This is a genomic window from Microvirga vignae, from assembly GCF_001017175.1.
In the GTDB taxonomy this organism is placed as follows: domain Bacteria; phylum Pseudomonadota; class Alphaproteobacteria; order Rhizobiales; family Beijerinckiaceae; genus Microvirga; species Microvirga vignae.
On record NZ_LCYG01000053.1, the window covers coordinates 56,506 to 112,022 of the forward strand.

General features: G+C 63.5%; 46 protein-coding genes (1 of these 46 running past the window's edge). 18 read left to right on the forward strand and 28 right to left on the reverse strand.

The genetic code is table 11. The features are described from left to right. Nucleotides 1-1,179, forward strand: the 3' portion of a protein-coding gene (locus AA309_RS19430) for an ABC transporter ATP-binding protein/permease (protein WP_200902013.1). The gene continues 918 nt to the left of window position 1, outside the view; only the last 1,179 of its 2,097 coding nucleotides appear in the window; the start codon falls outside the window, past its left edge; it ends in the stop codon at nt 1,177-1,179. 162 nt (nt 1,180-1,341) lie between these two features. Here the strand turns inward: AA309_RS19430 and AA309_RS19435 are convergent, their stop codons facing one another. The 7 genes from AA309_RS19435 to AA309_RS19465 form a co-directional block, all read right to left on the reverse strand. Beyond that, nucleotides 1,342-1,833: an META domain-containing protein gene (locus AA309_RS19435; RefSeq protein WP_047190670.1), complete on the reverse strand. Its 492-nt coding sequence runs from the start codon at nt 1,831-1,833 to the stop codon at nt 1,342-1,344. Nucleotides 1,834-1,975: 142 nt separating this feature from the next. After that, nucleotides 1,976-2,950 (reverse strand): ATP phosphoribosyltransferase, encoded by a 975-nt coding sequence (hisG, locus tag AA309_RS19440; RefSeq protein ID WP_047190671.1) that lies wholly within the window; start codon nt 2,948-2,950, stop codon nt 1,976-1,978. Next, the gene (locus AA309_RS19445) at nt 2,950-4,044 is read right to left on the reverse strand and encodes an ATP phosphoribosyltransferase regulatory subunit (protein WP_052954859.1); all 1,095 of its coding nucleotides are present in this window, start codon (nt 4,042-4,044) and stop codon (nt 2,950-2,952) included. The genes hisG and AA309_RS19445 overlap by 1 nt, the downstream gene beginning before the upstream one ends. Before the next feature lie 279 nt (nt 4,045-4,323). Further along, complete coding sequence (locus tag AA309_RS19450; RefSeq protein ID WP_047190672.1) at nt 4,324-4,776, reverse strand: hypothetical protein; 453 nt, start codon at nt 4,774-4,776, stop codon at nt 4,324-4,326. Between the two features lie 72 nt (nt 4,777-4,848). After that, nucleotides 4,849-6,333, reverse strand: coding sequence for a histidine--tRNA ligase (gene hisS, locus AA309_RS19455; protein WP_047190673.1), 1,485 nt, complete (start codon nt 6,331-6,333; stop codon nt 4,849-4,851). A 232-nt stretch (nt 6,334-6,565) separates the two neighbouring features. After that, nucleotides 6,566-7,912 (reverse strand): omega-aminotransferase AptA, encoded by a 1,347-nt coding sequence (aptA, locus tag AA309_RS19460; protein WP_047190674.1) that lies wholly within the window; start codon nt 7,910-7,912, stop codon nt 6,566-6,568. Nucleotides 7,913-8,026: 114 nt separating this feature from the next. Then, nucleotides 8,027-8,248, reverse strand: coding sequence for a heavy-metal-associated domain-containing protein (locus tag AA309_RS19465; protein WP_047190675.1), 222 nt, complete (start codon nt 8,246-8,248; stop codon nt 8,027-8,029). A gap of 161 nt (nt 8,249-8,409) precedes the next feature. On the opposite strand from AA309_RS19465, the gene AA309_RS19470 reads away from it, so the two are divergent. The 3 genes from AA309_RS19470 to AA309_RS19480 all read left to right on the forward strand — a co-directional run bounded on the left by AA309_RS19470 (nt 8,410) and on the right by AA309_RS19480 (nt 12,012). Beyond that, nucleotides 8,410-9,774, forward strand: coding sequence for an EAL domain-containing protein (locus tag AA309_RS19470; RefSeq protein ID WP_150117656.1), 1,365 nt, complete (start codon nt 8,410-8,412; stop codon nt 9,772-9,774). 339 nt (nt 9,775-10,113) lie between these two features. After that, a complete protein-coding gene (locus AA309_RS19475) occupies nt 10,114-10,995 on the forward strand; it encodes a TIGR01459 family HAD-type hydrolase (RefSeq protein ID WP_047190677.1) in 882 nt (293 codons plus the stop codon). A 45-nt stretch (nt 10,996-11,040) separates the two neighbouring features. Then, nucleotides 11,041-12,012 carry a bifunctional riboflavin kinase/FAD synthetase gene (locus AA309_RS19480; protein WP_047190678.1) on the forward strand — a complete coding sequence of 324 codons (972 nt, stop codon included), beginning with the start codon at nt 11,041-11,043 and terminating at the stop codon, nt 12,010-12,012. Between the two features lie 5 nt (nt 12,013-12,017). Here the strand turns inward: AA309_RS19480 and AA309_RS19485 are convergent, their stop codons facing one another. Further along, the gene (locus tag AA309_RS19485) at nt 12,018-13,184 is read right to left on the reverse strand and encodes a DUF3095 domain-containing protein (RefSeq protein WP_047190679.1); all 1,167 of its coding nucleotides are present in this window, start codon (nt 13,182-13,184) and stop codon (nt 12,018-12,020) included. Nucleotides 13,185-13,189: 5 nt separating this feature from the next. Continuing rightward, nucleotides 13,190-13,693: a peptide-methionine (R)-S-oxide reductase MsrB gene (msrB, locus tag AA309_RS19490; RefSeq protein WP_047190680.1), complete on the reverse strand. Its 504-nt coding sequence runs from the start codon at nt 13,691-13,693 to the stop codon at nt 13,190-13,192. 275 nt (nt 13,694-13,968) lie between these two features. Between msrB and ileS the strand changes: the two genes are divergently transcribed. The 7 genes from ileS to mutL all read left to right on the forward strand — a co-directional run bounded on the left by ileS (nt 13,969) and on the right by mutL (nt 24,736). Beyond that, a complete protein-coding gene (gene ileS, locus AA309_RS19495; RefSeq protein WP_047190681.1) occupies nt 13,969-16,917 on the forward strand; it encodes an isoleucine--tRNA ligase in 2,949 nt (982 codons plus the stop codon). A gap of 137 nt (nt 16,918-17,054) precedes the next feature. Further along, nucleotides 17,055-17,531, forward strand: a complete 477-nt coding sequence (gene lspA / locus AA309_RS19500) for a signal peptidase II (protein ID WP_047190714.1) — start codon at nt 17,055-17,057, stop codon at nt 17,529-17,531. Between the two features lie 88 nt (nt 17,532-17,619). After that, entirely contained in the window at nt 17,620-18,258 is a 639-nt protein-coding gene (locus AA309_RS32255; RefSeq protein WP_052954860.1) for a hypothetical protein, read from the forward strand. Between the two features lie 217 nt (nt 18,259-18,475). After that, nucleotides 18,476-19,807, forward strand: a complete 1,332-nt coding sequence (locus AA309_RS19510) for a M16 family metallopeptidase (protein ID WP_047190682.1) — start codon at nt 18,476-18,478, stop codon at nt 19,805-19,807. Between the two features lie 26 nt (nt 19,808-19,833). Then, nucleotides 19,834-21,111, forward strand: a complete 1,278-nt coding sequence (locus AA309_RS19515; RefSeq protein ID WP_047190683.1) for a M16 family metallopeptidase — start codon at nt 19,834-19,836, stop codon at nt 21,109-21,111. Nucleotides 21,112-21,358: 247 nt separating this feature from the next. Next, nucleotides 21,359-22,675, forward strand: a complete 1,317-nt coding sequence (locus tag AA309_RS19520; RefSeq protein WP_047190684.1) for a glucose-6-phosphate isomerase — start codon at nt 21,359-21,361, stop codon at nt 22,673-22,675. A 210-nt stretch (nt 22,676-22,885) separates the two neighbouring features. Continuing rightward, the gene (gene mutL / locus AA309_RS19525) at nt 22,886-24,736 is read left to right on the forward strand and encodes a DNA mismatch repair endonuclease MutL (protein WP_047190716.1); all 1,851 of its coding nucleotides are present in this window, start codon (nt 22,886-22,888) and stop codon (nt 24,734-24,736) included. A 566-nt stretch (nt 24,737-25,302) separates the two neighbouring features. Here the strand turns inward: mutL and AA309_RS37795 are convergent. Together AA309_RS37795 and mgrA are read right to left on the reverse strand one after the other, a co-directional pair. Next, entirely contained in the window at nt 25,303-25,701 is a 399-nt protein-coding gene (locus AA309_RS37795) for a PilZ domain-containing protein (protein ID WP_084731418.1), read from the reverse strand. A 156-nt stretch (nt 25,702-25,857) separates the two neighbouring features. Continuing rightward, nucleotides 25,858-26,907, reverse strand: coding sequence for an L-glyceraldehyde 3-phosphate reductase (gene mgrA / locus AA309_RS19530; protein ID WP_047190717.1), 1,050 nt, complete (start codon nt 26,905-26,907; stop codon nt 25,858-25,860). A gap of 178 nt (nt 26,908-27,085) precedes the next feature. Between mgrA and AA309_RS19535 the strand changes: the two genes are divergently transcribed. Further along, a complete protein-coding gene (locus AA309_RS19535) occupies nt 27,086-29,590 on the forward strand; it encodes a glucose/quinate/shikimate family membrane-bound PQQ-dependent dehydrogenase (RefSeq protein ID WP_047190685.1) in 2,505 nt (834 codons plus the stop codon). 169 nt (nt 29,591-29,759) lie between these two features. On the opposite strand, the gene AA309_RS19540 is transcribed toward AA309_RS19535, so the two are convergent. The 3 genes from AA309_RS19540 to AA309_RS19550 all read right to left on the reverse strand — a co-directional run bounded on the left by AA309_RS19540 (nt 29,760) and on the right by AA309_RS19550 (nt 33,448). After that, nucleotides 29,760-30,800: a zinc-dependent alcohol dehydrogenase family protein gene (locus tag AA309_RS19540; protein ID WP_047190686.1), complete on the reverse strand. Its 1,041-nt coding sequence runs from the start codon at nt 30,798-30,800 to the stop codon at nt 29,760-29,762. An 88-nt stretch (nt 30,801-30,888) separates the two neighbouring features. Further along, nucleotides 30,889-31,446, reverse strand: coding sequence for a 16S rRNA (guanine(966)-N(2))-methyltransferase RsmD (gene rsmD, locus AA309_RS19545; RefSeq protein ID WP_047190687.1), 558 nt, complete (start codon nt 31,444-31,446; stop codon nt 30,889-30,891). 13 nt (nt 31,447-31,459) lie between these two features. After that, nucleotides 31,460-33,448 (reverse strand): pseudouridine synthase, encoded by a 1,989-nt coding sequence (locus AA309_RS19550; protein ID WP_052954861.1) that lies wholly within the window; start codon nt 33,446-33,448, stop codon nt 31,460-31,462. A gap of 67 nt (nt 33,449-33,515) precedes the next feature. On the opposite strand from AA309_RS19550, the gene AA309_RS19555 reads away from it, so the two are divergent. Next, nucleotides 33,516-33,944, forward strand: a complete 429-nt coding sequence (locus AA309_RS19555; RefSeq protein ID WP_047190719.1) for a nucleoside deaminase — start codon at nt 33,516-33,518, stop codon at nt 33,942-33,944. 108 nt (nt 33,945-34,052) lie between these two features. Here the strand turns inward: AA309_RS19555 and AA309_RS19560 are convergent, their stop codons facing one another. Together AA309_RS19560 and purD are read right to left on the reverse strand one after the other, a co-directional pair. Then, nucleotides 34,053-34,961: an alpha/beta fold hydrolase gene (locus tag AA309_RS19560; RefSeq protein WP_047190688.1), complete on the reverse strand. Its 909-nt coding sequence runs from the start codon at nt 34,959-34,961 to the stop codon at nt 34,053-34,055. A 64-nt stretch (nt 34,962-35,025) separates the two neighbouring features. After that, nucleotides 35,026-36,303: a phosphoribosylamine--glycine ligase gene (purD, locus tag AA309_RS19565; RefSeq protein WP_047190689.1), complete on the reverse strand. Its 1,278-nt coding sequence runs from the start codon at nt 36,301-36,303 to the stop codon at nt 35,026-35,028. A gap of 255 nt (nt 36,304-36,558) precedes the next feature. On the opposite strand from purD, the gene xseA reads away from it, so the two are divergent. Together xseA and AA309_RS19575 are read left to right on the forward strand one after the other, a co-directional pair. Continuing rightward, the gene (gene xseA / locus AA309_RS19570) at nt 36,559-38,133 is read left to right on the forward strand and encodes an exodeoxyribonuclease VII large subunit (RefSeq protein WP_047190690.1); all 1,575 of its coding nucleotides are present in this window, start codon (nt 36,559-36,561) and stop codon (nt 38,131-38,133) included. 69 nt (nt 38,134-38,202) lie between these two features. Then, nucleotides 38,203-38,418 carry a DUF2093 domain-containing protein gene (locus AA309_RS19575; RefSeq protein WP_047190720.1) on the forward strand — a complete coding sequence of 72 codons (216 nt, stop codon included), beginning with the start codon at nt 38,203-38,205 and terminating at the stop codon, nt 38,416-38,418. Nucleotides 38,419-38,440: 22 nt separating this feature from the next. Here AA309_RS19575 and lpxK read toward each other — a convergent pair whose 3' ends face one another. The 7 genes from lpxK to AA309_RS19610 all read right to left on the reverse strand — a co-directional run bounded on the left by lpxK (nt 38,441) and on the right by AA309_RS19610 (nt 44,095). Then, complete coding sequence (gene lpxK, locus AA309_RS19580; protein ID WP_047190691.1) at nt 38,441-39,451, reverse strand: tetraacyldisaccharide 4'-kinase; 1,011 nt, start codon at nt 39,449-39,451, stop codon at nt 38,441-38,443. After that, nucleotides 39,451-40,740 carry a 3-deoxy-D-manno-octulosonic acid transferase gene (locus AA309_RS19585; protein ID WP_047190692.1) on the reverse strand — a complete coding sequence of 430 codons (1,290 nt, stop codon included), beginning with the start codon at nt 40,738-40,740 and terminating at the stop codon, nt 39,451-39,453. Before AA309_RS19585 ends, lpxK begins: the two co-directional genes overlap by 1 nt. Then, nucleotides 40,737-41,477 (reverse strand): lysophospholipid acyltransferase family protein, encoded by a 741-nt coding sequence (locus tag AA309_RS19590; RefSeq protein ID WP_047190693.1) that lies wholly within the window; start codon nt 41,475-41,477, stop codon nt 40,737-40,739. The genes AA309_RS19585 and AA309_RS19590 overlap by 4 nt, the downstream gene beginning before the upstream one ends. A 16-nt stretch (nt 41,478-41,493) precedes the next feature. Then, complete coding sequence (locus AA309_RS19595) at nt 41,494-41,724, reverse strand: DUF4170 domain-containing protein (RefSeq protein ID WP_047190694.1); 231 nt, start codon at nt 41,722-41,724, stop codon at nt 41,494-41,496. A 60-nt stretch (nt 41,725-41,784) separates the two neighbouring features. Beyond that, nucleotides 41,785-42,588 (reverse strand): inositol monophosphatase family protein, encoded by an 804-nt coding sequence (locus AA309_RS19600; RefSeq protein WP_047190695.1) that lies wholly within the window; start codon nt 42,586-42,588, stop codon nt 41,785-41,787. A gap of 79 nt (nt 42,589-42,667) precedes the next feature. Beyond that, a complete protein-coding gene (gene ubiA, locus AA309_RS19605) occupies nt 42,668-43,606 on the reverse strand; it encodes a 4-hydroxybenzoate octaprenyltransferase (RefSeq protein ID WP_047190696.1) in 939 nt (312 codons plus the stop codon). 15 nt (nt 43,607-43,621) lie between these two features. Then, nucleotides 43,622-44,095 carry a hypothetical protein gene (locus AA309_RS19610; protein ID WP_047190697.1) on the reverse strand — a complete coding sequence of 158 codons (474 nt, stop codon included), beginning with the start codon at nt 44,093-44,095 and terminating at the stop codon, nt 43,622-43,624. 209 nt (nt 44,096-44,304) lie between these two features. Between AA309_RS19610 and AA309_RS19615 the strand changes: the two genes are divergently transcribed. The 3 genes from AA309_RS19615 (at nt 44,305) to AA309_RS19625 (ending at nt 47,968) form a co-directional block, all read left to right on the forward strand. Further along, the gene (locus AA309_RS19615; protein WP_047190698.1) at nt 44,305-45,051 is read left to right on the forward strand and encodes a 16S rRNA (uracil(1498)-N(3))-methyltransferase; all 747 of its coding nucleotides are present in this window, start codon (nt 44,305-44,307) and stop codon (nt 45,049-45,051) included. Nucleotides 45,052-45,220: 169 nt separating this feature from the next. Further along, on the forward strand, nt 45,221-46,363 hold the full coding sequence (locus tag AA309_RS19620; protein WP_047190699.1) for a carboxylate-amine ligase: 1,143 nt from the start codon (nt 45,221-45,223) through the stop codon (nt 46,361-46,363). Between the two features lie 234 nt (nt 46,364-46,597). Then, entirely contained in the window at nt 46,598-47,968 is a 1,371-nt protein-coding gene (locus AA309_RS19625) for a glutamate--cysteine ligase (protein ID WP_047190700.1), read from the forward strand. Nucleotides 47,969-48,291: 323 nt separating this feature from the next. On the opposite strand, the gene AA309_RS19630 is transcribed toward AA309_RS19625, so the two are convergent. From AA309_RS19630 to AA309_RS37260, 5 genes are all read right to left on the reverse strand, one after another. Next, nucleotides 48,292-49,728, reverse strand: coding sequence for a sensor domain-containing diguanylate cyclase (locus tag AA309_RS19630; protein ID WP_160310503.1), 1,437 nt, complete (start codon nt 49,726-49,728; stop codon nt 48,292-48,294). 70 nt (nt 49,729-49,798) lie between these two features. Beyond that, nucleotides 49,799-50,116 carry a quaternary ammonium compound efflux SMR transporter SugE gene (sugE, locus tag AA309_RS19635; RefSeq protein WP_047190702.1) on the reverse strand — a complete coding sequence of 106 codons (318 nt, stop codon included), beginning with the start codon at nt 50,114-50,116 and terminating at the stop codon, nt 49,799-49,801. A 151-nt stretch (nt 50,117-50,267) separates the two neighbouring features. Next, on the reverse strand, nt 50,268-50,570 hold the full coding sequence (locus tag AA309_RS19640; RefSeq protein WP_047190703.1) for a hypothetical protein: 303 nt from the start codon (nt 50,568-50,570) through the stop codon (nt 50,268-50,270). A 364-nt stretch (nt 50,571-50,934) separates the two neighbouring features. Further along, nucleotides 50,935-52,614, reverse strand: a complete 1,680-nt coding sequence (locus tag AA309_RS32260) for a calcium-binding protein (RefSeq protein WP_052954862.1) — start codon at nt 52,612-52,614, stop codon at nt 50,935-50,937. 322 nt (nt 52,615-52,936) lie between these two features. Then, nucleotides 52,937-55,393: a glycoside hydrolase family 113 gene (locus AA309_RS37260; RefSeq protein WP_047190705.1), complete on the reverse strand. Its 2,457-nt coding sequence runs from the start codon at nt 55,391-55,393 to the stop codon at nt 52,937-52,939. Nucleotides 55,394-55,517: the final 124 nt, after the last annotated feature.

Genomic DNA, 55,517 nt, shown 5'->3' on the forward strand with positions numbered 1-55,517 from the left:
TGGGTCTGCGCGGGCTATGCCATTCTCGGCACCTGGGTCACGCATCTCATCGGCCGTCCCCTGATCGCCCTCAACTTCGAGCAGGAGCGGGTGGAGGCGAATTACCGTTTCTCCCTTGCGCGTCTGCGCGAATACACGGAGCAGGTGGCGCTTCTTTCCGGCGAGCCTGCCGAGAAGGAGGGGCTCGGCAAGCGGTTCGGCCAGATCGTCGACAACTACATGCGGATCGTGATCCGCCTCATTAAGCTCAACACCTTCACGTCTGCCTACTTCCAGGCCAACGTGGTGGTGCCCTACATCCTCACCGCGCCTTACTACTTCATCGGCAAGATCTCGCTGGGTCAGATGCAGCAGGTGGTCGGTGCCTTCTCGCGCGTGGAATCGGCGCTCACCTACTTCATCCAGATCTACACCACGCTGGCCGACTACAAGGCGGTGCTCGATCGTCTCACCACCTTCGAGGGGGCCATTGCGTCGGCGCAGCGTATCGGCGGCGAGAGCAAGCTCGCGGTCACGCCCGCGGCAAACCGTGAGCTGCGCCTCAGGAACCTCAACGTGCGCCTGCCCGACGGCCGTGCCCTGATGCATGCGGACGGTCTCGCTTTCCGTCCCGGCGAGCGCACGCTGATGACGGGTCCGTCCGGCTCGGGCAAGTCGACCCTGTTCCGCGCCATCGCCGGCATCTGGCCTTTCGGCGAGGGCGAGGTGCTGGTGCCGCAGGGCCAGAGCATGATGCTGCTGCCGCAGCGGCCTTACATTCCCATCGGCACCTTGCGCGAAGCGGTGACCTATCCCGCCCATGGGCAAGCCTACAGCGATGCCGCAATCGCTGATGCCCTGCGCGCCGCGAAACTCCCGCAGATCGCAGACAAGCTCGACGAAGAGCGCGCCTGGGGTCAGACCCTGTCGCTCGGCGAGCAGCAGCGTCTCGCGGTCGCCCGTGCACTTCTCGCCAAGCCCGACTGGCTGTTCCTGGACGAAGCCACGGCGGCGCTCGACGAGCCGACCGAGGCCGAGATCTATCAGGTGATCAAGGAGGAGCTGCCCCAGACGACGGTGGTTTCCATCGGCCACCGCTCGACGCTTGCGGCCTATCACGATCGACGCATCGACCTGAAGCGGGCGGAGAATGGTCTCTCGACCCCCGTGGACCTGATGCAGCCTCAGCCGGCTGAGTAGATCTTTACGTCATGGCCGGGCTTGCCCCGGCCATCCCGATCAGAAAGGGATGGCATTCCGGTCAATCGAGATCACCGGCACGAGGCCGGTGATGACATCGGAGGACCAAAAGAAAAAGGCCGGCATTGCTGCCGGCCTTTTGCGTGAGAAGTCGTGCTCTTCCTACAGCGCGCGCTCGAAGCGCAGCTCGCCGGTCTGGCTGCGGATGATCAGGGTAGGGCCCTGGATGTCCCACTTGCCGGAGCTGCGCAGTGCCGTCAGGAAGGCATTCTCGATGGCCATGGCAGACTTGTCGCAGTTCCTCTTCGACAGGGCGAAGGGGGCGACGGCCAGTCCCTGTTCGCGCAGAGGATAGGCGGTGGTCGCGTAGGTGTTGCAGCCGGAAAAGCCCGTCGCGCGCAGCTGGTCGTCGAGCCTGAAGGTCGGACGCTCGCCGGTGAACGGCTTGTTGTTCAGGCTCACGGCAATCCAGGACGAGTTCAGAGGGAAGGTCTTGCCCTGAGCGCCCGGCTGCGGAACCTTGGGATCCACCTGACGGGTCGGGCCTGCCGGCCGGCCGAGAGTCGCGGCCGTCTGGGCATCGGCGACTGAAACTTGAGCCGCGGAGACAGTGGCGAAAGCCGCCAGGAGTGCTGCCAATCGAAGGGCGTTCATCGGAACCTCTTCATCGTAAAAACGCCGGAACCATAAGAGGCCTTGACCGTAAGGGCAACGCCTTGAGTGATATTGTCCTGTGACAGTTGTTGTCACAGGCAAGCTGAAGCCTCGCTTAAGGAGGTCTCAGCTTGAAGAACTGTCAGTCGATCCGCTTCAAAAGCCTCTCGGTGAGAGCATTGGTGGGACGGAACAGGTAGTCGAAGGTGCGGACCGTGATGTCCTGCGCTCCAATTCCCTGAAGGGCCGCCACGATGTCGAACATCGCCGAAGTCGGGCAATGGAGCACCACCTCGCGGCCCAGGGCATTGCCATAAGGCTGGGTGGCCCCGAAATCCCGCACGAGGGCTGCGAGAGCCTGAGCCCTGGACGGATCGAGGGCCGCCCGGACCTCGCGGCTTTCCCGCGCCTCTTCCTCGGCTGCGATGCGCGTCAGAACGGCGGTCGCGGCAGCGCGAGCCTTAGACGACCAGGGCGCACGAACCGAGGCGACCAGATTGGCCTCGGAACGCAGCATCACGCCGTCGTCGAGGATCTTGAGCGCATTGGCGGCGAGCGTCGCACCGGTCGTGGTGATATCCACGATCAGCTCCGCCGAGCCCGCCCCCGGCGCGCCTTCGGTCGCGCCCAGGCTCTCGACGATGCGGTAATCGGCGATGCCCTTCTCGGCGAAGAAGCGGCGGGTCAGGTTCACGTATTTTGTGGCAACCCGCATCTTGCGGCCATGGCGGGCGCGCAGATCGGCCGCGACCTCGTCGAGATCCGCCATGCTGCGCACGTCGATCCAGGCTTGCGGCACGGCCACCACCACATTGGCGTGACCGAACCCGAGCGGGGTGAGGAGTTCGACGGCCTCGTCCGCATCCGAGATTTGCTCGCGGACCAGGTCCTCACCCGTGATGCCCAGATGCACGGAGCCGGTGGCGAGCTGCGTCACGATCTCGGAGGCCGAGAGGAACGCCACCTCCACGTCCGGCACCCCTTTGAGCGTGCCGCGATACTCGCGCGCGCCGCGCGACTGGGAGAAGACGAGGCCGGAACGGGCGAAGAATGCAGCCGCGTTTTCCTGCAGGCGTCCCTTGGAGGGCACCGCCAGAATGAGAGGGGAATCGGTCATCAGGGCCTCCCCACGATACGGTCGAGCCAGAAGGAGCAGCCGACCGCCGGGATCGGGCTTTCCGCTCCGAGATGCTCCAGCAGCCGGTCATAGCGGCCGCCGCCCACAATGGGCTTGCCGTCGCTGCGGCGCGGATCCTGCACCTCGAAGATGAAGCCCGTGTAGTAGTCGAGATTACGGGCGAAGGTGGCGGCGAACGAGAAGGCGCTCACATCGAGCTCGCGCGCGGCCATGAAGCCGGTGCGCTCCTCGAAGAGACCAATGGCTGGACCGAGATCGAGCCCCGCATCCTTGGCGAGGAGCCGGACGGCGTCCGCCGCCTGGTCCGGGTCGCCGGAGATGGTGAGGTAGCGCTCCAGAACCTGCCGGGCCTCGTTCGATAGAACCGTGCGGTTGGCTGCGCGAGCCAGGAAGCGCTCGGCGATCTCACCCGCGCTGCGGCCGCCGACGGTGGCGATGCCGGCGATCGAGAGAATGTCCTCCACGAAGGCCTTGGCCGCTTGCGGCGCTTGGCCTTCGATGGCGGCGAGAAGCCCCGCATGCTCCTGGGCGGCCGGGCCCTCCGCCTCGGAGAGGCTCGCCAGTCCTTGGCCGGATACGATGGCGCGGATCACGCGGCGCTTTGCGGCAGGCGCGACGCCGAGAGCATCGATGAGGGCATGAAGCAGGCCCATATCGCCGAGCCTCACGATGGGGGCAGGGCCGCCGATGAGGCTCAAGCCTTCCAGAGCAAGGCCAAGGATTTCCGCATCGGCACCAGCGATATCGGACCGGCCGATGGACTCGATGCCGGCCTGCAGGAACTCGCCGCTCTCGTTGGGGCGCATGCGGAAGACGGGACCGCCGTAGGAATAGCCGGAGGGCCGGGCTCCGCGGCGGGAGAGATGCTGGAGGCAGACGGGGATCGTGTATTCGGGCCTGAGGCACAGCTCCGCGCCCGAGGCATCCTGCGTCACGAACATGCGCCGCCGGATGTCCTCGCCCGAGAGGTCGATGAACACGTCCGCCGGTTGCAGAACCGGCGGCTCGACACGCGCATAGCCCTCGCGCTCGAAAAGCGCGATCAGCGCAACAATGGCATCCGTCTCCGTCACTGGCGTCGCTCAAATCCCTTGATCCGGCATGCTCTCTAGCAATGCCGGGCCGGGAAGGCGAACGATTTCAGCCGGAAGGGTGAACGGAAGGGGAGAGTGGCGTCATCCCGGGGCTGCGGAGCGCAGTCCGGGATCGCATGACGGATACTGCTATCGTCATGGCCGGGCTCGTCCCGGCCATCCACGTCTTGGAGTAGCTGCGTCTTGAAGACGTGGATCCCCGGAACAAGTCCGGGGATGACGGGGAAGGTGTCACCCCGGATAGTGCGAGGGAGGAGATCACTCCTTGTGGGCGATGTCACTCTTGGCCTTCGAGGTCTTGCGCTTGCTGTGATCGCTGGAGCGGTGGACGTACTTGACCTTCTTGCCTTCGTTTTTGCCACCCGGCTCGCTGCTCTCGGCACCGGTGATGCTGGCGGGGAGGAATTGACGGGCTGCTTCCGTCACGACGCTCGCGACCGCGCCTGCCGCGGTCTGGGTCATGTCGGCGGCTTGCGAACCTGCATCTGCAACCGCCGCACCGGCCTGCTTGGCCGGGCGGGTCCTGGTGAGGGCGGCTGCCGCAGCTCCGGCAGCCGCGATCAAGGCATCCGCCAGGATTTCACGGCCGAGATTCGAACTGATCAGGTCCATAATGCCGGTATTCTTGGCGGCTTTCTTCATGGATTTGGATAGCTGCGTGTCCGTGCTCTTGGATTTCCCGGATTTCTTTTTGTCCTTGGCCTTAGCCATTGGTATCTCCTGATAGTCAAGCTTCAGGAGACAACCCGGAGGAAAGCGGCCGAGTTCCAGGGGCTTTAAGGCTTACCCGAAATGCCGCGCCAGAACCTCGCGGACCGCATCCACGATCTTGTCCTCCGACACGGAGAACTGCGCCGGGCGAGCGGCCTTCCATTCGGCGTTGGAGGCAATGGCCTCGGCCGCTTTTGCGCCCTCGATCAGGTCCTTGATCTCCACCTCGCCGCGCTCGCGCTCGTTGGAGCCCTGGATGATCACGCAGGGGCTCTGACGGCGGTCGGCGTACTTCATCTGGGCCTTCATGCCCGAGGAGCCGAGATAGAGCTCGGAGCGGATGCCGGCCTGGCGAAGGGTCGAGACCATGCGCTGGTAGGCGGCGATCTGGTCCCTGTCCATGACGAGCACCACCACCGGGCCGGGCTTCTCGGCACCCGAAACGATGGGGCTCTTGATCATCTGCAGTGCCGAGAGCAGGCGCGAGACGCCGATGGAGAAGCCGGTCGCCGGAACGGGCTCCGAGCGGAAGCGGCCCACGAGGCCGTCATAGCGCCCGCCGCCGCCGACGGAGCCGAAGCGCACGGGGCGTCCATCCTCGTCCTGGACCTGGAAGGTGAGCTCCGCCTCGTAGACGGGGCCGGTGTAGTATTCGAGACCGCGCACGACTGAAGGGTCGATGGTGACGCGGTCTTCGTAACCCGAGGAGGCGACGAGCGTCGCAATTTCCGCCAGTTCGTTGACACCCTCGACGCCGCGGGTCGAGGAGCCCACGACCCCGCGCAGGTTCTCGACCGTCGCTGCATTGTCCACCCCCTTGGCGGCGGTGAAGGCGAGAACGCGCTCGATGGCGTCAGGCGCCAGCTCAGCGCCCCTGGTGAAGTCGCCGCTCTCGTCCTTGCGGCCCGCGCCGAGCAGCTGACGCACACCGTCAGGGCCCAGACGATCGAGCTTGTCGATGGCGCGCAGCACGGTCAGGCGCTGATGGGCATGCTCGTCGCCACCGAGGCCGATGGCCTCGAGCACGCCGTCGAGAACCTTGCGGTTGTTGACCTTGATCAGATAGTCGCTGCGCTTCAGGCCGAGCTTCTCCAGCGTATCGGCGGCCATCAGGCAGATTTCCGCATCCGCCGCGACGGAGGCAGCACCCACCGTGTCGGCGTCGAACTGCATGAACTGCCGGAAGCGGCCCGGGCCCGGCTTCTCGTTGCGGAACACCCAACCCACGCGATAGCTGCGATAGGGCTTGGGCAGCGCATCGAAGTTCTCGGCCACGTAGCGGGCGAGCGGCGCCGTCAGGTCGTAGCGCAGCGACAGCCATTGCTCGTCATCGTCCTGGAAGGAGAACACGCCCTCGTTCGGGCGGTCCTGATCCGGCAGGAACTTGCCGAGCGCATCCGTATATTCGACGAAGGGCGTCTCGACGGCCTCGAAGCCGTAAAGCTCATAGGACTCGCGGATCGCCGCCAGCATGCGCTCGGTGGCGGAAAGATCGGCGGGAGTGCGGTCGGCAAAGCCGCGCGGCGCGCGGGCCTTGATCTTGTCGGCCTTGGACATGGTGTAAACAGCAGCCGTTCAGTTAAGAAAAACGTGCTGCGTCCTACCCCGTGTGCGCCAGAGGGGCAAGGGTTGCTTGCTCTACTGCCCCATAACCGTCATGCCCGCACGTGTTGCGGGCATCCACGTCTTGAACGCCAAAGACGTGGATGGCCGGGGCTGATCCCCGGATCAAGTCCGGGGACGGCCGGGACGACAAAGTATCGAGTATGGCGCCTAAGGCTGTTCGGCCTTACGCCACCGCCTTGATCACCTTGGCGAGCTTGTCGACGATCTCGCCGATCTGCTCCTCGGTGATGATGAGCGGCGGGGAGAGGGCGATGGTGTCGCCCGTGATGCGCATCATCAGGTTGTATTCGTTGAAGCCGCGGTCCATGGCCTCGAAGGCGCGGGCGCCGACCGCGTCCGGGCGTGAGGCGAGGTCGATGGCGCCGACGAGGCCGATGGTGCGGATGTCGAGCACGTTCGGCAGGCCCTTGAGCGAATGGATCGCATCGGCCCAGACCGGCTCCAATGCCTTCGCACGCTCGAAGAGCTTCTCGTCCCGGTAGATGTCCTGGGTGGCGATCGCCGCGGCGCAGGCGAGCGGATGGCCGGAATAGGTATAGCCGTGGAACAGCTCGATCATGTGCTCCGGACCCTGCATGAAGGTGTTGTAGAGCCCTTCACGCACGATCACGCCGCCCATGGGCACGGTGCCGGAATTCACGCCCTTGGCGAAGGTGATCATGTCCGGGATCACGCCGTAGCGCTCGGCGGCGAAAGCGGTGCCGAGGCGGCCGAAGCCCGAGATCACCTCGTCGAAGATCAGCAGGATGCCGTACTTGTCGCAGATCTGGCGCAGGCGCTGCAGGTAGCCCTTCGGGGGCGGCAGCACGCCGGTCGAGCCGGCCATCGGCTCCACGATCACGGCCGCGATGGTGGAGGCATCGTGCAGGGCGACGATGCGCTCGAGCTCGTCCGCGAGATGCGCGCCCCATTCGGGCTCGCCGCGGGAGAAGGCCTGCTCGGCGCGGTTGTAGGTGTGGGGCAGGTGGTCGACGCCTGCGAGCAGGGTGCCGAAGAACTGGCGGTTCTTCACGATGCCGCCCACCGAGATGCCGCCGAAGCCGACACCGTGATAGCCGCGCTCGCGACCGATGAGGCGCGTCTTGCTGCCCTGGCCGCGCACGTTCCAATAGGCGAGGGCGACCTTGAGGGCGGTATCCACCGCCTCGGAGCCCGAGTTGCAGAAGAAGACGTGGTTCAGATCGCCCGGAGCGAGCTGAGCGATACGGGAGGCGGCGGCAAAGCCCTTCGAATGGCCGAACTGGAAGGCGGGAGAGTAATCGAGCTCCGCAGCCTGAGCCTGGATGGCGGCGGTGATCTCGTCGCGGTTATGGCCGGCATTGCAGCACCAGAGGCCGGCCGCGCCGTCGATCACCTCACGTCCGTCGGGCGTGTAGTAGTACATGCCCTTGGCACGGGTGATCATGCGGGGGCGCTGCTTGAAGGATCGATTGGCCGTGAACGGAAGCCACCAGGCGTCCAGATCGTTAGGTGAAGAAACGTCGTTAGCGGCCCGAGACTGAGCGGTCATTGTATTCCCCGAGGATGACTTGGCCGGGGGAGCCTATCAGCCGTCTTCGAAAGCCGCAAAAGGAACTTTGGGAGCGGTCCAAGAGCGGTCCATGAGCATGGCGCAAGCCACGCATCAGCCCGTCATGGCATGAGCATCGTAGCCCGCCGCATCGAGCGCGCGGGCCACCTCGACGCTCTGAGCCTTGGTGATCACATGCACGCGGCCATGTTCCAGATCCACATCGACCCTGGCGTTGGGATCCAGACGCTGGATCGCCTTGGTCACCGCATTGACGCAGCCCTGGCAGGTCATGCCGTCCACCTGCATCAGCAGATCCTTTACGGTTTCTTCCATCGGCGCGTCCTTTCGAAGTTGTGTATTTCCGGCAACAGAGGGGCGGCAAAGTTGTCGATTTCGGTACAGCAGCGCTTGAGGCATGAGGCCAAGTCTGTACAACAACGTTACATTGCCGATTCGCTTCATTTCGCCAAACCAGGGGAGCGGGGGCACCCGTGGTGACCGATAAAGTTCATATCGATAAGGAGCTGAGGGCGAAATTGTTCGCTCTTGCGCTCGCAAGCCTTGCCATGACGGGCGCTGCCGTCGGCTTCCTGCCGGTTTCCGCTGTCGTGCCGTTTGTCGCCTTCTTAGGAATTGCGGCTTCCGCCGGCCTCGTTCTGGTCTGGAAAAAGGCTGAGGAGGCGTCGACGATCGCGCTGCTCGCGAGGGAGGATCTGGCTCTTGTGAATGAGCGGCTGGCCAAGCTCGAGCAGCTCTTGCAGACGAACCCTGCGGCCACTCCTGCGCTTCGCACGACCATGGCGGAGGTCACCGGCACGGTGGGCCTTCTCGGAGGCGTGGTGCGTGAGCTTGCCAAGAACGTCGCCGCCCAGAACCGCGATGTGGCCGAGCTGAAGGGAAGCCTGAAAGCCGCTCCGAAGACGGAGGAACCGCAGCAGGAGCGGGTTGCCCCCGTTCTTCTGCCCCAGACCTCGATCCCGATACCTGCCGCCGCGAGCCGGCCCGCCCCGCAGCCCGCACCCCGCAAGGCGGCAGACGAAGAGCTGCGCCGCATGCGCCTGATCACCCAGGCCTTCGAGGCCGACAGCATCGAGCTGCATCTGCAGCCGATCGTCTCGCTGCCTCAGCGCAAGATCCGTTTTTACGAAGCCCTGGCGCGCCTGCGTCTGGCTGATGGCACGCTGCTCGGCCCCTCTGAATTTCTCGGTGCTCTCGAGCGCCTGGGCCGCGCACCGGAATTCGACCGCCGGGTCCTGAACCGCGCCATGGCCGTGGCCTACCACCTCATCACCAAGGGCAGCGAGGCCATCGTCAGCGTGAACCTGACGCCGCACTCCGTCCGGGAGCCGGGCTTTCTCTGGTCGCTCACCGGGCTGGTCGATACGGCGCCCGAGACGCTCGGCAAGGTGGTGCTCGAATTCCCGCAGGAATGCTGGCGCGAACTCGATGCCGACCGGAAGGCAGCCTTGGGCCTCCTGCGCGACAAGGGCGTGCCGCTCTCCCTCGACACGGCCACCGATCTCCGCTTCGACGCGCGAGAACTTGCCGATCTCGGCGTGCGCTTCGTGAAGCTCCCGGCCGAGCTTCTGGTCGCCGCCGAGCAGGAGGAGCATCATCGCTTGAGCCCGGATCTCGGCGTGCGCGACTTCGCCTCGGCATTGCGCCGCGAGGGCATCCGACTCGTAGCCGAGCATGTGGAGCGCGAGGAGATGGTGCCGGTGCTGGCCGAGATCGGTGTGCCGCTGGCTCAAGGCTTCGTCTTTGCCGCACCGCGCGCGGTCAAGGCCGAGGTGCTGGGCGCAGCCGCTCCGCAGGCATCCTCAGAGAGCACGCAACCGCTTTTGCGACGCGCCGGCTAGAGCATCGTTCATGCGAAAAGTGGATCCGGTTTTCCGCTCCAGACCATGCGCTTCTCCAGGAAGAGAGCATCGGAGTGGCCCCAAAAGTGCAAATCCACTTTTCTCGTCCGATGCCGTAGCGCCTCGTGCGGAACCGGAGGTCCGCGTCAGCGACCTGAAGGGCCACGTCAGTGAAAAGGGGACCCGGTTTTCCGCGTCTAACGATGCGCCGCTCAACAAGGGAGCATCGGCTCAATCCTATAAAGTGGACTCGACTTTTCTCGTCCGATGCTCTGCCGGGCTGGTTGACTTAAGAGACGCAAGGGCCTACCCGCCCGGGTTCATCACCAGCGAGATCCTATGACAGCCTCTTCCCGTCCCGCTCTCGTCGAGGGCCTGAAATCTCTTGCCGACGGCTATGACCTCATTCTCTGCGATGTCTGGGGCGTCCTGCACAACGGCGTGAAGGCCTATGAGGCCGCAGGCGATGCCCTGACGCGTTTTCGCGCGAAGGGCGGACGCGTCGTCCTCGTCTCCAACGCGCCGCGCCCCGGTTCTGCTGTGGCGACGCAGCTCGACGGCTTCCAGGTCCCTCGCTCGGCCTACGATGCGGTCGTGACCTCCGGCGACCTGACGCGGCTTGCCATCGAAGAGCGGCTCGACAAGGTCGTGAACCACATCGGCCCACCCCGGGATATGCCGATCTATGACGGCCTCGATGTGCGCTTCGGCTCCATCGAGGAGGCGGATTACGTGGTATGCTCCGGTTTCGACGACGACGAGCACGAGACGGTCGAGAATTACCGCGCGCGATTGGAGGCTATGCTTCGCCGCGACTTGCTCATGGTCTGCGCCAATCCCGATCTCATCGTGGAGCGCGGCCACATGATCCTGCCCTGCGCAGGTACCATTGCACTCGCCTATGAGGAGATGGGCGGCACGGTGTTCTATGCGGGTAAGCCCCACGCGCCGGTCTATGAGAAGGCGCTCGCCGTCGCCTCGGGCTTGAGCCATCGCGCGATTCCGAAGGAGCGGGTGCTGGCCGTGGGCGATGCGATCCGCACCGACATCACGGGTGCAGTCGGCTTTGACATCGACTCCGTTCTGATCGCACGCGGCATTCATGCCAAGGAGCTTGGCCTGCACAAGGGTGACCTCGTCTCCGATCACGTGCAGGATTGGGTGGACCGCCAGCCGGTTGCGCCGACCGCCATCATGGACGTGCTCACCTGGGGGGCCTGAAACCCTCCCTTGACCCCACGGCCGGTTGAGGTAGAGACCCGCTTCATGCCCTCCGACAAGCCCCTTGCCCCGGTCCCGTCCTCCTTCGCGGTTTGCCGCGATGGCGAGCCCGTGCCCGAGAGCTTGAAAGGGGCTGTGGCGGCCATCGGCAATTTCGACGGTGTCCATCGCGGGCATCGCTATCTGCTGGACATGGCCCTGCGCTCCGGCAAGCCCGCCGCCGCTCTCACCTTCGAGCCGCATCCGCGCAGCTTCTTCCAGCCCGACAAACCGCTGTTTCGCCTCACGCCCGAGCCGGTGAAGCTCGAGATCTTCGCGCGCCTTGGTCTCGCAGGCGCCTTCGTGCGGCGCTTCGATCAGGCGCTCGCTGCTCTCAAGGCGGAAGAGTTCGTGAACATGCTGGCGCGGGAGCTCCAACTCTCCGGTGTCGTCATCGGCCACGATTTCCATTTCGGACGCGGGCGCGAGGGTGACCCTGAGCGCATGCGCGAGCTGTGCCGCAAACTCGGGCTCGACTGTTTCATCGCACCCGCGATCGTGGAAGGCTCCGAGCCGGTTTCCTCCAGCGCCATTCGTGCTGCTTTGGAGGCGGGCGACATTGCCAAGGCCAACAAGCTCTTAGGCTATCGCTGGTTCGTCCGCGCCGAGGTGCGGCATGGCGACAAGCGGGGCAGGGAGCTGGGCTATCCCACGGCCAATATGCGCCTGCCCGACGATTGCCGCCTGCGGCATGGCATCTATACGGTGCGCGCCTCCGTGAACGGCAAGCCGGTCGATGGCGTCGCCAGCTTCGGCCGCCGTCCGACCTTCGACAACGGCGCGCCTCTGCTCGAAACGCATCTCTTCGATTTCAAAGGCGATCTCTACGGGAAGACGCTCGATGTGGAGTTCATCGGCTGGATCCGCGGCGAGGAGCGCTTCGAGGGGATCGAGGCACTGGTCGCGCAGATGGATCGGGATTCGGAGGAGGCCATGCGGATGCTTGCCGAAGACCGGACCCCATCGATGATGGGATAAGCTGATCAGGCCACGGGCTTCAGCGCTCGCGCGGCCATGGCGTAGCCGCCCATCGCACCGTCGACGAAATGAACGTGATCGCTGCGCGTCGGCGAGGGCACGAAGCACGTCATGAGCGCGGCGTGCTGCCGGTGCAGGCCGTAGCGAGCAATGCCGTTTTCTTGGGCCTGTGCGAGCATGCTTTCGAGCCGGTCCGCGAGGGCGGCCGTACAATCCAGCGTCATGCGCAATCCATCATCGAACTTGCGGAAATCCGTGTTCTCGACGAGCTGGTCCTGATAACGCACCGGGTCGAAGCCGCCGATGGGCTGTCCGACCTTAAAGATCAGGAACGCGATCAGGCGCTTGACCGCCAATTGCGCCTTGGCGGCGAGGCTGCCCTGCTTCACCGTCTTGGCTTCGATCTCGAAGCCCTTGAACGGTCCGGCAAGCGGTGGACCGTTCAAGGGAATGGGCCTGCGGGCTTCCTCGGGATTGTCGGCGAGGGAGAGGATCTCGCCGACAAGTCTGGTGAAAGCGGCCTGATCGCCACCGGGGGCGGGGATCACGATCAATGACAGGATGATGCCTTTCTCGGACCGCAGCTCATCGAACCGGCAGGAGAGCCCTGTCAGGTCCGGCCATGTGCCGGGCGGGGCGGACGGCACCGCGAAGGCACCTTCCTTCATTCGCCGCTCGGCATAAGCCAATCCTCCGCCCGAAAACATGGCGTAGGTCACGTCATGCGAAGCGGCAAAGCGCGCGATCCGCACGTCATAGCCTTCCGCCCTGATCGTGGAAACCGGCACGAGGGCCACGCGCAGCGTGAAGCCGAAGGCGTCCTGGGCCCAGGCTGCAACGCTAGCCAGCACCTCGCGGGCGTTATCGGCTTGTTGAGGCGGTACGGCGAAGCTCGCGCCGTCTCCGCCGAAGACGAAAGGAAAATCCTGATCGCCGAGCCTGTTGGCCAATGCGGCGATCAAAGAGGCCGCCGCCGTGTTGACCTCCTTATAGCGTCCCGCCGCGATGGCGGAGGTGGACTTCACGATGTCGCTCAGGCCTAAGACCCAGCCGTCCGGCAGGGGCGTGTAGATGGCGGGCTCGGTGAGCCGGGAGAATTGCTCGAAAACGGGCAGGCGGGCATAGAAGTCCGCGTGGTCCTGCGTGTCGGCTTCCCGTCCGCCCGTGTCCATGGCCTCTAGCCCACAACTTCGCCCTCGGGCGCGCCCCGGCCCAGCTCGTCCGGCAGCGGATCGCCCTCTGCCACGAAGCGCAGGGAGACCGAGTTCATGCAGTAGCGCTCGCCGGTCGGGGGAGGGCCGTCATTGAACACGTGGCCGAGATGGCCCTCGCAGCGGGCGCAGCGGATTTCCGTGCGGATCATGCCGTAGCTCGTGTCCCGCACGAAGGCGATGTGGGCGCGGTCGATGGGGTCGAAGAAGCTCGGCCAGCCGGTGCCGGATTCGAACTTGGTGCCTGACTTGAAGAGGGGCAGACCGCAGAGGCGGCAGCAATAGGTGCCCTTTTCCTTGGCCTCGTTGAAGATGCCGCAGAAGGGCCGTTCCGTGCCGTGCTCTAGGAGGACGCGGCGCTCCTCGTCATCGAGATTGTCCACGAGCAGGCGGAGCTGCTCAGGAGAGGGGGACGTCAGGTCGAAGCCGGCGCGGGAGCGCTTGCCTTCTGTGGTGGTCATGTCTGCCATGGGTCGGTCCTAATCTTCCGGGCTCGAGTCGGTTCTGGCCCCATACATAGGGAGCGGTTGCTCAAATCACCACGCTTTATTATCCAGCCCGGCACTGCTAAAAGGCTCCCATGCCCATGGTTTTTCAGGCTCACCTCACGGCCCGCATCCGCGCCGCACGAATTATCGGCCCGGCCCTCGCGTAACCCGCGAAGGTCCGGGATTTGAGCCGTTCGCCTCAAACAAAGCCTGAATTGAGCCCCAGGATCAGGGGCCGCTTGGATCGATTGACCGTCATGACCGATAAGCCTGAGAGCGCCGCACGCGACTATTCTGAAACCCTGTTCCTGCCGCAGACCGAGTTCCCCATGCGAGCGGGACTGCCCCAGCGCGAGCCGCAATTCCTGGAACGCTGGAACGAGATGAAGCTCTATGAGCGCCTGCGCGAGGCCCAGAAGGGCCGCCCGCGCTTCGTGCTGCACGATGGTCCTCCCTATGCCAACGGCAACATTCATATTGGCCACGCCCTCAACAAGATCCTCAAGGACCTGATCGTCCGCTCGCAGGGCATGCTGGGCTTCGATTCCAACTACGTGCCGGGCTGGGACTGCCACGGCCTTCCCATCGAGTGGAAGATCGAGGAGGAGTACCGCGCCAAGGGCAAGAACAAGGACGAGGTGCCGATCGTCGAGTTCCGCCGCGAGTGCCGGGCGTTTGCCGAGAAGTGGATCGACGTGCAGCGCGAGGAGTTCAAGCGCCTCGGCGTCGGCGGCGACTGGTCGAACCCGTATCTCACCATGTCCTATGACGCAGAAGCGCAGATCGCCCGCGAGATCATCAAGTTCGCGACGAGCGACCAGCTCTATCGTGGCTCTAAGCCGGTCATGTGGTCCTCCGTCGAGAAGACCGCGCTCGCCGAAGCCGAGGTCGAGTATCACGAGAAGACCTCCCCTACGATCTGGGTGAGGTTCAAGATCACCAACACGCTCGACGGCGACCTCGAAGGCGCCTCGGTCGTGATCTGGACGACGACTCCCTGGACGATCCCGGCGAACCGCGCCATTGCCTTCGGCTCCGACATTGCTTACGGCCTCTACAAGGTCACGGAAGCTGCCGACGACAACTGGGCGAAGGTGGGTGATCGTCTGATTCTCGCCGACAAACTTGCGGCGGACGTGTTCGCGGCTGCGCGCGTCACTGGTTACGAGCGGGTGAAGGATGTTCTGCCGGTGATGATCGAACGCTGCGCGCATCCGTTCCGCGGCCTTGAAGGCGCAAATGGTTATTGGGATTACCCGGTGCCGATGCTGCCTGCCGACTACGTCACCGATGATGCCGGTACGGGCTTCGTGCACACCGCACCCGGCCACGGCGCGGACGACTACAACACTTACGTGAAGCATCGCGACGTGTTCGTCGCCTGCGGCACCCGGGAAGTGCCGCACACGGTGTCGCCGGACTCGTCCTACTTCCCTCAAATCCCGTTCTTCGCGGGCGAGCGCATCTATGACGACAAGGGCAAGGATGCGGGCGCGAACGAAGCGGTGATCAAGAAGCTCGTGGAAGCAGGCGCGTTGATCGCACGCGGTCGCCTGAAGCACCAGTATCCGCATTCCTGGCGCTCGAAGGGCCCGCTCATCTTCCGCAACACGCCGCAATGGTTCATCTCGATGGACAAGCCGCTCGACGACAAGGGCGACACGCTCCGTCAGCGTGCGCTGCGCGGCATCGAAAGCGTGGAGTGGGTGCCGGAATCCGGCGAGAACCGCATCAACGGCATGATCGCCAACCGCCCCGACTGGGTGGTCTCGCGCCAGCGCGCCTGGGGCGTGCCGATCGCGGTCTTCGTGAAGAAGGGCACCAACGAGATCCTCAAGGACAGCCGGGTCAACAACGCCATCGCCGAGGCCTTCGAGAACGAAGGCGCGGATGCGTGGTATGCGGATGACGGTTCGCGCTTCCTGAAAGCGGGTGGCTACGATCTGAGCGACTTCGAGAAGGTGAACGACATTCTCGACGTGTGGTTCGACTCCGGCTGCACGCACGCCTTCGCTCTTGAAAAGCGTGCGGATCTGCAGGTTCGCCGCAAGGTCGATGGCGGTCCCGATCAGGTCATGTATCTCGAAGGCTCGGATCAGCATCGCGGCTGGTTCCACTCGTCTCTGCTCGAGAGCTGCGGCACGCGCGGCCGCGCGCCTTACGACATCGTCGTCACGCACGGCTTCACGCTCGACGAGCAGGGCCGCAAGATGTCGAAGTCGCTCGGCAACACGGTCGCGCCGCAGGCCATCATCAAGGAATACGGCGCGGACATCCTGCGTCTCTGGACGGCCTCGGTCGATTACTGGGACGATCAGCGCATCGGTCCCGAGATCATCAAGACGACCGCTGAAACCTACCGCAAGCTGCGTAACACGATCCGTTGGATGCTGGGCTCGCTCGCGCATTTCCGCGAGGCGGACAGGGTCGAGTTCGGCACGATGCCGGAGCTGGAGCGCTTCGTGCTGCATCGCCTCGTCGAACTCGACGGCGACATGCGCGAGGCCTATGCGAGCTACGACTTCAAGCGCGTGGTCGCGCTCCTGAACTCGTTCATGACCACGGACCTGTCGGCGTTCTATTTCGACATCCGCAAGGACACGCTCTATTGCGATCCGATCTCGAGCGTCGCCCGCAAGAGCGCGCTCAGCGTGATCGACCAGACCTTCCGCTGCGTGGTGACCTGGATCGCACCGATCCTCTCCTTCACGGCGGAGGAGGCGTGGCTCGCGCGCTTCCCGAATGCCGAGTCGGTGCATCTCGAAACCTTCCCGCAGGTGCAGCCTGAGTGGCGCAACGAGGCGCTGGCCGAGCGTTGGGCCCAGGTACGCCGCGTGCGCCGCGTCGTCACCGGCGCACTGGAGATCGAGCGTGCGCAGAAGCGCATCGGCGCGAGCCTCGAGGCCGCTCCCGTAGTGCACATCGCCGACGAGGGCCTCTTCCAAGCTGTCCAGGGCCTCGACATGGCTGAGATCTGCATCACCTCCGCCATCCAGGTAGTGCAGGGCGAAGGTCCCGCAGACGCCTTCCGTCTCGAAGACGCGAAGGGCGTCGCCGTGGTGCCGGAATTGGCCAAAGGTCGCAAATGCGCCCGCTCCTGGAAGGTCACGCCGGATGTGGGCAGCGATCCGGAATATCCGGATGTGACGCCGCGCGATGCGGCGGCCCTGCGCGAGTGGGATCGGCTGAAGGCGGCTGCGGAATGATCAAAGGCGAGAGCTCCCAGGCGCCGGCCTCCGGCGCGAGTGCCTCCGAGGCCGCCCCGCAGCGCCCCCGTGCTGCGGCCAAGCCCCGCTCGCCCAAGAGCAGGGCTAAGGGCCGTGCCGTTCAGGCCGGGCTCTCGATGGCCGCGATCCTCGGGTTCTCGGCAGCGATGATCACCCTGGTCCTCGATCAGGCAACCAAGCTCTACACCCTGTTCGTCTACGATCTGCCCCTGAAGGAGCCGGTGGAATTCGCGCCCTTCATCAACCTGATCGTGGTCTGGAACCGCGGCATCTCCTACGGCCTCTTTCAGCAGGACGGTGGCATGGGCCGCTGGGTCCTGATCGTCGTCTCGATTCTCGCCTCCATCGGTCTTTCCTTCTGGATTCGCCGCACCAAGGCCAGGCTCTTGGCCGTTTCCCTCGGACTTATCGTGGGTGGGGCTATCGGAAACGTGATCGACCGGCTGGCCTATGGTGCCGTGTTCGATTTCATCCAATTCCAGATCGGCAACTGGTCCTGGTACGTGTTCAACGTGGCGGATGCGGCCATCGTTGCCGGGGTGATCGGTTTGCTTTATGACTCCTTCATCCTGGAACCGAGGCGGGGGCGATAGCCCTAAAGCGTCTGACAAGCTGCCTTATGTTCGCCCTAAAGAGCGATCAGGCGTTCCAGGCATAAAAGGAAACAATGGTGGGTGTGCCATGAAGGGAATGAAAGTCTTTGGCCTTGCGGGCGCTTTGGCACTCGCGGTCGCGGCATCCTCGGCCTCGGCGGAGGAAGGCGAGGCTGTGAAGAGCCTCCTGGGCAGCATCGGCATCATCCCGAAGGAAAAAGAGCCGATCATCTATAATGAGCGCGCGCCTCTCGTGCTGCCGCCGAAGATGGATCTGCCGGCCCCGGTCCCCCGCAACGGCGCTGAGGCGAATGCCAGCTGGCCCAAGGACCCCGACGTGGCAGCCCGCCGCAAGGCCGCCAACGAGGCCAAGATGCCTTACACGAGCACCGAGCTCTACAAACACAACAGCGACAAGCCGCTCTCCATCGACGAGATCCGCGCGGGCCGCAACCCGAATAACCGCGTCACCAGCCCGCCGCCCCTGGTTGGCGGACAGGCTGAAAACAGCCGCATGACGCCGGACGAGCTGCGTGCTTTCTCGCAGGAGAAAAAGGCCGAGCTCCAGGGCGACGGCTTGGAGCGTCGCTACTTGAGCGATCCTCCGCAGAATCTCCTGAAGGCTGCCAGCGGTGCGCCTCTCAAGGCCTCCGCCGATCCGATCCCGACGGGCGATCCCGACAGCCCGACGGCGTTCATCGAGCAGGAGCGGCGTAGACGGCAATAAGTTATTGCCATTTCCTTCTTTCTTCAGGCGAACGGGCACCCCCGCTTCGCCTGAAGACGTTCTAGGGGCCTTGCAAAGCCAAGCCTGTTGAAGCCCTCTGGCGCTAACCATGTCGCACCTTGAAGGCATCCTGCCTCGCTTGCTTGCTTCCCCGATTGGACTATTCCCGTAGGGATTACCCTACGAAACGATTTGCTGCCTTTAAGGTTGAACCGATATGAAGACTGCCTCCAAGCCCATCCTCAGAGCCGATGCCTCGTCCTTCGGGCGCACGGAAGGCAGCGGCCCCAATCTCTCTTCCTTCACTCTCGACAACGGTCTCGATGTCGTGGTGATCCCCGATCATCGCGCTCCCGTCGTCACGCACATGGTGTGGTATCGCAACGGTTCGGCTGACGATCCGATCAGCCAATCGGGCATTGCGCACTTCCTCGAACACCTGATGTTCAAGGGTACCGAGAAACATCCGGCGGGCGAATTCTCGAAAGTGGTTTCCGGCCTCGGCGGTCAGGAGAATGCCTTCACCTCCTTCGACTACACGGCTTACTTCCAGCGCGTGGCGCGCGAGAACCTGAAGGTCATGATGGAGTTCGAGTCGGACCGCATGACCAATCTGCTGCTGGAAGAGTCGGTGATTGGTCCTGAGCGCGACGTCGTTCTCGAAGAGCGCCGCATGCGCGTGGAGACCGATCCTTCCGCTCAGCTTTCCGAGGCAATGGCCGCTGCGCTCTTCGTACATCATCCTTACGGCATTCCGATCATCGGCTGGATGCACGAGATCGAGACGCTCAACCGTGAGCATGCGCTCGATTACTACAGGCGTTTCTACACGCCTGAGAACGGCATCCTGGTCGTCGCTGGCGATGTGACTGCCGACGAGGTGCGCCGCCTGGCAGACGACACCTATGGCCGCATTACGCCTCAAGGCAAGCGCCCAGTGCGTGTGCGTCCGCGCGAGCCTGAGCCTGTGGCTGCACGCCACATCACCGTTGCCGATCCGAAGGTCGAGCAGCCGACGATGCAGCGGCTCTATCTCGTGCCGTCCTGCCGCACGGCTACGCACCGCGATTGCTATGCGCTCGAGCTTCTGGCCGAAGTGATCGGCGGCGGCCCGACGTCCTATCTCTATCGCAAGCTCGTCATGGAGCGGGGCATCGCGGTGAATGCCGGTGCTTGGTACATGTCCTCTGCGATGGAAGACACGCGCTTCTGCGTCTATGCGGTTCCGGCCGAGGGCGTTTCGCTTTCCGCGCTCGAAGAAGCGGTGGACCAAGTGCTCAAGACCATTCCCGCCGAGGCTCTCGATTCCGACGCCATCGAGCGCGCCAAGACGCGTCTCGTGGCCGAGACGATCTACTCCACCGACAGCCAGTCGTCACTTGCGCGCATCTATGGCTCCGCTCTCGCCATCGGTGAGACGATCGAGGACGTACGCCGCTGGCCGGTGGAAATCGAGACCGTGCTCAAGGAGGATCTCGCCTCCGCCGCCGAGCGCTATCTCGTCGCCCGCCGTTCCGTGACGGGTTATCTGCAAAAGTCGGCGTCTTGACCGCCTGCACAAGATTTGAGGTAAAGATGACGGCTTCCGTCGAAACCCTGTCTTCGTCCCCCACCAATGTGAAGGCGCTGACCTCCGCGGGCGGTGTCGAGGCATGGCATGTTGAATCCGATGTGGTGCCGCTGATCGCGGTCTCCTTCATTTTTGAGGGCGGATCGGCGCACGATCCTGCCGAGAAACCCGGCGTCGCGCAGATGCTGGCGCGTCTGCTTGATGAAGGTGCGGGCGAGTACGATTCCGATGCCTTCCAGGAACGTCTGGCTGCGCGCGCTATCGAGCTCTCCTTCAACGCCGGCAACGATGCCATCGGCGGCTCGCTGAAGACACTCGTGAAGCATGCGGATGAAGCCTTCGAGCTGCTGCGTCTCGCGCTCGTTGAACCGCGCTTCGATCAGGATGCCATCGAGCGCGTGCGTGCGCAGACCATCGCGGGCCTGCGCTATCAGCAGAACGATCCAGGCGTCATGGCCACGCGCCGCTTCTTCGAGGAAGGCTTTGCAGGTCATCCTTACGGCCGCCCGACCTCCGGCACGCCGGAGAGCGTTGCCGCCATCACGCGCGACGATCTCGTTGCCATGCACCGTGCCATGATTGCGCGCGGTCGCGTGAAGATCGCCGTCGTCGGTGCCATTTCCTCCGACAATCTGTCGGTCCTGCTCGACAAGGTCTTCGGCTCGTTGCCCGAGACGAAGCCGCTCTCTGTGATCGAGGCTGCATCCCTGCAGAAGATCGGCTCGCGTATCGTTGTCGATCTCGAGGTCCCTCAATCCGTGATCCGCTTCGGCACGCCCGGCATCGCATGGCGCGATCCCGGCTTCATTCCGGCCTATGTGCTCAACCACATTTTCGGCGGCGGCTCCTTCACGTCGCGCCTGTTCCAGGAAGTGCGTGAGAAGCGCGGTCTTGCCTACAGCGTCGGCACCTCTCTCGTGAGCTACCGCGCGGCCGCCATGACCTGGGGCTACACCGCCACCAAGAACGAGCGCGTGGTCGAAGCCTTGGACGTGATCGCCGGCGAGATGGCGCGCCTTAAGGAAGATGGCCCTTCTGACCAAGAGCTGCAGAAGGCGAAGGATTACCTCATCGGCTCCTATGCGCTGGGCTTCGACACCTCGACGAAGATTGCCCATACTCTGGTGCAGATCGCTTTCGAAGGCCTCGGCATCGATTATATCGGCCGTCGCAATGCGCTGGTCACCGCCGTGACACAGGCCGATATCCGAAAGGCCGCGGAACGTATCTTTGGCGGTGGCAAGATGCTGACCGTCATCGCAGGGCGGCCGACGGGGCTGTGATAAAGGGCCAGTTTCGAACGATTGGGGAGCCTGCGGGCTCCTTTTTCGTATGGACGCTGAAAGGAGCAGGGTGCGTCCTTCACCGTCCCCTGGAGCATCGATCCCCTTTCATGAGCGCATCGTTCGGTGCGACCCGAAGGGCCGCGCCAGCGAATAACCGGGTCCACTTTTCCGCACGACGCGCTAGCCGCCGTCCCATCTCTGCCCTAAAGTTTCGCTTCCCTAGTGAACGAGTCGGAGTATCGGCATGGCCCTGCAGCAATCGATTGATCTCGCTCTGGAAACCGGTATCGGGGAGGGCGGTCTTTCGCAGGCGGCGTTCGAAGCGGCCCTTAAGGCTGTGGGCCAGGCCATGGAGCGGCTTTCCGATGATGATGCGTCAGGTCGCCTGCCGCTGCTGCACATGCCGCGCACGACCGACGATCTCGCCGCCGTGCGCGAGGCGGCCTCCTGGCTGCGCCGGGATGCGACGGACGTGGTGTTCCTCGGCACCGGCGGCTCGAGCTTGGGCGGGCAGACCCTGGCCCAATTGAAGGATTATGCCGTGCCGGGCGCGGGCCGCTTCACCGAGAGCCCCCGGGTCCACTTCCTCGACAATCTCGACCCGATCACCTTCGATCATGTGCTGCACAAGCTGCCGCTCTCGTCCACGCGCTTCGTGTCGATCTCGAAGTCCGGCGGCACGGGCGAGACCCTGATGCAGACGATTGCGGTGCTCTCCGCCCTCGACAAGGCTGGCCTGAAGGCCCTGCCGAAGGACATGTTCCTCGGCCTTTCCGAACCGCGCAAGGACGGAGGCAGGAACGCCCTGCGCGATCTCCTGGAGCCCGAGGGCGTGCGCTTCCTGGAACACCATACGGGCATCGGCGGGCGCTATTCCGTGCTCACCAATGTGGGCCTTCTGCCCGCAGCCGTGCTCGGCCTCGACATTGCCGCCATCCGCCAGGGCGCGGCGGAAGCCTATGAGCCCTTCCGCAGCGGCAGTGCCGCCAAGGACGCTCCTGCGGCTATCGGCGCCGCACTCAATGTAGCGGCGGCCAGAGACGGTAAGGGCATTGCCGTCACCATGGCCTATGCGGATCGTCTCGAACGCTTCACGCGCTGGTGGGTACAGCTCTGGGCCGAGAGCATCGGCAAGGACGGCAACGGCACGCAGCCGGTGGCGGCCATCGGCCCGGTCGACCAGCACAGCCAGCTCCAGCTCTACCTCGCAGGCCCCAACGACAAGCTCTTCACCGTCATGACCACGGGCGTGGCAGGGCAGGGGCCGCTTATGGACGAGAAGCTCGCCAAGCGTGCGGGCGAGCCGGGCTTCGGCGGCAAGCGCATCGGCGACCTGGTGGCGGCCCAGGGCCGGGCAACGGCCGATACCCTGGCCAGGAACAGCCGTCCGACCCGGCGCATCCACATCGAGAAGCTCGACGAACGCGCTGTGGGGGAACTGCTCATGCATTTCATGCTGGAGACGGTCCTCACCGGCTATGCGCTGAGCGTCGATCCGTTCGATCAGCCCGCCGTGGAAGAGGGCAAGATCCTCGCCAAGCAGTACCTGGCGCAGGGGTAATCTTATCATGCCGTCATCCCTGGCCCCGGACTTGATCCGGGGATCAGTCCCGGGGATCCACGTCTTTGGTTTTCTGCCGCTCTAAGACGTGGCTGACCATTCGAAGTTCGGTTGTCGCGAATGGGCAGGGGAATAACGTCGCGGCTGCTGGTATCCGCGGCGCCCAATCCCTATCTTCTCTCTTCCGAAGCCCTTGTGCAGAAGCGCCTCATGCTCGTCCGCCGCCTCGATCCCATTCTCGTCGACCGCATCGCCGCGGGCGAGGTTGTCGAGCGTCCGGCGGCGGCCGTGAAGGAGCTTGTCGAGAACGCCGTCGACGCGGGCGCGAACTCCATTGAGATCACCGTGGAAGCGGGCGGTCGCCGCCTGATCCGCATCGTCGACGACGGGCAGGGCATGACGCCGGAGGATCTCGAACTCGCGGTCGAGCGCCACGCCACCTCCAAGCTGCCGGATGGCGATCTCTTCTCCATCAACACGCTGGGTTTCCGTGGCGAGGCTCTGCCCTCCATTGGCGCCGTGGCGCGCCTTTCCATCATCACCCGCACGGCGGATGCTGAAAGCGGCTCCATGATCGTGGTGGAGGCCGGCGTGAAGCATCCCGTGCGGCCGGCCTCCGCGCCCAAGGGAACACGCGTCGAGGTGACGGATCTGTTCGCGGCTACACCCGCGCGCCTGAAGTTCCTGAAGAGCGACCGCTCAGAGGCTCAGGCCGTGGCGGAGATCGTGAAGCGTCTTGCCATCGCGCATCCGACTGTACGTTTCACGTTATCGGGCGAGCACATCACGTCCTTCACCTATCCGCCTGAGGAGCCCGGCGAGCATGGCTTTCTGCGCCGTCTATCACGCGTGCTTGGCTCCGACTTCAACGAGAATGCGATGTCGATCGGCGTCGAGCGCGAAGGCGTTCGGCTCACGGGCTTCGCGAGCCTGCCGACCTATCATCGAGGCACATCCACCTCGATCCATTTCGTGGTGAACGGACGCCCCGTGCGCGACAAGCTTCTGCTTGGCGCAGTGCGTGGTGCTTACGCCGATGTGATGGCCTCAGACCGGCATCCGGTGCTCGCCATGATGATCGAACTCGATCCGCACGCAGTGGACGTGAACGTGCATCCGGCGAAAACCGAAGTGCGCTTCCGCGATCCTGCTTTCATGCGCGGCTTCGTGGTGGCGGCGATCAAGGAAGCGATCAATCGCTTCGGCACGCGCGCCTCTTCGACCGTAGGCACGCGCACACTGGAAAGCTTGCGCCCTCAAGGTGCGCTGCCTTCACGGCCCGCTTACGCGCATCGTCCGTCCCTTATCCGTCCGTCGAGCGGCTTCGCCAATTGGCAGGCCCCGCTTGACCCCGCTCCGCAGGCTTACGCACCTGCGCCCGGTTTGGCGGAGGCGCAGGCCACCTTGCTGGATCTCGCTGTGCCGTCTGCCGATAGTCGCGCGACGCTTGCCGAAATCGAACCTGAAATGGAAGCGGCGCCGCTGGGGGCCGCACGCGCGCAGCTGCACGGCACCTACATCGTTGCGCAGACGCAGGACGGCATCGTCATTGTCGATCAGCACGCAGCCCATGAGCGTCTCGTCTATGAGCGGCTGAAGCGCGAGCGCGCCTCATCCGGTATCGCGCGCCAGTTGCTGCTCATTCCCGAGGTGGTCGATCTCGATCCGGTGGATGCCGATCGCGTGCTCGCGGAAGCCTCGATGTTGGAGAGCCTTGGTCTCGTGGTCGAATCCTTCGGTCATGGCGCGCTGCTCGTGCGCGAAGTGCCGTCTGCTCTGGCAGGTGGGCGCATCAAAGCGCTGGTGCAGGACGTGGCCGATGCACTGGCCGAGTGGGGGCAGGGAGCCGCCAATCCGCTGGAAGAGCGGCTCGACGCCGTTCTCTCGCGCATGTCCTGTCACGGCTCTATCCGCGCCGGTCGCCGCATGCGGCCGGAGGAGATGAATGCGCTGCTGCGCGAGATGGAGGCGACGCCTCTCTCCGGCCAGTGCAATCACGGGCGGCCCACTTACGTGGAGCTGAAGCTCAGCGATATCGAGCGCTTGTTCGGGCGTCGGTGAGAGATCTGGAACGAACCGCTGTCGCTAGAGCATCGGACCCAAGAGTGAATTTGCACTTTTGGGATCCAATTCGATGCTTTTTTCTTTATTGAGCGCATCGTTCGCGCGGAAAACCGGGTCCACTTTTCCGCACGATGCGCTAGACCAGGATCTGGCAGGCAAAGGTGCCTACGAGGCCCATTCCCATCAAAAAGATGAGAAACCACTTGGGGCAGGAGGTTGGTTCTTCGCGTTGCATCCTCTGTCGCTCACTCTTTCTCACAATCGTAGCGAGGATGAGCTCCAGTGCATCCGTGCAGCCCATCTCCTGTTCGCCCCCACTGGCGGGACCTAGACGATCCAGATGACGCTGCGATGACAATTCGTGATTGGGCGCCCTGACCGAGAGATGTTGTCCCACGGCCAGGGCGTATGCTGCATGTGAGAAACCACGGCAGCAATTCGATGGTATTGTACGGACCTGCAGCGTCAACGAGGCTGTGATCTCATGATGCCTCGTTGGTGTTCATTCCGTGGGTAAAGAGTAGGCGCTCTGTCGATCTGCTGCGCAAGAGGCGGCGGATCCATCATTTCCTGACATTCGAAGGTGCTCGTGTGCGGGTGGGTCTATCACGCTCTACCTCGACCAACACTCTCACGGACTCGTCTCCCGAAAAGCTGCGGTGCACCAGGGATGACGTGTTTTCCGGTTGCTTTGTGGAGGGAGAGAAGGACACGCCGGCACAGTCGCCATGCCGCCAGCACAGATGGACGTGATGAACCTGGAGCTCATGAGCTGCGATGAAGAGATCGAAGTCCTCAGGCAAGAGAATGTCCCGCCTGAGTGATATCCTCGCGCCATCGGTCGAGATGTCCTCGACCGTACATGAGATCATTGCATCCGGACCCAGAACGATCTTTGCAAGATGCCGGGCGCAAAAACGTCTGGCGTGTCTGCGGTCATCAATATGGCCGCGAGAGCCCATGATCTCGATCCACTCGTTGCGACAATGCCGTGCTTCGAGTTAATCCGATCTCCGTTGGTCTCTCAAACTATCTGGCTAGGTACTCAGAAATAGCCTCGTTGGCGTCTATGGAATTCAGTGCTGGCGCATTATGCGGAACCGGAGGTCCGCGTGAGATCATTTCCCGCGTGAGGGCCCTTCGCGCTCGGCCGATGAAGCCCAGAGATTGAGGCCGCCTTCCATGGCATAGCGATCGATCTCCGCCAGCTCCTCCGGCGCAAAGGACAGATTCTTCAGCGCCCCCACGCAGTCGACCACCTGCTCAGGGCGGCTCGCACCGATGAGGGCCGAAGTCACGCGTCCGCCGCGCAGCACCCAGGCGAGCGCCATTTGTGCGAGCGTCTGCCCGCGCCTTTGCGCGATGTCGTTGAGGCTGCGGATGCGAGCGATGTTGTCTTCGGTGAGAAAGCTTGTCCGCAGCGATTTGCCTGCGGCGGCGCGGCTGCTCTCAGGGATGCCGTTGAGATACTTCGTCGACAGCATGCCCTGCGCCAGCGGCGAGAACACGATGGAGCCCATGCCGAGATCATCGAGCGTGTCGAGCAACCCATCTTCCTCGATCCAGCGATTGAGCATGGAATAGCTCGGCTGGTGGATGATGCAGGGCGTCTTGAGCTCGCGCAAAATCGCAAGTGCCTCGCGGGTGCGCTTCCTGTTGTAGGAGGAGAGGCCCGCATAGAGCGCTTTGCCCTGACGCACGGCGGAATCCAGCGCCATCATGGTTTCTTCCAGCGGCGTCTCGGGATCGAAACGGTGCGAGTAGAAGATATCGACATAGTCGATCCCCATGCGCTTGAGGCTCTGGTCGAGGCTGGAGAGCAGATATTTGCGGCTGCCCCATTCGCCGTAAGGTCCTGGCCACATGCGATAGCCCGCCTTGGTGGAGATCACGAGTTCGTCGCGCAAGCCATGAAATTCGCTGCGCAGGATCTCGCCGAAAAGCGTCTCCGCCGAGCCGGGCGGCGGGCCGTAATTGTTGGCGAGGTCGAAATGCGTGATGCCCAGATCAAAGGCCGTGCGGCAGATCTCTCGCGCGGTCGCCGCTGACTTGTCCTCACCGAAATTGTGCCAAAGCCCCAGCGAGACCGCCGGCAGCTTCAAGCCACTCCGCCCGCAGCGATTGTAGATCATCTCGTCATAGCGAGTGGCGGCGGGCTGATAGGCCATGGCTTCCTCCAGGAATTCTTCGCGCGGCAGGCTGGCACAGAGAGCATAGCTGTGTCGAGAGCTGCTGGAATCCAGGTCCACAGCGAGCAGCGCTTTCGCAGAGCCTCTTCTGCTGCGGTGAACAATTCCTATGAGCCGGCGTTACCGGGTTGCCCGATAAGCTTGTCGGAGGACCCTCATGGACAAGATGACGTGGAGCCCTGTTCTTCTCGGAACAGGCATTCTCATCGCCCTGATGGGTTTGGCATTGGGCGGCGGCGGTATCTGGCTGATCCTTCTTGGAGGCTCCTGGTACTATCTCCTCGCCGGTCTTGGGTTTCTTCTGACAGCCTATCTCCTGGTGACCGCAAGGCCTGCTGCCTTGTGGGTCTTTGCTCTCGTTGTCGCCGGCACGCTGATCTGGTCCCTGTGGGAGGTCGGCCTCGACTGGTGGCCGCTCGGAGCAAGGGGAGGAGTCGTCTTCCTCATCGGCCTTTTCCTGCTCACACCGTGGGTGAGGCGCGCCCTGAGAGCCGGACCGGCCCATGCTGCCGCTCGCGACGTCCCCACGCGCGTCTCTGCCTTTCGCGGCGCAGGCTTGCCCCTGAGCGCGATCCTTGGCCTGTCGCTCGTCGTCGCGGTCATCTCGTGGTTCACGGACTATCGCACGATCGAAGGCACCGCGCCCGAGGCACGTGCACAGGTTCCGCCCGATACGCTTGGCGTTCCGCCTGATGAATGGCACGCCTATGGCCGCACTGCTTCCGGCCAGCGCTATTCGCCGCTGAATCAGATCACGTCGGCAAATGTCGGTAACCTGCAGGTTGCCTGGACCTATCGCACGGGTGACATGCGCGGCCAGCCTGGCGATCCTGAAGAGACCACGTTCCAGGTCACGCCATTGAAGATCCGCAACAGGCTCTTCCTGTGCACGCCGCATCAGGACGTCATCGCGCTCGATGCCACGACCGGTCAGCAGATCTGGCGGTATGAACCCCAGGTGCGCGGCGAGCTCGCGCTCCAGCATCTCACCTGTCGCGGCGTGTCCTACTATCCCGGCCCCGGCGTCACCGCCGCCGCACCAGCTGCGCCGGTCGCTCCGCAAGTGGCGCAGGCTCAGCCCCAATCCCAGCCTGCTCCCGATCTGCCGGTGGCGGCAACGTCGAGCACTCAAGTCGCGCAGGATTGCACGGCGAAGCTGTTCATGCCTACAGCCGACGGGCGGTTGATCGCGATCCATCCTGAGAACGGTGCCGTCTGCGCAAATTTCGGTGGCGGCACGGGACAGATCAATCTCTGGCGCAACATGCCGAATGTGAAGCCCGGTGCCTATTATTCGACTTCGCCGCCCGTGGTGGCGCGAGGACTCATCATCGTTGGAGGTACGGTTCTCGACAACGTGTCGACCAACGAGCAGTCCGGCGTCATTCGCGCCTTCGACGTCAACACGGGCAATCTCGTGTGGAACTGGGATTCCGGAAGGCCCGATGTCACCACGCCGATTGCGCCGAACGGGACCTATGTGCCGAACTCACCGAACAGCTGGTCCATTTCCAGCGTCGATGAGGAACTCGGCATGATCTATGTGCCGCTCGGCAACCAGCCGCCCGATCAATGGGGCGGCAACCGCAGCGCCAATGTGGATCGCTTCTCGTCCTCCGTGGTCGCGCTCGATATCGCGACAGGGCAGCTGCGCTGGGTCTTTCAGACCGTGCACCACGATCTGTGGGATTACGATGTTCCCTCGCAGCCGAGCCTGATCAATCTGATCATCGGCGGGCAGAATGTTCCCGCGCTCGTGCAACCGACGAAACAGGGCGAGCTCTATGTGCTGGACCGGCGCACCGGCCAGCCTGCCTTGCCCGTGACGGAAAAACCAGCACCTCAAGGCGCGGTGCAGGGCGACAGAACAGCGCCGACGCAGCCTGTCTCGGCTTTGTCCTACGATCCGCCGTCGCTGAAGGAGAGCGACATGTGGGGCGCGACTTTGTTCGACCAGCTCGCCTGCCGCATCGCTTTCAAGCGATTGCGTTACGAAGGCCGCTATACGCCGCCATCGCTGCAAGGGTCATTGATCTATCCCGGCAATTTCGGCGTGTTCAACTGGGGCGGCATTGCTGTCGATCCGCAGCGCCAGATCGCGTTCACGACGCCCACCTATCTCGCCTTCGTGGCGCAACTCGTTCCGCGACAGGACGACAGGACCCTGTATGTGCAGGATGAGGAGCGGCCGGAGGGCAGCCTGCCGGCGCTCAACGAGAATTTCGGCGCGCCCTTCGCGGTGAAACTCTACGCCTTCACATCGCCGCTCGGCATTCCGTGCCAGGCGCCGCCCTGGGGCTATGTGGCTGCAGCCGATCTGACGAATGGCAACAACATATGGAAGCACAAGAACGGCACGACGCGCGACGCTTCGCCCGTTCCGCTGCCGCTTCCGCTCGGCGTGCCCAATCTCGGCGGCCCGATCATGACCGCAGGCGGCGTGGCGTTTCTCTCAGGCACCATCGACTATTACGTGCGCGCCTATGACGTCACGAACGGCAAGCAATTGTGGGAAGACCGCCTGCCCGCAGGCGGTCAGGCGACGCCCATGACCTACACCGGTGAGGACGGGCGTCAGTATCTGCTCGTCGTTGCCGGAGGTCATGGCTCGCTCGGCACGAAGGCAGGCGACTACGTGATCGCTTATGCGCTGCCGAAATAGCGCTTAGCGCATCGTGCGGACCCGAAGGGCCGCGTCAGCGACCCGAAGGGCCACGGCAGTGAAAAGTGGATCCGGTTTTCCGCCCCCAACGATGCACTCATTAAAGGAGGGAGCACCGGATGGATCCGAAAAGCGCAAATCCACTTTTCTCGTCCGAGGCTCTACGCGATCAGAACCGCGTAATCACGCTGATGCCGAGCCCTTCGAACCTGTCCATGTTCATGAGAGCGGCAGGCGCTTCCTCGAGGCTGATCCTTTTGCCGACGAGCCTCTCGGGTGCGAGCTTGCCCGTCTCGATCATGTTCATCATGGCCTCGTAGCGGAAAGCCTGCATGCCGTGGCTGCCGAGAATCTCGAGCTCCCAACCGATCACGCGGTCCATGGGAATCTGCGGACGTGCATGATCGCCCAGCATGAGGCCGACCTGCACATGACGCCCGCGTCGGCGCAAATTCGCAATCGAGTCGAAGCAGGTTGTCGGATGACCCAGCGCATCGATGGAGACATGCACGCCGCCCCTCGTGACATCGCGCACCGCCTCGACCACATGGGCGACCTCGCGGGCGTTGATCGTCGCGACCGCCCCCATCTGCTTTGCGAAGTCGAGCTTTTCCTGCGTGAGATCGATGGCGACCACGTTCGCGCCCATGGCAGAGGCGATCATGATGGCTGACAATCCGACGCCGCCGCAGCCATGCACCGCCACCCAGTCTCCCGGTCCCACGCGCCCCTGGTCGACGATGGCGCGGAAGGATGTGACAAAGCGGCAGCCGAGGCTTGCAGCCGTTTCGAAATCGAGGCCCTCGGGCAGCGCCACGAGGTTCGTGTCGGCGTAATCCACCGCCACGTATTCCGCGAAGGAGCCCCAGGCCGTGAAGCCCGGCTGGAACTGGTGCTCGCAGACCTGATGGTTGCCGGAATTGCACTCGAAGCAACGACCGCATCCGCCGACGAACGGCACCGTGACGCGATCACCCTTCTTCCAGCGCGTCACTTGGCCCCCGGTGGCGAGAACCGTGCCCGCCAGTTCATGCCCCGGCACATGCGGCAGCACCACATCCGGATCATGCCCCATCCATCCGTGCCAATCGCTCCGGCACAACCCCGTAGCCTCCACCTTGATCACGACGCCTTCGTCCGAAGGTGTCGGATCAGGCAAGTTCTGCACGCGGGGCGGCTGACCGAATTGCTCGAAGAGAACGGCTTTCATGGTGGGCCTTTCATGCGTGAGGAACGTGAAAGGGCGATATAGCGGGAAGGCTAGGTTGGGGCAATCAACCGGAGAAGATGAAGCGGCATCAGGCGCGATAGCGCGCGAACACCACCTTCGTCTCGCCATAATCCCGTCGCTCGATCTCCTCGAAACCTGCGGGCAGCGTGACGTCGACGCCCTGCGCTTCTTCCACGATGACGAGCGCATCGGGCGTGAGCCAATCTCCGTCTGCGCAGGAGCGCAGCGCTTTCGGTGCAAGGTCCTTGCCGTAGGGCGGATCGCAGAACACCACGGAGAAGGGCGCATTGGGTGCGGCATCGCCCATGCGCGTGGCGTCGCGGCGGAAGAGGCGGGTTGCGCCGCCCGCGCCGAGCGCTTCCACATTCTCCCGAATGATGCCGCGCGCCTGTGCGCCGTCGTCCACGAAGAGCGCGAAGGATGCACCGCGCGAGAGCGCCTCAAAGCCCATGGCGCCGGTGCCCGCGAACAGGTCGAGCACGCGCGCGCCCTCGATGGGGTCATCGTAGCCGTGCTGCAGAATGTTGAAGATCGTCTCGCGCAGGCGGTCCGAGGTCGGGCGGATGGCGTCCGAACTCGGCCCCTTGAGCGAGCGGCCGCGCCAGCGCCCGCCCACAATTCTCATCACTCAATCCTCATTAGCGGCGACCGCGCGGGCCGCCTTTCGAACCACCCTTCGAGCCGCCTTTGAAGCCGCCCTTGGATGCGCCTCGCGGTCCACCCTTGAAGCCACCGCCACTGCCGCGGGGGCCGCCACGCGAAGGTCCTTCGCCCCGTGGAGGGCCACGGCGCGGACGCTCGTCGCCTCCCTCACCGCGAGCGCGGAAGGGGCGATCACCCTGCGGCTTGCGAGGTCGATCCTCGCCGCCTTCACGCGAGCGGAACGGGCGGTCGCCTCCACCACGGCGAGGGCGTTCGCCTTCATCGCGGCGGGTGCGGCCTGCACCGGCTTCACGATCACGGCGAGCAGGGGCCACATCGCGATCGTCACGACGGCGCGGGCGATCCTCGCCGCGGGTCGCGCCACGACCCCTGCGCGGTGCGGGAGCCTCTTCTGCTTGAGGCTGACGCACGAGGCGTTCCACCACGATCTTGCGCCCCTCAGAGGATGCAATCGCGCCGACGCGCTCGCGCGGGCGTTCCGCACTGGCGGCGCGCGCCTCGCGCGGATCGGCGCCACGGCGCGGAGCCTTCTTGCTCGGAGCATCCTCGTCAGTCTCTCCGGCGCGCCAGACACTCTTCTTTGCCTCCAGGCGCGAGGGACGCTTTTTGGTCTCTTCCTCCTCACGCTCGTAACGATCCTTGCCGCGTGCCCGGAAAGGCTTCTCGTCATCACCCCAGCGGCGCGGGCGTTCGTCGCCGCCACGCCCGAAGCGGGCAGGGCGCTCCTCACGCTCTTCGCGACCATGACGTTCTTTCATCGACGAGCCGAAAGGCGCGATGGGCTCGCGCACGGGGCTTTCGAAATCGACGCCGGCCTCAGTGGCAAGCGCCGCACCGAGCTGATCCTTCAGAACCTTCGTCTTCACTTCCTCGACCAGGCCCTGCTCGAGATCGCCGAGCTGGAACGGACCGAAGGACATGCGGATCAGGCGGTTCACCTGCAGGCCGAGATGTTCGAGGATGCGCTTGATCTCGCGGTTCTTGCCTTCGCGCAGGCCCATCGTGATCCACACATTGTCGCCCTGCACCCGGTCGAGCCGTGCTTCGATGGGACCGTATTCGATGCCGTCGATGGTGATGCCGTCGCGGAGCTGATCGAGATCGGCCTGCGTGATGTCGCCGTGAGCGCGCACCTTGTAGCGGCGCAGCCAGCCGGTGTCGGGATGGGCGATGACGCGGGCGAGGCCGCCATCGTTGGTGAGCAGCAGCAGACCCTCGGTGTTGATATCGAGACGGCCTACCGCCACCACGCGGGGCAGATCCTCGGGCAGGTTCTCGAAGACGGTCGGCCGGCCTTCCGGATCGCGGGCCGTGGTCACGAGGCCGCGCGGCTTGTGGTAGAGCCACAGGCGCGTGCGCTCCTTGGTGGGCAGGGGCTCCCCGTCCACCGTGATCGTGTCGGCAGCCGTCACGTTGACGGCGGGGCTCTCCAGAACCTTGCCGTTGAGAGTCACGCGGCCTTCCGCGATCATGGCCTCCACGTCGCGGCGGGAGGCGACGCCTGCACGGGCGATCACCTTGGCGATGCGCTCCTCGGCAGGCTCCGGGGAAGCCTCGCCTTGGACCTCTGGGCGCTCCTGACGCGGGCGGCGAGGGCGATCCTCCGCCGAACGGTCGAAGCGGCGCGGGCGATCATCGCCACTGCGGCCACGGAAGGGGCGGTCCCCGTCCTCACGGCGGCCACGGAAGGGCTTGTCGCCTTCAGGCCTGGGACGGCGGGGGCGCTCGTCGTTGTCGCGGCTGCGGAAGGGCTTGTCGCCGCCCGTGCGGGGCTTGCGAGGACGATCGTCCTCACCCCGGGCGCGGAAGGGGCGTTCGCCGCCCTCGCGGGATTTGCGGAAAGGCCGGTCACCGGAGGTGTGGCCACGGTCGGAACGTCCCGAGGAACGGCCCTTGCGATTATCGTCGTTGCTGTCGGTCATAGGAGCCTGATAGCAGAGGAAGGGAACAGAAGCGAGCGACATGAACAACGCCGATCACAACCCTCCCGATCCCAAGGAAGACCCCAAGGGAGAGTCCAAGGGAGATCCGATGAGCGTGGCTTTCGCAGAGGCCCGCGCCGCCGCCGCGCGCGGCGAGGTGCCGGTGGGGGCTGCCATCGTCAAGGACGGCCGCGTCGTCGCAAGCGCGGGCAACCGCCCCCGGGAGCTGCGGGATCCCTCCGCCCATGCGGAAATGCTGGCCATCCGCCTTGCCTGCGAGGCGCTGGACGACGAGCGGCTTTCCGGCTGCGATCTTTATGTCACCCTCGAACCCTGCACCATGTGCGCGGGCGCGATCTCGTTCGCCCGCATCAGGCGGATCTATTACGCGGCCCACGATCCGAAGGGCGGGGCCGTGGACAACGGCGTGCACTTCTTCGATCAGCCCACCTGCCATCACGCGCCGGAAGTCTATGGCGGAATCCGTGAGAGCGAGGCGGCGACGTTGCTGAAGGAGTTCTTCGAGGGGAGGCGGTAGAGTTTTTCCTTGTCATAGCCGGGCTTGTCCCGGCTATCTCGGCCTGGAAGGGCGTTGCGCTTTCGCAGTCGGGATCACCGGCACAAGGTCGGTGATGACAGTGGAAGTTCAGGGTTGCAGAAAATCCTGCAGCGCCTCCAACGTCGCGCTTGGGTTTTCCTCTGCCACGAAATGCCCTGAGGTCACGCCGATGCCGTGTGCGTTCGGTGCGAAGCTCTTTTGCCAGATCTCCAGCGGATGTTGGGCGTGGCCGACGGAGCCGCTGACGAGATAGAAGTCGCTCCAGATCAGATAGGTCGGACACTGGATCTTTTTGCCCGCCGCGAGATCCGCTTCGTCAGCCTCGATGTCGCGCGTCGCACCGGCTCTGTAGTCCTCGCAGAAGGCATGGATGCGCGTGGGTTCGTTGCAACTCTGCCAATAGGATTCGATGGCGCGCGGATCGAACGCATCGAGATCGCCTGCTGCCGACCAGGCCTTCATCAGCCCTTCGAAATAGGGAATTGGATCGCGCGCGATTTCCTCTTCCGGCTTCGGATAGGCTTGCGAGAGATAGCCCCAATGCGCTTCGGGAATCTTGCCCGCCTTCATCTGCTCCCACACGTGATAGGTCGGCAGGATGTCGAGGAGAGCCAAGCGCTCCACGCGACCGGGATGATCGAGCGCCAGGCGGTAACCGACGCGCGCGCCGCGATCATGGCCCGCAACAGCGAAGCGCACGGATCCTAAGGCTTCCATGACCTGGATGACATCCTGGCCCATGGCGCGCTTCGAATAGGTCTCGTGCTTCGCATCACCCTTCGGAGCCACGGACCAGCCATAGCCGCGCAGATCCATGCAGACCACCTTGTGCGTCTCGGCGAGCGCCGGCGCGAGGTGATGCCACATGACATGCGTTTGCGGAAAGCCGTGCAGCAGCACCAGTGGCGGGCCGTCGCCCTTCGAGCGGGCGAAGATGCGCCCGATATCCGTGTCGATCCAGTGGCTCTCGAATCCAGGGAAGAGGTCGTTGCTCATGGAAAGGCCGCTTGCTGGTTGCAGGGACGAGGCCTTCACGAAGCTAGGGGAGATGGGCCGATTGTCAGCCCCGCTCGCGCTCCACGGCGCGCCAGCCGATATCGCGGCGGCAGAATCCTGAAGGCCAGTCGATCTTGGAGACGGCCTCGTAGGCCTTCGCCTGCGCGTCGGTGATCGTTTTCCCGAGAGCGGTCACGTTCAGCACGCGTCCGCCATTGGCGACGATCCTGTCCCCGTCCTGCTTGGTACCGGCGTGAAAGACGATAACGTCATCAAGCATTTCGGCCTTGTCTAGCCCACGAATTTCGGAGCCTTTCTCCACGGAGCCCGGATACCCTTTTGCCGCCATCACGACCGTGAGCGCAGCCTTGTCGGACCATGTCAGGGAAACGGTGTTCAGCTTGCCGTCGCATGCCGCGAGAAACGCCTCGACGAGATCGGAGTTGAGGCGCGGCAGAAGCACCTGGGTCTCGGGATCACCGAGACGCGCGTTGTACTCGATCAGCTGCGGCCCATCCTTCGTGAGCATGAGGCCGGCATAGAGAATGCCCTTGTAGGGCGTTCCGCGTGATGCCATGCCCTTGAGCGTCGGCTCGATGATCTCAGCAATCACGCGGGCCTGCAATTCGGGGTTGAGAATGGCCGCGGGCGAATAGGCGCCCATGCCGCCGGTGTTCGGGCCCTCGTCGCCATCGAAGACGCGCTTGTGGTCCTGCGCGGTGCCGAAGGGGATGGCCGTCGTTCCGTCGCAGAGTGCGAAGAAGCTCGCCTCCTCGCCGTCGAGAAAGGCCTCGATCACCACCTCGGCTCCAGCAGCCCCAAGCCCGCCGCCGATCATCATGTCGATGGCGTTTTCCGCATCCTCGAAGGACATGGCGACCACCACGCCCTTGCCGGCGGCAAGTCCATCCGCCTTCACGACGATGGGTACGCCGTAGTTGCGCACATAGGTCTTGGCAGCCTCGGCATCCGTGAAGCGCCGGTAGGCGGCGGTGGGAATGTTGAACTCGGCGCAGAGATCCTTGGTGAAGGCCTTCGATCCCTCGAGCTGGGCGGCGGCCCTGCTTGGGCCGAAAGTCTTGATTCCAGCAGCCGTCAGGTCATCCACGAGTCCCGCCACCAGGGGCGCCTCAGGACCCACCACGACGAAGCCGATGGCCATCACCCGGCAGAATTCGATCACTGCCTGATGGTCGGTCACGTCCAGCGAAACATTGGTGCCATGTTGCGCCGTGCCCGGATTTCCCGGGGCGATGAAGAGCTTGCTGCAATGGGGGCTGACTGACAGGGAGCGCGCCAAGGCATGCTCGCGACCGCCGGAACCGATGAGAAGAATGTTCATGCCTTCAAGCCCTTCGTGGAGACGCTTGGGCTCTTAGCGGCTGAAAGGCTTTTCGCCTACCCCGAAAAGCACAGGCCGGGATCGTCATTTCGATGTCCCTGCAGCTGTCCTGAGGAGGGAAACGGCTTATCCCCGGAGCTGATTTCCGCCTGCGTCGTTCCGGCAGTGGACAAGCAGAGCTTCGCTGCGGATTGAGCCTGCTCATCGGCCCTCCCGGCCTTGGCAGACCCGGGGCGGAGCGATTAGGTTCTCCTCATGTTCGCAGAAAAAGTTCCCTCCAACGCCCACGAATGGTCGGTCTCTGACCTTGCGGGCGCTCTCAAGCGCACTCTTGAGGATGCCTTCGGTTTCGTGCGCCTTCGGGGCGAGGTTTCGGGCTATCGCGGGCCCCATTCCTCGGGCCATGCCTATTTCTGCCTGAAGGACCAGAATGCCCGCATCGATGCGGTGATCTGGAAGGGCTCCTTCGCCAAGCTCAAGATCCGTCCCGAGGAGGGGATGGAGGTCATCGCCACCGGGCGCATCACCACGTTCCCGGGCTCGTCCAAATATCAGATCGTCGTCGACACGTTGGAGCCTGCCGGCATCGGCGCTCTCATGGCGCTGCTCGAGGAGCGCCGCCGCAAGCTGACGGCCGAAGGACTGTTTGCGGCCGAGCGCAAGAGGCGGCTGCCGTTCCTGCCCAGGGTGATCGGCGTCGTCACTTCGCCGACGGGCGCGGTGATACGCGACATCCTCCACCGGCTGGAGGATCGCTTCCCGCGCCATGTGCTGGTCTGGCCCGTGCGCGTGCAGGGCGACACCTGTGCTGCGGAAGTGGCCGCCGCCATTCGCGGCTTCAATGCCCTCCGGCCCGGCGGCAAGGTTCCGCGTCCCGACGTGCTCATCGTCGCGCGCGGCGGCGGCTCCATCGAAGACCTGTGGGGCTTCAATGAAGAAATCGTGGTGCGCGCCGCTGCCGAGAGTGACATTCCACTCGTCTCTGCGGTCGGGCATGAGACCGATACGACGCTCATCGATTACGCCGCTGATGTGCGTGCGCCGACGCCGACGGGCGCTGCCGAAATGGTGGTGCCGGTGCGTGTCGAGCTCATGGCCGGTGTCAACGATCTCTCCCGTCGCCATACGGAGACGATGCTGCGTGTGATCGAGCGTCGACGTTCCGATCTGCGTGCCACGGCACGCGCGCTGCCGACGCCGGAGGCGTTGTTCTCGCCCAAGCGCCAGCGGCTAGATCTCGCGGCGACGAAGCTCTATCCCGCGCTCTCGCGCAATGCGCGCGGACACGAGGAGCGATTGCTCAAAGTAGCACGCCAGCTCGCGCACGTGTCACCGGTCGCGAATGTGGCACGCATGCGCGCCAAGCTCGATGCGGTCGGCTCGCGTCCCTACAACGCGGTCTGCCGTTTGGTGACATTGCGCGAGGAAACCCTCAAGCAGATCGGACGCCGTCTCGTCGTCTCGCGCGAGGCGCTGCTGCGGGCGGAGCGCACACGCATCGCGCAATCGACCGAACTCACGCAGCGCGTAGCCGAGCGTCTTGTGCCTGCTCTGAAAGGTCAGCTCGCACGCAAGGCCGATCGCCTGGAGGCGGTGTCGAAGCTCTTCGACAGCCTGAACTACAAGTCCGTGCTCAAACGCGGTTTCGCACTCGTGCGCGATGCGGAAGGCCAGCCTTTGCGCTCGGCGGATGCGGTGCTCGACGGACAGGCGCTCGTGCTCGAATTCGCTGACGGCAAGGTCGACGCCACGGGCGGCCGCATCGGATCACGGCCGAAACCTGCCAAGCCGAAACTCGTTGCGACGGAAGAGCAGGGCGCTCTGTTCTGACACGGCATTGAAAAGCGGCATGCCCACACGCACCTTTATAAGGATGCGTCCAAATTTGCGATGGCCGGAATGATGAACAGACATGAGCGCAGTGGCGGTGAGGCCGTCGTGCAATATCTCGACAGCAACCTTCGGGTGATCAAACCTGGGGCTTTCGTCCGCTGCGCCGTGACCGGCGAGGCCATCCCGCTCGATGAGCTGAAGTATTGGAGCGTGGAACTGCAGGAAGCCTATGCCTCGCCCGAGGCCGTGATGATGCGCATCACGGGACAAAAAGCCCCATAGAGGCGAAGGCCATTGATCGATTTCAGGAGCGGCCCAGGCGACGGTCGCTGATCTTGCGTAGAATGAAGTTGCGGAAAGCGGCCTCGCCTTCAAGCCGAAGACGCACGGGCAGAACCATCAGGCTCTCCCAGGCGCCCGAGCCGTTCAGGCCTGTGATCCGCACGAGGTCCTTCTCGGTCGTGACGGCCAGAAGGCCGCGCTCTTCAGCCTCTCTGCGAAGGCTGTCGAGATCGCTGCGCTTATAGGGATGATGATCGGGGAAGGCGCGGGACTCTTCGACAATGGCGCCACAGGCACGCAAGGTGTCGAAGAATTTTTCCGGTCGCCCGATTCCTGCGAATGCCAGAACCTTCCGGCCGTTCAGCTTTTCGACCGACCTCGTATCGGGCACGAGACTGCCTTTGAAAACACGCTTGCTCAGGACAGCCGCCTGACGCGCCACGGCTTCGCCGGGCTCACCTTGTCCGATCACGAGAACCGCATCGACCGCAGGCCATTGCGCCTCCATGGGTGCGCGCAAGGGACCTGCGGGCAGTGACAGACCATTGCCGACGCCAGTTGCTCCATCGACGACGGCAATCGCGCAGTCTTTCCGGAGAGACGGATTCTGTAAGCCGTCATCCATGATCAGCACGGTGGCACCGATCTCATAGGCGAGACGTGCGCCTGCCAGCCGATCGGCGGACACGATAGTGGGGGCCGTGGTCGCGAGAAGAACAGGTTCATCGCCCACTTCAAGGGCCTTGTGATCCGGCCGCACCTGCACGGGACCCTTGAGCCTGCCGCCATAGCCACGCGACAGGAAGGCAGGACTCTCCCCAGCGATATCCAAGAACTCCGCAAGAGCCAAGGCCGCAGGCGTCTTGCCGGCGCCACCGGCGGTGAAATTGCCGATGCAGATGACGGGCAGATCTGCGCGCTGGCCTTGCCTCTTCATCCTGCTTCCGGCGATTGCACCGTAAACGAGACCTGCTGGACGTAGGATGTTCGCGAGGAGGGAGGATCTGCTTTGCCACCAGGAGGGCGCACGCATCAGCGTCGCGCTCCGAGCTTCGCCTGCACGATGAACGGCTCGATGGATTGCATGGTGCGTTCCACTGCGCCGCCCAGAGCCTGCACGGCCTCTCCGGCGGCGCGGGCCATGTCGCGGGTGAGTGCCGTATTCGTCAGAAGTTCGCTGACCGCTCGCGCAAGGGCCGTGCTGTCCTTCACCATCAGGGCACCGCGCGCGAGATCGATCGCGTTATAGACATCCTCGAAGTTATGAACGTGAGGGCCATGCAGGATCGCTGCGCCGAGCTTCGCAGGCTCGATGGGATTTTGCCCGCCATGAGCGACCAGAGATCCACCCATCACCACGATGGGAGAGAGGCGATAGAACAATCCCATCTCGCCCACCGTATCCGCCACATAGACATCGGTTGCACGGTCAGGGTGAATGCCCTCCGAACGGCGGCTGGCACGCAAGCCTGCCTGTGCGGCGATGGCCGCAACCTCCGGTCCACGATGGGGATGGCGGGGTGCGATGATGGTGAGCAGGTGCGGGTGCCTCTTGGCGAGTGCCCGATGCACGGCGACGATCGCGCCTTCCTCGCCCGCATGGGTGCTGGCGGCAAGCCACACCGGACGGCCTGCGACGAGACCGGAGAGATGCGCCACGACACGCGGATCGGCCGGGGGAGGGGCGGCATCGAACTTGAGATTGCCCGTCATGACGACGCGAGGCGCGCCGAGGCGGGCAAGCCGCTCCGCATCGTCCTGGGTCTGGGCCAGGCACAGGGCGAAACGCTCGAGCAGGCTCCGGATGATGCCCGGGAGTTTCTGCCAGCGCTGGAACGAGCGGTCCGACATGCGCCCGTTGACCATCACGAGAGGGATATGCCGCTCATCGAGGGCCATGACGGTGTTGGGCCAGATCTCGGATTCCGCAATGAGGGCGAGATCCGGCTGCCAGTGATCGAGGAAGCGCCGGATATAGCGCGGCACGTCGAGAGGCATGAACTGATGCACCGCGCCAGGGGGCAGGCGCCGGGCGATCAGGGAGGCCGAGGTGCGGGTGCCGGAGGTCACGAGGACTGCGAGGCCGCGCTGGGTCAGGCGCTCGACGATGGGCAGCAGGGACAGGGTCTCGCCGATGCTGGCGCCGTGCACCCAGATCAGGTGGCCCTTCGGCCTCTGGCGGCTGGGATAGCCCTGGCGCTCGCCGAGACGCGTGCGATCCTCGCGCCCTTTCCGCTGGCGCCACAGAAGAAGCCCGAGAACGGCAGGTTCGAGAACGGCCGTGGCCGTGCGATAGGCCTTGAAGAGGACCGGGGTGCTCATGCGCGCGAGCCTCCTGCAAGGGCCGGAGCCGCTTTCGCGCCGGGATCCTTTGAGCCCACAAGGGCATAGGCCCGCTCATGGATGGCATCGAGCTCACGCTCCACCTGCTGGCGGACGGTTTCGAGCGCAGCGGCATCCGCGTCGCGCGGCACATGCACCGGCTCGCCCACCACCATGGCGCCGCGCCCGAAGGGCAGACCGATGCTCGCCTTGTCCCAGCTGTTGAAATCGATGCGGCGGCTCGTCACCACGGCCACGGGAACGATGGGGCGACCCGACATCTGCGCCAGAGTGACGATGCCCGGGCCGCAGACCCGCGAGATCTTCGGGATGTCGGCCGTCATCACCACCATCTCCCCGCCAGCCAGGGCCTTGAGCATGGCGCGCATGGCCTGGACGCCGCCCTTTTTCCGGATGTCGCGGCCCCGCGCGCCCGAGCCCCGGATGGCCCGGATGCCGAGATGGCGCAGCGCAACGGCATTGAACTCGCCGTCGCCGGAACGAGAGACGAGGCTCGCCGCGCGGTCCTGAGGACGCTTGGCGAAGTGGATCATGAAATGCTGCCCGTGCCACATGGCTGCGATCACCGGCATCTGAGGGCCGATCCGGTCATAAGCATCCGCCGGTTCCATGACGAACCGGTTCGTGCGCTGCACGAACTTGAGATAGCTCGCGACCAGGAAACCCAGGGTCTCCTGGACCGGCCGCGAGCGCGTGATGCGTTTGATGAGACCCATCGTGGCCTTGAAGGCTTTAAGCCTGCGGCTCCAGCAGGCGGTGCAGGTGCACGATGAAGTAGCGCATCTGCGCATTGTCCACGGTGGCCTGCGCCTTGGCCTTCCAGGCCGCGTGAGCCGCGGCGTAGTTCGGGAAGATTCCGACGATGTCGAGCTTGGTGAGATCCTTAAAATCAACGGATTCAAGGCTGGTGAGCTCGCCGCCGAAAACCAGGTGAAGGAGCTGCTTGCCAGGCGTGTCGGTCATGGGTTCAGAACTCTTCTGAAGGAGTGCAGGAATGGGATGTTGCTGTGAGGCAAACTTTGTTCAGTTCCTCATGGCCCCAATAGCACGAGGATGCAACCGTGACGCAACGGCAATCATCTCGCCATGGCTGGGTTGAGGCTTGTTATAAGTCGGTGGCACGCCTGCAAAATCCGTCAAACGGCCACCTGCCTCCCGGAGGATAAGATCGGCGGCGGCAATGTCCCAGTCCTGTGAATTGTGGGAAACCAGCCCGACATCGATGGAGCCCTCCGCCACGCGGGCGAGCCTCAGGGCCAGAGAGGGCACCTTGGGCAGACGCTCGACGGGGCCGGTGTTGCGCTCGAACTGGTCCACCAGCGGCTTGGGGCCTGCCACGCGGGCAGGGGCAGGGGGCTCAGCCTCAGACAGTTGAAGCCTTTGTCCGTTGCGCCAAGCTCCACTGCCGAGGATGGCCTCGTAAGTCTGCTCGTGAATGGGGGCATGGAGAACGCCCAGCACCGGCATCCCATCCTTCACAAGGGCGATGGAAACTGCCCAGTCAGGGTGGCCCGAGGCGAAGGCGCGTGTGCCGTCGATGGGATCGACCACCCACACATGGCTGCGCTCAAGCCGGGCGGGATCGTCCACCGTTTCCTCCGACAGCCAGCCGGCCTCGGGAAAAAGGCCGGTCAGGTGCTCCTTCAGGAAGGTGTCGAGAGCGATGTCCGCTTCCGTGACCGGCGAGCTCTGGCCCTTGTACCAGAGCCGCGCCGCCGTCTGCTCGCCTGCGCGGAAATACGGCAGGGCCAAAGCGCCAGCCCGGTGCGCCGCATCGCGCACGGCCTCAGCGAGGTGGACAAGGGAAACGGCGGAAGGAGAAAGCATTGTTGTAAGGTGGGAGGGATCGTTTGCGGATGCTAGGGAAGGCGGGGAAGAAACCCTGTTTCCCATGAAAAAGGCTTGGTCACATCCCTCGGAGAAGGGCATCGACCACCATGGCGGCGAAGAGGATCAGCCCGGCGTCGCGATTCGAGCGGAAGAGGCGTAAGGCTCCTGCGCCATCGGAGCGGTCGATGCGGGCCAGCTGCCGGCCGAGATGCAGGGCGAAGAGGCCAAGACCGATATAGGATGGAAGCCCGACATCCGCCTCGATGAAGGCCGCAATCATGAGCGCAATCGTCAAGGCATAGCAGATGCCCACACCCGTCCTCACGCGCTCGCCGAAGAAGCGGGCGGAGGATTTGATCCCGGCGATCTCGTCGTCCTCGATATCCTGCAAGGCATAGATCGTGTCGTAGCCGACCACCCAGGCGACGCTAGCGGCATAGAGCAGGATCGAGGCAACACTCAGGGATCCAAAGGCGGCCGCCCAGCCCATCAGCGCGCCCCAGGAGAAGGCGAGGCCCAGCACGATCTGCGGCATCCAGAAGAACCGCTTCATGAAGGGATAGAGCGCCACGACTCCGAGCGAGCCGAAGCCCACCACGATGGCGAAGCTGTTGAACTGGAGAAGGACGAGAAGCCCGACCAGGGCCTGAAGCCCGAGGAAGGCCAGCGCACCTTTGAGGCTCACCTGGCCGGAGGGCAGGGGGCGCTGCCGGGTGCGCTCCACCCGGATGTCGAGGTCGCGGTCGACGATGTCGTTATAGGTGCAGCCTGCGCCGCGCATGGCGACCGCGCCGATCAGGAAGAGAAGGCAATGAAGCGGGTCGGGCCAGGGCTGCCCCTTCACGATGGCAGCCAGCCCTGCCGACCACCAGCAGGGGAGCAGCAGCAGCCACCAGCCGATGGGGCGCTCGATCCGCGCCAGGCGCAAGTAGGGGCGTAGGCCCACCGGCGCCCACCGGTCGGCCCAATGGCCGCGCACGGCATCGGGAAGGGAGGACGCCCCGGGGCGCTCCATGGTGATAAACCTTGCTTAGAGAGCACCCTTCGGCACGCTGAGCGTGCCGGTCAGGCCGCCGCCCATGCGGGGACCACCCTGTTGCTGCTGCTGCTGGGCCTGCTGCTTGGCGCGCTTCTCCATCTCGGCCATCTTCGCGGCGGCTCCGCAAGCCTGGCCCTTGAAGGTCTGGGCACGCTTGTGGTCCTTCTCGAAGTTCTGGAGTACCTGATCGGGAACCTGGCACCAATCCTTGTTGGTGGTCATCCATTTCAGGCCGGCATCGCCGTTGGTCACGAGCTTGCCGAACACCGTGCAGGCGGCGCGGGGATCGATCTGCTTCTTCTTGCCCCCACCGGTGAGCGTGCTGACCTGCTTGATGATCTCCTGGCGCTCAAGGAGGATCTTCTGCCCGTCCATGCAGGCGCTCGACTGCGCGGAGGCAGGAGCGGATGCGAAAATGCCAACGGCGGCAAGCGCGGCCATCAAGGTCGAACGGATGTGCGTCATGGCGAAAACCCTTTAAAAAGCCCGCGACGTCTCGCGCGCCTGTGTCCTGTTAACAGGTTACCTGCCCCAAGGCCAAGGGGCGATTGGTCGCCTGATGCCTCAAGCTGTGCCATGGCGCACCTGAATTCCAGATGAGCATGGCCTCTCTTCCCCTCCCCATCGCTCCGGGAAGTTGATAAAGCTCGGGAGTTCATACCCCTAAGGTTTCCATGGCCGAGTACGATTTCAACGCGCCCCGCCTCTTCGTCGATTCCCCGCTTCAAAAGGATGCGAGGATCGCCCTCGACCGGGCACAGGCCAATTACCTGTTGAATGTCTTACGCCTCAAAGCTGGCGAGAGCGTACTGGTTTTCAACGGACAGGATGGGGAATGGCGGGCGGAAGTTTCGGTGGAAGGGCGCAAGTCCGCCGATCTGGTCTGCATGGAGCGGGTCCGCGAGCAGACGGGGCAGCCCGATCTCGTCTATGCCTTCGCCCCCCTCAAGCACGCGCGCCTCGACTACATGGTTCAGAAGGCCGTGGAGATGGGCGCGGGCGTCCTTCAACCCGTCATCACCCGCCACACCCAGAGCACGCGCGTGAACCTTGAGCGCATGCGCGCGAACGTGATCGAGGCGGCGGAGCAATGCGGGATCCTGACGATCCCCGAGGTGCGCGAAGAGGAGAATTTGGAACGTTTTCTCAAGGGGTTGGAGAAAGATCGCGTTCTTGTGTTCTGTGACGAGGACGCAGCCGTCGCCAATCCGGTCGAGGCTCTGGCCAAGCTTGGGAACAAACCATCAGGCGTTGCCGTTATCGTGGGCCCCGAAGGGGGTTTTACCGATCAGGAGAGAGCGCTTGTCGCCGCCCACGAAAGTTGTGTTCGCGTATCGTTGGGACCGCGCATCCTGCGAGCCGATACTGCCGCAGTGGCAGCCCTCGCGATCGTTCAATCCATGCTCGGCGACTGGAACTGACGCGCTCGTCCGACAATGGGCCACGCCAATTCGCCTCTAGCATCAGAAGCTTAGCAGTTTAGCGCCGATTCGCCCCATTCACGCCCCATTCGGCCTGAGTTTGGTGCGGTGGCAGGCCTGCCTGCGCATGCAAGGGTCATTCCTGAAAAACAAATAGAGGAACCGGGAAATGAGCTGGGATTTCAAGTTCGGCATCGAAGAAGAGTATTTCGTGAACGATGCCACGAAGCGGGACGTGGCCAAGAGCAGAATCAGGGAGTTCTTTGCCTCCTGCCGAGAGCAGCTCTCGGATGGCATCCATCCCGAGATGCTCGAGCCTCAGATCGAGATCGCCACCAAGCCGATGGTCGATTTCGCGGAGGCCCGCTCGCAGCTTTCCGGTTTGCGCTCATCCGTGGGTGCGATTGCCCGCGACTACAACCTGTCCATCATGGCCTCCGGCACGCATCCGCTCGCCGTCTGGTCCCGCGTGCGCGCCAACAATGCGCAGCCGCGCTACGGCAAGGTGATGCATGACCTGCAGATGCTCGGCAGCCGCACGATTTTGTGCGGCATGCATGTGCATGTGGAGGTGCCGGATCTTGCCGCGCGCGTGGACATCATGAACCGCATCCAGCCTTATCTTCCGCTGCTGCTTGCGCTTTCCACCTCGTCGCCGTTCTGGCAGGCGCAACGCACGGGTCTTCTGGGCTATCGGTTGGCTGCCTATCGCGAGCTGCCGCGCACCGGCCTGCCTGACCTGTTCGAGAATGCTGAGGATTACCAGCGCTATATCGATACCTTGGTGGCCGCCCGCGCCATCGAGAACTCGAGCTACGTGTGGTGGGTGATCCGCCCCTCGCTCAAGCATCCGACGCTTGAGCTGCGTGTGGCGGACAGCTGCACACGCGTGGACGATACCATCGCCATTGCCGCCCTCTACCGCTGCCTCGTGCGCCGCTTGAGCCTCGACCCCACGCTCAATGCCGGCCAGACCGGCGCGTCCCGCGCCATCAACGACGAGAACAGCTGGCGTGCCATGCGCTACGGCATCCATGGCAGCTTCGTCGACGAGGAGACACGCAGCGCCAAGCCTGTCCGTGGGATGCTCGACGATATTCTCGACATGATCGCGGATGACGCCAAGGAACTCGGCTGCGAGCGCGAGGTGGATCTCGCCCGCTGGATCGTCGCCCGGGGGACCAGCGCCGACCGGCAGCTCACCCTCTACACGGAAGCTCTCGGCCGTGGCCTGTCGAGCCGGGATGCCCTGGCTGGCGTCGTCGATTGGCTCTCCGCCGAGACCACGGGGGATCTGGTCGTCCGCCATTGAGGCTCTAGAGCATCGATCCCGATAGTGGAGGGCACTTTTGGGATCGATCCGATGCTCATTTTTGAGAGGAGCGCATCGCTTTATGCGGAAATCCGGGTCCACTTTTCCGCACGATGCGCTAGATGGTCCCGCACATTGTGGGGCCGCCCCTCATTGCAGCTTGGCCTTAACCCGCCTATCTAGTCCCGACCTGAGTCGGCGCGCCTTGAACGCGCTTTTTGGATGAGGTGATGTATGGCGCGGGACGTATCCGATACGACCCCCATTGGCGCGCGTTCCGAGCTCGTCGAGTGGATCGCTGAAGGTGAGAAGCCGCGCGAGATGTGGCGGCTGGGCACCGAGCACGAGAAAGTTCCCTTCTACGAGGCCGGTGCCTCCCCTGTGCCCTATGACGGCGGGAACGGCATTCGCGCGCTGCTCGAAGGCCTGCAGGAGCGCACGGGCTGGGAGCCCATCATCGAGGACGACCATCCCATCGGCCTGTTCGATGAGAAGGGGGGCGGCGCCATCTCGCTGGAGCCCGGCGGACAATTCGAGCTCTCCGGCGCGCCGCTGAAGACGCTTCATGAGACGGCGCAGGAAACCGCAAAGCATCTCGATGATGTGAAGGCCATCGGCGACAGGCTCGGTATCGGCTTTCTGACGCTCGGCATGAGTCCCCTGTGGACGCGCGCCGAGACGCCTGTCATGCCGAAGAAGCGCTATCGCATCATGACGAATTACATGCCGAAGGTCGGCTCGCTCGGCCTCGACATGATGTACCGCACGTCCACCGTGCAGGTGAACATGGATTATGCGTCAGAAGCCGACATGGTGAAGAAGCTGCGCGTTTCGCTTGCGCTGCAGCCCGTCGCGACAGCGATCTTCGCCAATTCGCCGTTCACCGACGGCAAGCCCAACGGTTTTTTGTCCATGCGCTCTGAAATCTGGCGCGACACGGACAAAGACCGCACGGGCATGATCGCCTTCGCGTTCGAGGATGGCTTCGGCTATGAGCGTTATGTCGATTGGGCGCTCGACGTGCCGATGTATTTCGTCAAGCGCGATGCGACCTATCATGATGTTGCCGGTGCTTCGTTCCACGATCTGCTCGCGGGCAAGCTCGCGCAATTGCCGGACGAGCGCGCAACGCGCTCCGATTGGGCCAACCACGTCTCCACGCTGTTCCCGGAAGTGCGCCTGAAGCGCTACATGGAAATGCGTGGCGCGGATGTGGGTAATGCTCGGCACATCGTCGCGCTCTCCGCGTTCTGGGCCGGATTGCTGTACGACGAGGTTGCTCTCGATGGTGCCTGGGAACTCGTGAAGAACTGGAAGCCTGAGCAGCGCGAGCAACTGCGCGCCGATGTGCCGAAGCTCGCGTTGAAAGCAGAGATTGCTGGACGCTCCGTTCAGGACATCGCGCGCGATGCGCTTTCCCTCTCGCGCGAAGGCCTCAGACGCCGTGCCAATCTCGACGGGGCAGGACAGGACGAGACGAAGCACCTCGTCTATGCCGAAGAGATCGTTGCCTCGGGCCGAACACCCGCCGAGCGGCTGCTGGAGCGCTATCATGGCGAATGGGGCGGTTCGGTTCTGCCAGCCTTCAGGGAATGTGTGTTCTAGAGCATCAGACGGGAAAAGTGGATTTGCACTTTTGGGGCCAATCCGATGCTTTCTCCTTGAATGAGAGCATCGTTGATTGCGGAAAACCGGCTCCACTTTCCGCTGACGCGGCCCTCCGGTTCCGCACGATGCTCTAGCGCAAGAAGCACTTATAGCGCGTATTCTACTTGATGGAGGCAGGGCTCATGCTCTGCCTCCATTGCTTTTGAACTCGATGGCGGTTTCGGTAACGACATCCTTGACGGCAAAATGGGTGGCGATCTCATGTCCGGCGGCACGATGGCTGTTTGCCGTTATGTGAGAGCGCTATCCGGCGCTCACCACTACGCTGCCTTTGCGATTGCGACCTGGTTGCGTCCGTCCTGCTTGGCTTGATAGAGCGCTTTGTCGGCCATGCGCACGAGTTCTGTCGGGCCGGCATGAGATCGGTTGAGGGCGGGCGCCTGGGTGACGCTGCCGATGCTGATCGTCAGGGTATAGGACGGGGCATTGGCTTCGTGATGCAGGGCCAACGCCTCGACCTGCGCACGGATGTTTTCTGCAACTTCTGCCGCTCCGGGCTCGTCCGTGTCGGGCAGCAGCACGGCGATTTCCTCACCGCCATAGCGGGCGACGAAATCGCCGGGACGATTCACGGAGCCTGCGATAACCTTTGCGACCTTCCGCAGGCAATCGTCACCCTGCTGATGGCCATAGATGTCGTTGTAGGCTTTGAACTGGTCGACATCGATGAGAAGAAGCGAGAGTGGTGCTCCATCACGCGAGGCGCGCAGCCATTCCGTCTCCAGCCGATGATCGAACGTTCGGCGATTGGCGAGACACGTCAAGCCATCCGTTGTCGCCAGCACGGCGAGTTCGGATTCCACCTGTTCTCTGCGGCGCAATTCCCGCGCAAGTCTCCAGCCCAACAGGCCGATGATACAGATGAGCACAGCTATGCCGACCGAACGGATCTGGAATTCCCCCGTCCAGTTTGCCAGCGCTTCATCCAGACTCACGGCGGTCAGGATGACGACGGGGTAAACGTGGTTTCTCTGATAGCCGGCGAGACGCTCCACATTATCGACAGGAGACATGTAGGTGCGCGATCCATAGGGGCCTCCCTCCAGCATCCATCTGGAGAGGGTCCATGGGATGCCGATCACTCGCTCGACATAAGGATAGCGCGAGAGAATTTTTCCATCTGTCGCGCTGAATATGGCGATCGACCCCTGAGACCCCAGATCGATGCGGCCGAAGAAGTTCGCGAAATAGCGCGGCGGAATGCTCACCTGAACGACGCCGCCGAAGCTGCCGTCGGGCCTGTTGAGGCGGCGGGACAGGGTCAACACCCATTCGGACCCGAGCGGGTCACGAATGATGGGACCGAAGAACCACTTTCTCTCAGCTGATGCCGAGTGATGCTGAAAGAAAGCGAGATCCCGGACGTTCACCTTGCCATGGCCGGGCAGGGAGCTGCTCAGGACGAAGCCGTCTTCTCCATAGACGGTAAGAGTCTTGAGCGCCTGTAAGGTTTGAATGCGACCCGAAAGGGAATTCTGCATCTCCGCTATGTCTTCGGAGAGCCTTCCATGGTGCTCGATCCGGTCGACCATGTCGACCAGGATGGCATCGGCCAGATTGAAGGTATCCTCCGCATGCTGGGCCAGCGACTTCGCGAGATTCCTCATCTCGGATTCGATCCGCAGGAACTCCTGCTTGCGCGCGCTCCAATCACGCCAACCCTCGAGACCGATAATGGCGAGGCAAATCACCGCCACGAAAATCTTGAGTCCCAGGGATGAGGGGTACTTTTTTCGCGGCGGGGAAACCATTGGACTTAAGCCTTCCTCAGGTCGAAGCGAACTTGAGGCCGAGGATGCCGGCGACGATCAGTCCGATGCAGGCGAGGCGGAGTGCGGTGGCAGGCTCTCCCAGAAGGACGATCCCCAGGAGGGCGGTGCCCACCGTGCCGATGCCGGTCCAGACGGCGTATCCGGTCCCGACCGGCAGCGTCTTGAGGGCCAATCCCAGCAGCAGGACGCTGACCACCATGCTCACCGCGGTCAGGACAGAGGGGATCAGTCGGGAGAAGCCATCCGTGTATTTGAGGCCGATGGCCCAGCCAATCTCAAACAGGCCCGCCAGTGTCAGATAAATCCACGCCATTCCAGATCTCACGTCACCAGCCGGTGATACCCCATTCTCAGAGACGATAACGCGAGGCCCCCCTTGCGCCCCTTTAGGTATACAGGGCCGCCGCATCCGGCTCAATAGAGGCCAAGGTTGCAGAAACGCCTACCAGGTTTGGCAGGGAGCCTCAGTTTTCCGTATCGTCCGAGGGACGGGCCGAGGGCTTCAAGGAGGCATAAGGGTTGAAGGGCGTATAGATCTGATGCTTCCACGAATCCCCGCAGTTGATGCAGATGGAGCGGATCATGTGATTGTTGCTCTGCTCCATGCGCTTGAGCAGTTTTTCCTGCCGCTGCTGGGCCTCGTTCTGCTCCGCTTCATAACCGGAGGGACGCACCGTGAGCTTCATGCCTTGGCCCTCGGAAGCTCCCTGGGCAAGGGCCGGTCCTGACAGGCCGGCGAGAATGGCCGCGAAAATATAATGACGCATCGGACTCCCCACAGCCGATTTGAAACAACTCCGACTGGACGCCATGCAATGCTATTCCGTCAAGTCCGAAAAGAAGGTTGGGACTATTGGAAGCAGGCCCTGTGAAGGGAAGGGCGTAACAAGCGCCATCCTTCTCCGTGGCCGTCGGGCACCCATTCCTGGGTCACGGACGCATTCATGGACAGGGAGACCCCGATGGTGAGAGCGGCGTTGAATGGAAAGTGCGGAAGAACGTGATCGGTATGGACGGTATAGACCGTCGCGATCAGGAACACAGGCCGGGGGAGGCCTGGCGTTCGATTCCGAAAACAAATGAGACAGCGCAGGTCTCGGGGCCTGCGCTGTCCCTCTCCGGTCGACTTCGTCAGATGATGGTGAACTCGGAATAGGCGAGCACGGCCTTGTTGGTGAACTGGGCGATCAGCACTTTCGCGGCCGCGCCCGAGCCGTCCGGATCATAGTAGAGAAAGCCCTTGGCCCGGTCGTAGATCAGATGATCGTCGGCATCCTTGGCCGCGCTGCCGAGCACGAATTGCGCGCTGCTCAGGCGGCCCGCCGGACCGAGCTTGCTCATGTAGCGGTTGTCGAGCTGGAGCGAGTCGTAGGTCCTGTTGTAGTCGGTGATCTGGTCGACGTTGGTGCTGCCGAGCCGGTCCCTGAACACGAAGGTGTCGTTGCCCATGCCGCCTGTGAGCACGTCCTTGCCATAGCCACCGTCGATCCTGTTATGACCGGCGTTGCCCTTGATCACATTGGCGAGCGTGTTGCCGGTGAGGCTGAGCGCGGCGGAGCCGGAGGCATAGAGCCGCTCCACGGCAGCGGCCAGCGTATAGCTGATGCTGGTGTAGACCCGATCGGCCGTGCCGCCGGAGGCGGTCTCGATCACCCGGTCGCCCACATTGTCGACATGGTAGATGTCGTTGCCCGCGCCGCCCGACATCTGGTCGGCGCCGAGCCTGCCATCGAGCACGTTGGCGATGGCATTGCCGGTGAAATGATCCGCACCGCTGCCGCCGGTGAGATTCTCTATGCTGTCGAGGGTGTCGGTGCCGTAACCGGTCTCCTGCGGACCAGCAACATTGAGATCGACGGCGGCGGCGGCAGTGCCGGAAAAGCGTGCGGTGTCGCTGCCCTCGCCGCCGCGCAGGACGTCGTTGCCGAGGCCGCCATCGAGCACGTCGTTGCCGCCATTGCCGAACAGGTTGTCGTCGTCGTTCGCGCCGGTCAGGACATTGGCGCCGTCGCTGCCGTTGTAGATATCCTTGCCGGATGTGCCGTTGACGTTCTCCACATTGGCGATCGTGTCGAGGCCATCTCCCGTATTCTGCTGCGTCGTGACGCGCAGATCGACTGTGGCTCCTGCAATGCTGAACTCGATCGTATCGATGCCGCCGCCGCCATCGATCACGTCGTCGCCAAGGCCCCCATAGAACAGCTCCGACCCGGCTCCGCCATAGCCCTTGTCGTTGCCAGCGCCCAGCCCGATCCGGCCTGTGAGGGTGCCGGATGTGCCATCGTATAAATCATTGCCATCGCCTAGGTCGATGATCCCCTGCATGAAGCCCGAGTTGATGACGGTGTCGGAACCGATCGACGCTTGGACCGCCGCCCTATTAAGACCAGCGATGATATTGCCGGTGTTGATGACGGTCAGGCTGTCGGTGGCGGCGCCTGCGATGTGCCAAATGGCTTGGGTCACGTTTCCTGTTGTAATGGTCCCGCAATTTGTGACGACGCTGATCCCTCTCGCGATAATGCCTATCTGCCCTGATAGGAACGCGCTGGAGCCAACAAAGATATTGGCCGATCCAAATTCCGCGTCGATGCAAGCTCCATTTGCTATAATCCTTCCGTAAACAGTGAATTTCGTGAAGCCCGCCGTCGACGCGCTCGTGACATTGACCGCCGTGGAGAGTGCCCCGTCCGACAGGATCGATCCGTTTGCCGCGATGAACAGGGAATCGTCGCCGCCGATCTGGAGGGCGGTGGTGCTGTCGGTCGTCGTGTGGATCGAGTTGTTGAGATCGATCGAGAAGTCGGTCATCCCTTGTCCTTCCTGAAAGTCGCCGGGGCCGAGCGCAGTCTGGCCTGCCCGTTCAAACAGCGTATCTTGATATTGTTATTTATCTTTATAACGTTTCTTGTCCGTTTGGAAAGGACCCGGCCCGCGACGCTTCTTCCTTTTTGCCCATCGGGCCTCAAAGTGGGTGGGCGGTCCCGTGTCCCGCTTGCGGCGGTTTGCCTGTGCCGCGAGCCCCTCATCGACCTGGAGAGGCTAGGCCTGCCGGAGCGGTTCTTCGCGCCTGTCAGCGGCTCGTTCATACGGTCCGTCAAGGCTTGGCTCGGCATGACGCCGCGCTCGCTCCTCAGATGATGGTGAACTCGGAATAGGTGAGAGCCGCCTTGTTGCTGAACTGCGCGATCAGCACCTTCGCGGCTGCCCCCGAGCCGTCCGGATCATAGTACAGGTAGCCCTTGGCCCGGTCGTAGATCAGGTGATCGTTGGCATCGAGAGCCTTGGTCCCCAGCACGAACTTCGAGCTGCTCAGGCGGCCGGCTGCCCCCAGCTTGCTCATGTAGCGGTTGTCGAGCTGGAGCGAGTCGTAAGTCTTGTTGTAGTCGGTGATCTGGTCGACGTTGCCGCTGCCGAGCCGGTCCCTGAACACGAAGGTGTCGTTGCCCGCCCCGCCCGTCAGCACGTCCTTGCCATAGCCGCCGTCGAGCGTGTCGTTGCCGACATAGCCCTTCAACGTATCCCTGCCTCCGAGGCCCCGGATGATATCGTTGCCCGCCTCGCCGGTGAGGCTATTGTTTCCAGCCGTGCCGATAAGCGCCAGAGGCTTTGTCTCGACGACGTTCAAGACATCCAGGGTGAGGGTTTTGATCAGGCCGCCTCCAAAACCATCCTTGGCTTCAACTGTGATCGCCAAATGATGTTGCTGCGTTTCGTAATCGAGCGCCTTGATGAGCACCAGATTGCGACCCTCGATTTTGAAGGTCCCGGTCGGATCGTTCAGTGTAAAGGTCAGCTCATCACCATCGGCATCATGGCCTGAGAGAGCGGCGATGATGGAATTGACCGAAGTGGTTTCTGCGACGGTGCTCTTCGAGAGGGCTGCGGCGTCGGGAGCAATGTTGGGAGTATCGATCGTTTGATCTGTGAACTCCAGGACCCGGATGTTCTTGAGAGTATCCGTCCCGTCCGGCCCGGTCACCACAACACCTTGGCTGGTGTGCTGGATCGCATAATCTGCCCTGTTTCCTGCAAACTTTGCGGTGTTGCTCCCTTCTCCGCCATCAAGCGTATCGTTCCCCGCACTGCCGATCAGAACATCATCGCCTTTGCCTCCGAAGAGGCTGTCGCTTCCTCCGGCCCCATCGAGAATGTTGGCTGCATCGTTGCCGGTCAGGATGTTGGCGACGGCATTGCCCGTCAGGTTGATGGTCCCTGATCCTGCGGCCGACAGATTCTCCACATTGGCGAAATTCGTCAGGTACGCCGAGAAGAGGACCGAGGCTGAGTCATTGCCACCGCCTTCAGCTTCGATGATCACGTCGTTGATGCTGTCCACGACGTAGATATCATCGCCTGAACCACCTTCCATCTGATCGTCGCCGGCGCCGCCCCATAGAATATCGTTTTCACCCCCGCCGTTGAGCGTATCGTTATGGTAGCCGCCGTCGAGCCTGTCGGCGAGCGCCGTGCCGTTTCGGACAAGGCCGGTCGTGTGAGCCGGGCCGGAATAATGCGTGGTGATCGTCATGTTGGCGGGCTTGTGCTGCGTCGTGTAATCCGTCCACGACACGCCGCGTTCCTCCATCGGATTCTCGAAGGAGTAATAGCTCCAGAGGAAGGATCCCGCGAGCCACTGGCCGCCGTAATTCTCCATCACCCTGAAGAGGGCCGTGTAGGCATCGACCTGCTCCTGAAAGTCGGGGGGAGAGTCCTGCGATCCTCCGAACACGCCGGGATCGGTGGTCGTCCCGTCGAGGCTGCGATAACCGACTTCCGTGAAGATCACCTTCTTGCCGTACTGCTCGGATAGCGCCTTGTAGTAATCGACGACGGACTTGCCGCCATGCAGCGTATCCCGCACCCAGGAATTGAAGTGCGGCTTCGTCAACGCGTCGACCATCGCATCGACGGTCGGATTGTACGGCGAGGTATCGTCCGGGGCGTGCTTCGGAGTGAGCGGGAAATAGGCGTCGACGCCGATGTAGTCGACCTTGTCCCAGAACCCGACATCCTTCACCGTCCAGTAAGTGGCCGCATAGGTGACCTTGCCTGAATACACGGCGCGCACGGCGTCGATGATCTCCGCCCATTTCTGGGTGTAGGTCTTGCCATCGCTGCAGACCTTCGTCGGATCGATCATGCTGTCCATCTCGGTGCCGACGCAGATCATCGCCGCGCCGGCCTCCTGCGCGACCTTGGCGTATTCGACCATCATGGCCTTGTAGCTGTCGAACCATGCCTTCGGATCGGTAGGAGCCAGTTCGGCGCGCCAGACACGATTTTCGGTTTCGACATGCGGCTTGAGCACGACATTCATGCCAAGCGCCTTGGCATCGAGGATGGCCTGCTTCACCTGCTCGAAGGTGTCGCTTTCATTGTCCCAGGGATTGCTCGGATCGCCGAGCCTCAACCCGACCGAATTGCTGTATTTATCGGTCTGGAAGAAATTGGGGACGAGCGTGAGAGTGCTGGCACCCGTGTCCCTGATCTGCGTCATGGCTGCGTGGCCGGTCTCGGTCAGAGGTTGCCCGCCCCAGTAGGAGGGAAGGGTAACGCTTTCCCACTCGAAGATCTCACCTGTGCTCATGATCGTGCCCCCTGATCTCATTTGCCGTCACGGCTGCAATACAGCCTGTATAATATAAATATATAACATTTCAACTAACTGCTGTCGTTAAGCCGGATGGACTAGAGGGTGTCTGGAAAATCGG

Excerpts from the sequence above, each read along its gene's own strand:
- AA309_RS19435 (WP_047190670.1), bottom strand. The coding sequence starts at position 1,833 with ATGAACGCCCTTCGATTGGCAGCACTCCTGGCGGCTTTCGCCACTGTC.
- hisG (WP_047190671.1), bottom strand. The coding sequence starts at position 2,950 with ATGACCGATTCCCCTCTCATTCTGGCGGTGCCCTCCAAGGGACGCCTG.
- AA309_RS19450 (WP_047190672.1), bottom strand. The coding sequence starts at position 4,776 with ATGGCTAAGGCCAAGGACAAAAAGAAATCCGGGAAATCCAAGAGCACG.
- hisS (WP_047190673.1), bottom strand. The coding sequence starts at position 6,333 with ATGTCCAAGGCCGACAAGATCAAGGCCCGCGCGCCGCGCGGCTTTGCC.
- aptA (WP_047190674.1), bottom strand. The coding sequence starts at position 7,912 with ATGACCGCTCAGTCTCGGGCCGCTAACGACGTTTCTTCACCTAACGAT.
- AA309_RS19465 (WP_047190675.1), bottom strand. The coding sequence starts at position 8,248 with ATGGAAGAAACCGTAAAGGATCTGCTGATGCAGGTGGACGGCATGACC.
- AA309_RS19475 (WP_047190677.1), top strand. The coding sequence starts at position 10,114 with ATGACAGCCTCTTCCCGTCCCGCTCTCGTCGAGGGCCTGAAATCTCTT.
- AA309_RS19480 (WP_047190678.1), top strand. The coding sequence starts at position 11,041 with ATGCCCTCCGACAAGCCCCTTGCCCCGGTCCCGTCCTCCTTCGCGGTT.
- AA309_RS19485 (WP_047190679.1), bottom strand. The coding sequence starts at position 13,184 with ATGGACACGGGCGGACGGGAAGCCGACACGCAGGACCACGCGGACTTC.
- msrB (WP_047190680.1), bottom strand. The coding sequence starts at position 13,693 with ATGGCAGACATGACCACCACAGAAGGCAAGCGCTCCCGCGCCGGCTTC.
- ileS (WP_047190681.1), top strand. The coding sequence starts at position 13,969 with ATGACCGATAAGCCTGAGAGCGCCGCACGCGACTATTCTGAAACCCTG.
- lspA (WP_047190714.1), top strand. The coding sequence starts at position 17,055 with ATGGCCGCGATCCTCGGGTTCTCGGCAGCGATGATCACCCTGGTCCTC.
- AA309_RS32255 (WP_052954860.1), top strand. The coding sequence starts at position 17,620 with ATGAAGGGAATGAAAGTCTTTGGCCTTGCGGGCGCTTTGGCACTCGCG.
- AA309_RS19510 (WP_047190682.1), top strand. The coding sequence starts at position 18,476 with ATGAAGACTGCCTCCAAGCCCATCCTCAGAGCCGATGCCTCGTCCTTC.
- AA309_RS19515 (WP_047190683.1), top strand. The coding sequence starts at position 19,834 with ATGACGGCTTCCGTCGAAACCCTGTCTTCGTCCCCCACCAATGTGAAG.
- AA309_RS19520 (WP_047190684.1), top strand. The coding sequence starts at position 21,359 with ATGGCCCTGCAGCAATCGATTGATCTCGCTCTGGAAACCGGTATCGGG.
- mutL (WP_047190716.1), top strand. The coding sequence starts at position 22,886 with ATGCTCGTCCGCCGCCTCGATCCCATTCTCGTCGACCGCATCGCCGCG.
- AA309_RS37795 (WP_084731418.1), bottom strand. The coding sequence starts at position 25,701 with ATGGGCTCTCGCGGCCATATTGATGACCGCAGACACGCCAGACGTTTT.
- mgrA (WP_047190717.1), bottom strand. The coding sequence starts at position 26,907 with ATGGCCTATCAGCCCGCCGCCACTCGCTATGACGAGATGATCTACAAT.
- AA309_RS19535 (WP_047190685.1), top strand. The coding sequence starts at position 27,086 with ATGGACAAGATGACGTGGAGCCCTGTTCTTCTCGGAACAGGCATTCTC.
- AA309_RS19540 (WP_047190686.1), bottom strand. The coding sequence starts at position 30,800 with ATGAAAGCCGTTCTCTTCGAGCAATTCGGTCAGCCGCCCCGCGTGCAG.
- rsmD (WP_047190687.1), bottom strand. The coding sequence starts at position 31,446 with ATGAGAATTGTGGGCGGGCGCTGGCGCGGCCGCTCGCTCAAGGGGCCG.
- AA309_RS19550 (WP_052954861.1), bottom strand. The coding sequence starts at position 33,448 with ATGTCGCTCGCTTCTGTTCCCTTCCTCTGCTATCAGGCTCCTATGACC.
- AA309_RS19555 (WP_047190719.1), top strand. The coding sequence starts at position 33,516 with ATGAGCGTGGCTTTCGCAGAGGCCCGCGCCGCCGCCGCGCGCGGCGAG.
- AA309_RS19560 (WP_047190688.1), bottom strand. The coding sequence starts at position 34,961 with ATGAGCAACGACCTCTTCCCTGGATTCGAGAGCCACTGGATCGACACG.
- purD (WP_047190689.1), bottom strand. The coding sequence starts at position 36,303 with ATGAACATTCTTCTCATCGGTTCCGGCGGTCGCGAGCATGCCTTGGCG.
- xseA (WP_047190690.1), top strand. The coding sequence starts at position 36,559 with ATGTTCGCAGAAAAAGTTCCCTCCAACGCCCACGAATGGTCGGTCTCT.
- AA309_RS19575 (WP_047190720.1), top strand. The coding sequence starts at position 38,203 with ATGATGAACAGACATGAGCGCAGTGGCGGTGAGGCCGTCGTGCAATAT.
- lpxK (WP_047190691.1), bottom strand. The coding sequence starts at position 39,451 with ATGCGTGCGCCCTCCTGGTGGCAAAGCAGATCCTCCCTCCTCGCGAAC.
- AA309_RS19585 (WP_047190692.1), bottom strand. The coding sequence starts at position 40,740 with ATGAGCACCCCGGTCCTCTTCAAGGCCTATCGCACGGCCACGGCCGTT.
- AA309_RS19590 (WP_047190693.1), bottom strand. The coding sequence starts at position 41,477 with ATGGGTCTCATCAAACGCATCACGCGCTCGCGGCCGGTCCAGGAGACC.
- AA309_RS19595 (WP_047190694.1), bottom strand. The coding sequence starts at position 41,724 with ATGACCGACACGCCTGGCAAGCAGCTCCTTCACCTGGTTTTCGGCGGC.
- AA309_RS19600 (WP_047190695.1), bottom strand. The coding sequence starts at position 42,588 with ATGCTTTCTCCTTCCGCCGTTTCCCTTGTCCACCTCGCTGAGGCCGTG.
- ubiA (WP_047190696.1), bottom strand. The coding sequence starts at position 43,606 with ATGGAGCGCCCCGGGGCGTCCTCCCTTCCCGATGCCGTGCGCGGCCAT.
- AA309_RS19610 (WP_047190697.1), bottom strand. The coding sequence starts at position 44,095 with ATGACGCACATCCGTTCGACCTTGATGGCCGCGCTTGCCGCCGTTGGC.
- AA309_RS19615 (WP_047190698.1), top strand. The coding sequence starts at position 44,305 with ATGGCCGAGTACGATTTCAACGCGCCCCGCCTCTTCGTCGATTCCCCG.
- AA309_RS19620 (WP_047190699.1), top strand. The coding sequence starts at position 45,221 with ATGAGCTGGGATTTCAAGTTCGGCATCGAAGAAGAGTATTTCGTGAAC.
- AA309_RS19625 (WP_047190700.1), top strand. The coding sequence starts at position 46,598 with ATGGCGCGGGACGTATCCGATACGACCCCCATTGGCGCGCGTTCCGAG.
- sugE (WP_047190702.1), bottom strand. The coding sequence starts at position 50,116 with ATGGCGTGGATTTATCTGACACTGGCGGGCCTGTTTGAGATTGGCTGG.
- AA309_RS19640 (WP_047190703.1), bottom strand. The coding sequence starts at position 50,570 with ATGCGTCATTATATTTTCGCGGCCATTCTCGCCGGCCTGTCAGGACCG.
- AA309_RS32260 (WP_052954862.1), bottom strand. The coding sequence starts at position 52,614 with ATGACCGACTTCTCGATCGATCTCAACAACTCGATCCACACGACGACC.
- AA309_RS37260 (WP_047190705.1), bottom strand. The coding sequence starts at position 55,393 with ATGAGCACAGGTGAGATCTTCGAGTGGGAAAGCGTTACCCTTCCCTCC.